This window comes from Citrobacter sp. GW821-FHT07H02 (assembly GCF_059418505.1).
The window spans coordinates 603,948-661,618 of the sequence record NZ_JBWKPZ010000001.1 but is presented as its reverse complement, the minus strand read 5'-3'; the positions used below and the strand labels follow the sequence as shown (position 1 = coordinate 661,618).

Genomic DNA, 57,671 nt, shown 5'->3' with positions numbered 1-57,671 from the left:
ACATGGGATACATAGCTGAAAACGGAAAGTCTGCGTTATTCCATGAGGAGTTCATAAACCAGGATATTGCATCTCGCCTATCGAGAGCATTTTCATCAACAGCGTCTCCGTCAGTAAATGAAACGGATAAGATGGCTGACGTATGCAAACATGTCGAATCAGTGAACACGATTTTCGGTTTAAATCTGGTGGGTAAAACCCTGCCCACTCTGAAGGGTACGCTACAAACGCACAATCCCTCGTGCGCACAATGGGGCCATGACGTCTCCGCGCTGCCCATCATTCAACATGCAAACACAATAATTTCGTCACAGTACAGTTTTTCGAACTACAACGGATATGTGTTCAAAAACATGCGGTATTATATTGATCTTGCACATAATTATATTTACATCAATCAATTAGTTGATACCCGGCACTACAAATTCAGTAACTGGCTGGTTGCCGATGATGACAGCATCAATATTGTTCGTAGCGCCCACACCATCAATATTGACACCACGGCATTAAATGACTTAATGCAGGGTGAAAACATCGTTTCGCATATTTATCATGATGGTTTTACAAAGAAAAATATCATCAGCATGCTGACCCCTGTGTTCCGTCACAATATCGTGAAAGGAATATTAATTACCGATATCAACATTAATGATCTGGCAACCTCGTTCCATACCCTTGATCGCCCTCTGCTGTGGCAATTTTTATCGCTTTACGTCACTGATAATACCACCCGTGACAATATCATTTTCCATAGCCCGTATATTAAAACGGCAGATGCCATTAATTATGAAGAGCCGATAACACAGTACTACACTCTGCATATTAAACTTGATGCGATTTATCTAATCATCAGCAATATGTGGTTAGTCGTACTTTATCTATTCAGTACCTGGCTGCTCTGCCGTTATGCTAAACAACAGTTTATACGTCATATGTCACTGTCTCATGACAATGTCACCGATGCGATGACCGGTCTCTACAATCGCAAAATAATGAACGTCAATCTTGAGCAAAAAATCCGTACTCTGCTCCAGAAAAAAATCGCCATCACGGTCATTTCGATCGACAGCGATGGGTTGAAAAAAATCAACGACACGCTGGGACATCATATGGGCGACAAAGCCATTCAATCTCTGGGCATGGCGATAGCCCAATCAATTCGTAAAAGTGACTACGGTATACGACTGGGCGGAGACGAATTCAGCCTGATTTTGATCGATTATACGCTGGCGAAATCCTGGGATGTCATTGCCCGAATCCAGGAAAACCTGACCACTCTGGATGAAGAAAAACTCGTGGCCTTCTCCTATGGCTGCTATCAACTGCATTCTGATGACACGCTGGAAAGCGCGCTGCTAAAAGCGGACGATTTGCTGTATCAGCATAAACGGAATAAATACGGTATTCAGGAGCCGGGTAAGATCTGAGCGCGCGATACTGACGCTTCTGTTGCGATGAAGTGAGTCAACTCTTTGGCAAACGACGGCAGGACCGGCGTTTCAGGGCGGCGCGCCTGGTATCGCCGCCCTGCGGGTTCAGACGAGGTTACATCTCTGATTGATCGCGGTGTTGTTCGAAATAGTTTCTCGCCTTATCGTCCGCGTCTTTAAAGGCAGCAGGCGTTAAATTCTGCTTTGCGCTCTCCATAGAAGCCCGCGCATCAGAATTTTCATTGGCGACGGCCACCGCAGACCAGATATAGGCTTGTGCATAATCCTGCTTCACCCCTTTCCCTTCCAGGTACATGCTTCCCAGCAGACCCTGAGCCCTTGCATTCCCCTTCCTGGCGGCTTTATCAAACCACTCAATGGCTTTTTTATCGTCCTGGGCGACACCGTTACCGTCTAAGTACATCATCCCAAGATCCGTCTGAGAGCCCGTGTCTCCCTGCTCAGCGGCCTTGCTAAACCACTCCAGCGCTTTCTTATTGTCCTGAGCGGTTCCCTCTCCTTTTAAATACATTGAGCCGAGCATGCCCTGCGCCAGCATATCGCCCTGGGGAGCGGCCTGGTTAAATAACGTAAACGCTTTCTGGTAATCCTGAGCCACACCGACGCCCTCGCCGATGTAATACATAACACCCAGCATGCTCTGGCCCAGTGCATCGCCGTGACTGGCGGCTTGCGTCAACAGCTCACGCGCTTTTTTATGATCCATACCAACGCCATCACCCTCAAAGTACTTTCTGCCGAGTAATGCCTGCGCCTTAGAATCTCCCTGCCCAGCCGCTTTACTCAATGCCTTGACGGTGTTGTAACCCTCTAACAGCGTTTTATTGCTTTCAAGATAATGCTTCGCATCGGGATTTCCTTGTTCAACCGCCCGGTGAAGCCACTCTATCGCAAGATAGTTTCCCCGTCCGGCCGCCTGGCTAAGCCACTCAACCGCTTTCTTATTTCCCTGTTCGGCGTCTTTGTTGAACCACTCAATGACCTTACCGTCATACCACCGCGCCCCCTCACCATCGAAATACATCAGGGCGAGGAAATAGCGCGCATCAGCATTGCCCTGTTCCGCAGCCTGGGTCAGCCATTCAACGGCTTGCTTGTCGTCCTGCTGTACACCCTGACCTTCAAAGTACATGATGCCAAGGTAGTACTGTGCATCGACATTCCCCTGCTTAGCCGCTTTGCTAAACCACTCGGCCGCTTTCTTGTCATCCTTCTGCCCCTCCTTTCCCTCGTAATACATGAGCGCAAGAAGGTGCTGCGCATTAACGTTTCCCTGCTCTGCAGATTTGATTAGCCACTCGCGCCCTTTACTGAGGTCCTGCGGCACCTCTTTTCCCTTTAAATAAACGGCCGCAAGAACAAACTGAGCCTCCGCATCCCCCGCCTCTGCACCTTGCTGTAAAACAGTCATAGGCTCTTTTTTCCACTCTTTTGCGTGTCCATGCGATGCACCTGCGCCCCATAATAAGCCGATGAAAGTTAAGGCGAAGAGAGGTCGAATGTTCATATAACGTAATCCTTGTTAAGAAAAATGCACATAATGGAGATGGCACACTAACAATCCAACCCGTTTGACCAACGGTTGTGATCTGTATCAGAACTATGAGTCGTCGACTTGATAAAACGCGGAAAAAATGCCCTCAAAATTCAGGGGATTCCACTGAAGCGTATGGCATTTATTCAGCGGACGCCGCCGCAGGAAATGCAAATAGTTGCAATGTGTTGAAAAAATGACTAACTCAATTTAGTGATTTATTTATCCAGCGGATTGAGCGTAGCAGTATGTGATCTCCTTTCCCGGTTCCGTGTTTTTTGACGGGATTCGCTTTCTCACAAAACCGATATTTTACTGCAGGCGCCAGCATAAGCACATTGATAACATAACTAAAAAAATAGCATTATAAAGGTGGATTTCGTTCCCTTTAATAAATCTTTTAGTTCTGTTGGCGTATGCTGGCGCGACATCGTCTTCTCCTTATCCGATTAAAGTAAAATCATTAATATCGATGCTTTTAGAGTTTACGTTTTCTAAAGTAATGACATTGCCATTAAGAGGATTGCCGATGGTAATGACGGTACTGCTACCGGCTCCCCCAGCAATCGTGACGCTGCTGGCAAAATTCGCTACACCAATGCCTAATAAACTCAGATCGAGGAGGTCCTGTCCGCCGCCGGGATTACTATCGAAACCGTTGGTAATACGGTCTCGCCCAAAGCCTGCGCTAAAGACGAAGGTGTCATTTCCGGAACCACCTGCCATGATATCAGCGCCCTGGCCACCATCGAGTCTATCGTTACCCACTCCGCCTATCATGTAATCGTTACCGGTCCCGCCCTGAAGGTTATCGATACCCTCACCACCTTCAAGGAAGTCATTTCCTGCCCCGCCATTCAGTTGGTCGTTTCCTCCCATCCCATACAAAAAGTCATTACCGCTGCCACCGTTGATGGTGTTGGCAATGGCATTCCCTTTGCCGGTGAAAGCGCCTGTCCCGGCGAACACCAGTGTTTCAACGTTATTGGTCAACGTGTAATTTTGGAGGGTGGTCTGGACAACATCCGTCCCGCCATTAAGACCTTCCTTGACACTGTCCATAGCATTATCAACCAGATAAATATCATCTCCGGCCCCCCCCGTCATGCTATCGGCACCCTGGCCACCCTCGAGTCTATCGTTACCCGCTCCGCCTATCAGGTTATCGTTGCCAGCCCCGCCCTGAAGGTTATCGGCACCGTCACCGCCATCAAGGGAGTCATTTCCTGCCCCACCGTTCAGTTGGTCGTTTCCTCCCATCCCATACAAAAAGTCATTACCGCTGCCACCCGTGATGGTGTTGGCAATGGCATTCCCTTTGCCAGTGAAAGCGCCTGTCCCGGTGAACACCAGTGTTTCAACGTTATTGCCCAACGTGTAATTGTTGAGGGTGGTCTGGACAACATCCGTCCCGCCATTAAGACCTTCAGTGACAACGTCGCCAGTATTATCAACAATATAGGTATCATTGCCGAGACCACCCACCATCACATCGGCGCCAGTGCCGCCGTTGAGTGTGTCGTTGCCGGCCCCACCGTTGAGCGTGTCGTTGCTGCCACCACCATTGAGGACGTCATCGCCAGGCCCACCATTGAGGACGTCAATGCCGTTCCCACCATTGAGGACGAGGTTGCGGTTGGCAACGACCGGTGGATTATCGAGCTGACTCGTCCCGAAGATGTTCTCGGGAAGATTGGTCAGGCCCGTGTTGCGTGCCACGATCCCGGCAAAGCCCTGCTCCTCGATAACCTCGTAGAGGTCCAGATGCTCCACGCGGTCGAGATAATACAGCCGGTCACCTTCCTGGATCCGGTCAAGTTGCTCGTGGATGATGACCCAGAAGGTCTGGCCAACCACACCGCCATTGATGTGCTTCTCGGCGAGTCCGCCAACGAACAGATCAACTCTGTCGATGCCTTTGACGGTGTTTCCGTTGACAAATTTATAGCCAGGATTCGCTGCCAGGAAGTCTGCAATTTGAGCATCCTCCAGCACGAGGTCTGGATAGGCCTGCTTGAATTGCTCAATGACTGTATCGCTGAGATCGTTCCGTGCCTGGAAGTCCTCCCACGAACTGTAGGGTGTGAGATCGCCAGCAAAGCTGACCGCCTCCTTCACATACGGATCGAGAGAGGCCATCAGGTCGGCCCGGATCTGGTTCATCGAACCCAGACCGACGTCCCACTCGCGAGCGACGTCGAAAGCAAACACGTCAGCACTGGTACGTATGAGGTCATTTCGGACAGCATCGACGATATTGACGTCGACTTCTTCCGCTTGCTGGACAACACCACCGGCAATGATCCCGGAGACACCCAACTGCTCGAAGCCTGGCTTGGGAGAGTAAGGCAATTGCCCACTGGGGAGGATGAACGCACTCGTATCGTTGGTCGGGTTGAGGAACGCGTCGAACAGAGGTACCTGCGTTGCATTGCCCTGAGCGTCGAGCACCGTCAGCGTCTGCCCTATCAGCGAATGACCGAACCGGTAAGCTGCAGTCGCGAACTCGTGGGAGACTCGTGCATCCACTTCCGGATTGTACCCGGCGAAGCCGTGATCGCCCTCGCCTCTCATGCCACCAAGCAACTTGTCGGCAAAGTCGGTGTAAATAACGCGCTGATACTCAGCCTCGTTGATTATCTTGGCGGCCTGGAACAGTTCTTCAGCTGTTCCATCAAATCCGGCTTCGAGCAATCCGTTGACATGGAAGTTGTGATTCCGCTCCCAGATGTTGTGGACCGCAGTGAGTGCGATGTTCTCGTTCGCACGTCCATCACCCGCTACGTAGTGGTCGAGCAGGTTGATAAAGGGGTTGGTGTCGAGCAGCAGCGCAAAGCCACTGCCCATGAAATTAGACGTCATGGCAGGAAGCATCGACTTGTTGATAACGCCATTGCTGTCGACCAGTCCGGCGAAGTACTCCCGGAAGGTCACGCTATGGTCGCCCGGCAGCGAGTTGTCGGTGAACAGCGTGTTGTTGTTCCAGTGATGCAGGATCAGTTCGCTCAGCGTGGGCAGCAGCTTGAAATTCGGATTTGAGGGATCCACTCCGCCTTCCAATAGCTTGCCCGTAAACCCGCCCTGTCCGTCACCTTCGCGCAGGAACTGGCCGACGAGTTCGTTCGAGCCATAAGTTTGGTTCTGGTCAGCAAATGGCGATGTCTTATTGAGATGCTGCGGGATGCCATTGGCATCAATGCTGTCAACGGTTCCGCGAGTCAGGTCAGCAGGATTTGGAACCGTGCCCGGAGCGCCAATCTGGATCGTTCCGTTACCTCCCTTACCAAGGAAATCGAGACCGTGATCGAAGTACTGACCGAAGGCCGTGAACAAGCTGTTCACGCCAGCGGCGTTTCCGGAAAGGTTTGCTTCCTGTGCGCCAAGGATGTTGCTGATGGCACGCGGATCCAGCCCGGAGAACAGGGGATTGATGTCGCGGTTGTGAGTCGTCTCATTCCAGGCGCCGTAGTGCGCGTCGGTGAGTCGTGTGAACGGCTGATCGGCCGAACCATAGTCAAGGTGAACACGGTTATTGCCGGTGCCTTCGAGATCGCGGATCCCGAGCGCATCGTTGTCTTCACCGCCTTCACGCCCGTTGACCAGATTCTTCAGGTTGGCGACATCACTGGCGTTGAGCGGGAAGGCACCGTCGCCGCCGACATCATCATCGCCATCGTCATCGTCATCGTCATCCGCCGACGTTTCCTTGCTCGCTAAGATAATGGGATCGGCAGGTTTCGACATGGTGTTCATGCCGTCAGGCACTGTGCTCGTGTCCTGGGTCAGCGTAGAAGGCCTGGCTCTCGACGCCAGCTCAACAGCCTCCTGCGGCGACGGCGTGCCAAACACACCATCCAGACCAGTGCTGATGACCGGATCGGTACCTTTGTTCACTTCAACTGCGGGTAAGATGTTGGCGGTCTGGTTACTGATAACCGATCGCGGCGGATCGATAACCGACCATATCCCGGCGTATCCCGTTTGAAACGCGTGATCAAACACGCGCAGGAAGGAGTGGTCTATGGCACCAAACTTGTTCTGCCCTGTGAGCAGGTGGTTAAAGCTACCATCGAAGGTACGAATACCGAATGGAAGCAGAGGGTTGGAGAGTAAATTAAAGTTGACACCGTCGACATACGCTTGTGCTATCGAGGTTTGCAGGAGGATAAATTTAGGGTCATGCTTATTAATATCGGCCATGTTCATTTCTCTCAAGAATGATTATGAAAGGGCACGAAAAGGCGAAGCCTGTACGCGGCACTCGGATTACGCACCTGCAATTGCTAACTGAGCGAGTAGACAGAGCAGCTCCGAGCTCCGAGGGGGCAAACGATCTATATTCCCCCTTCACTTCACAAAATGACCCTACGATGGATATGCTCAGCTCCCACTGGAAAATCGCGACGACTTACTTTGCCAAAGTGATTACAGGCTTCAGACAAGCGATCCCCTGATATTTAATAAAGCCATAAAGTTAACAACCGTCAATAATATTAAACAGCGAAAATGAACCACCGGTAATTAACCGACCAACGTTGCGCTGATAGCCGCGCTTTAACTATCCAGCAATACAACACGATAGGTGAAATTTTCCAGATGAATATTGAATAAATCATAAAGAAAAAATTAATTATTAATATAGACACGCTAAAATCAATAATATAAAAGTTTATAAAAAAACCTGAAAATAATACATTATTAGTACCGCTTCGTTGACATACCGAAACTAACTTATATTTACCTGCCATCAACATCATAAACGAGGTCATTATGTATGATGTGACCTGTCCCCAGAATTAGAGACTACCGTCAGTGAGTAATGTCGGTTTGTTTACCTTTAATTTTTCCGTTTCGCCAGCCTGCTGCAAACTCTGATGGCGTCGGATAATTCAGCGCTGAATAATGTACGGCTCGGGGGCACTCCAGGTTGCGCTTCAAAACGCTTAACCGCGCCAGAACACTCAAGATGAAAGCACGTATCAAACGCTAAAGATGACTCTACTGTAAGCACAGTGTTCATCTTTGGGCTGGTGAACCTGAAGAGATGGTTAACTCTGGAATGACGATGACTTCAGCGGTACATGATACCCCCAGACCACAATAACCATAACTTTAATAGGGTCTATGGCAGCTATTGCTTCCAGCAGGGACACTCGATGGTTAGGAGGCGTCAACTTATGGTAAAAACACCAAAAAAGAAAAAGGGGTTACCTTTCGGTAACCCCTTCTCTGTATTTGGCGGAAGCGTAGAGATTCGAACTCTAGAACCCTTTCGAGTCGCCGGTTTTCAAGACCGGTGCCTTCAACCACTCGGCCACGCTTCCAATGAGGCGCACTATAAACATCCCGAACGGACCTGTAAAGCACCAAACCGTTCATTTGCCTGAAAAATAGTCAAAATGCTGTTAATAGCCTGAAATAACAACAAATTGACCATTTATTCAGCGCAAAACCATCAATGTTTTATGATGTACATATCTTTGCTGTAGTAATTCCCCAGACTGTCGGAGACAAATCCGCCTACCCACGGCTTCACAAGATGGGTGCGAACGTAGTGATAAACCGGAATGGCGGGTACGTCCTGCCCCAACATGTCTTCAGCCTGTTGATAATATTTACCTCGCTCCGCGACCGTTGCTGCTTTCGCAGCATTACGTAACGCCTCGTCATACGCCGGATTGCTGTACTTGCTCGTGTTTTCACTGTCGCCCGTACGATAGGTATTCAGGAAACTTGCCGCATCATCGTAATCCGCAATCCAGGCATAACGAACCGCATCGAAATTACCGGTATGCATGGTATCGAGCATCGTTTTCCATTCCTGGTTTTGTAATTTCGCCTCAACGCCGAGGTTCTTCTTCCACATCGAACTCGCCGCAATGGCAATGCGCTGATGCGTTTCCGAGGTGTTATAAAGCAAATTGAACGAAAGCGGATGCTCCGGACCAAATCCCGCGTCGGCTAACAGTTTTTTCGCCTCTGCGATGCGTTTGTCCCGTGGCCAGGAGGCATAGTCAGGCGCACGTAGCGTCACACCGCCAATATCAGGCTGGCTGATGACCCAGGCTTCGCGTTGCCCCTGCCCCATGACTTTCTGCGCGATAATGTCCTTATCCAGCGCCATATTCAGCGCACGGCGTACGCGCGGGTCATTGAACGGTGCACGGGTGGTATTGAACTGATAGTAATAGGTAGACAGTTGTGGTGCGACGCGTAGCTCGTCGCCCATTGTTTTTTTCAGTTGCGCGAACTGGTTCACCGGCACGGTATAGACAATATCTATCTCTCCCGCTTTGTAGCGGTTAACGTCCGCCGCCTCAGAGCTGATAGGCAGCCAGGTGACTTTATTGATAACAGTATGTTGGTCATCCCAGTAGCGAGGGTTGCGCACCGTCATAATCCGTTCGTTCACCACCCATTGCGAGAGCGTGTAGGCTCCGCTGCTGACGAAATGTTCAGGTTTTGTCCACTTATCGCCAAAACGGCCTATCAGGACTTTATCCAGCGGCACCAGCGATGGATGGGCCAGCATCGCGAGAAAGGCGGCGGTTGGCTGCGTTAGCGTGATTTCCAGCGTTCTGTCATTGATGGCTTTGACCCCCAACGTACCCGGCGCTTTGTTGCCTTGTGCAATCTCTGCGGCGTTCAGTACATGCATATTCCCCAGATAGGTCGCATACGGAGAGGCCGTTTTGGGCGAAACTAAACGCTGCCAGCTCCAGACGATATCCTGTGTCGTGATAGCCGAGCCATCAGACCAGGTGATCCCAGGGCGTAAATGGAACGTCCAGACCGTATTGGCTTTATTTTCCCACGACAGGGCAAGTCGCGGTTCAATCGCCCCTTCAGGAGTGACGGCGACCAGTCCATCGAACATCTCGCTGATTAAACTGAACTCGACATTGCTTTCAACTTTATGTGGGTCCAGCGATGCCGGTTCGCTACCGTTGTTTCTGACCAGCTCCTGTTTTTCTGCCAATACCGTTCCGGCCGGAACATTCGCTGCCCATGCCGCAGTGGTTATCGACATCAGACTGACGGCCAACAGCGTAAACGTAAACACCCTCGGGTTAAGTTGAGTCATTCCCTTTACCTTATTGATCTGTTGATGAGGACATCACCACTCATAATGGGCGCCATGTAATAAAGCAATAATTTTCAGTCACCTATACGACGTTGATCTCCCCGCAGTGCATAATTGGTGTGTTAAACTGGTTTACCTGATTTTTCTGAAATAAAATGCTTATCCCGTTAGAGATCAACTGCGTAAAGATGGGTAAAACCGCTGTGTCATTGCCAGCGATTTCTTTATCCTCCGTCATTAATTACATCTGTCATAAGAGAGTGACTCATGGATCGTATAATTACTTCTTCGCGCGACCGTACATCGCTACTCAGCACGCACAAAGTGCTGAGAAATACCTATTTTCTGCTGAGCCTGACGCTGGCGTTTTCAGCGATCACCGCCACGGCAAGCACCGTATTAATGCTGCCGTCTCCGGGTCTGATTCTGACGCTGGTGGGTATGTATGGCCTGATGTTCCTGACCTATAAAACAGCGAACAAACCGACCGGCATCCTCGCCGCTTTCGCATTTACCGGCTTCCTGGGCTACATTCTCGGCCCGATGCTGAATGCCTATCTGTCCGCAGGTATGGGCGATGTGATCGCGATGGCGTTGGGTGGAACTGCACTGGTCTTTTTCTGCTGCTCCGCCTACGTTCTGACAACACGCAAAGACATGTCTTTCCTCGGCGGTATGCTGATGGCGGGTGTGGTTGTCGTACTGATTGGTATGGTGGCAAACATCTTCCTGCAACTGCCAGCGCTGCATCTCGCGATTAGCGCAGTGTTTATCCTGATCTCTTCCGGTGCCATCCTGTTTGAGACCAGCAACATTATCCGTGGCGGCGAGACTAACTACATCCGTGCGACAGTTAGCCTGTACGTTTCGCTCTACAACATCTTTGTCAGCCTGCTGAGCATTCTGGGTTTCGCCAGCCGCGACTAAGAGACAACATGTGTCATCCAGCCCCGCTTATGCGGGGCTTTGTTTTTTGGTAAACTGGCGACCGTTTTACTCACGCTGTGAAGAATTATGTTGATCTTTGAAGGGAAAGAAATCGATACCGATAGCGAAGGCTATCTGAAAGAGACGGCGCAATGGAGCGAGCCTCTTGCAGTTGTTATTGCGCAAAACGAAGGCATAACCCTCTCAGCAGAACACTGGGAAGTGGTTCGCTTTGTCCGTGATTTTTACCTGGAATTTAATACGTCGCCTGCGATCCGTATGCTGGTAAAAGCCATGGCAAATAAACTGGGTGAGGAAAAAGGCAACAGTCGCTACCTGTATCGCCTTTTCCCGAAAGGCCCGGCTAAACAGGCCACAAAAATTGCAGGCCTGCCCAAGCCGGTGAAGTGTATTTAATAGCGAATACTAAAGCCTTTTAATTCGTCGCCAGAGCGATGCGGTTCACTGAGAACCCGGTCAACTCTGGCGCTCCTTGGCCCCCCACTCTTCAGCCACTTAAGCAGTTTTTCAACCTGTTCCACTTCGCCGCAGGCCACCACTTCGACACTGCCGTCATCCAGATTTTTTGCGTAACCGGTTAATCCCAGTCGTTGCGCTTCATGCTGCGTGCTATAGCGAAAGCCAACACCCTGCACGCGACCGTGCGCCCAGGCAATTATGCAGACTTTTGACATTGCTGTGCTCCTTATCATCGCGGGGCGCGTTGCAAATCCTCGCAAAACTCAGGACAATGGCGCCCATTTCTTTGATTCGACAGAATAGTAAATTATGAGTGTACGTTTAGTGTTAGCCAAAGGGCGCGAAAAGTCTTTACTTCGTCGCCATCCGTGGGTCTTTTCCGGTGCGGTCGCTCGCATGGAAGGCAAAGCCAACCTCGGTGAAACCATTGATATTGTTGACCATCAGGGCAAATGGTTAGCACGCGGCGCGTATTCGCCTGCGTCGCAGATTCGTGCGCGCGTCTGGACGTTCGACAAAACGGAATCCATCGACATCGCCTTCTTCACCCGTCGTCTGCAGCAGGCACAGCAGTGGCGTGAGTGGCTGGCGAAGAAAGACGGGCTGGACAGCTATCGGCTGATTGCCGGTGAGTCTGATGGGCTGCCAGGCGTAACCATCGACCGTTTCGGCAACTTCCTTGTGCTGCAGCTGTTGAGCGCTGGCGCAGAATATCAGCGCGCCGCCTTGATCAGCGCACTGCAGACACTGTATCCCGAATGCGCCATTTATGACCGCAGCGATGTTGCGGTGCGTAAAAAAGAAGGCATGGAGTTAACCCAGGGGCCTGTTACTGGTGAACTGCCTCCTGCCCTGCTTCCCATTGAAGAACACGGTATGAAGCTGCTGGTGGATATTCAGGGTGGGCATAAAACCGGCTACTACCTTGATCAACGTGACAGCCGCCTGGCGACGCGTCGCTATGTAGAAAACCAACGCGTTCTGAACTGTTTCTCCTATACCGGGGGATTTGCAGTATCGGCGTTGATGGGCGGATGTCGCCAGGTCGTGAGTGTCGACACCTCTCAGGAAGCGCTGGACATTGCGAAGCAAAACGTTGAACTGAACAAGCTGGATCTCAGCAAAGCCGAGTTTGTGCGTGATGATGTTTTCAAACTGCTGCGCACCTACCGCGATCGTGGCGAGAAATTTGACGTGATCGTGATGGATCCGCCGAAATTTGTCGAAAATAAAAGTCAGTTGATGGGCGCATGCCGCGGCTATAAAGACATCAATATGCTGGCAATCCAGTTGCTGAATCCAGGCGGCGTGTTGCTGACATTTTCCTGTTCCGGGCTGATGACAACCGATTTATTTCAGAAAATCATCGCCGATGCCGCATTAGATGCTGGTCGTGATATACAATTTATAGAGCAGTTCCGTCAGGCTGCCGATCATCCGGTGATCGCTACCTACCCGGAAGGGCTGTATCTGAAAGGGTTTGCCTGTCGCGTCATGTAACTTGAAAAGTGGAATTTTACCCTCAAATAGAGAGTATTAATTTCCCGGGAGGTGACTATGATTGCCAGCAAATTCGGTATTGGCCAGCAGGTCCGCCATTCCCTGTTAGGTTATCTCGGAGTGGTCGTGGATATCGACCCGGTCTATTCGCTCGAGGAACCGTCACCTGATGAGTTGGCGGTTAACGACGAACTTCGCGCTGCTCCCTGGTATCACGTGGTGATGGAAGACGATAACGGTCAGCCTGTTCATACATATCTGGCTGAAGCGCAGTTGAGTAGCGAAACACAGGATGAGCATCCTGAGCAGCCTTCAATGGATGAACTGGCCCGCACGATTCGTAAACAACTCCAGGCACCACGACTACGTAACTGATTTTAGCCCGTGCCCGGTGGCATTTCGCTTATTGGGCCTACGCGTCTTATCCGGCCATGAACCGTGGGCCGGATAAGCAACGCGCCATCCGGCAACCGAACAGACTTACTTTGCCAACCCCAGACGTGGAATTTCAATCGCCGGGCAGCGATCCATCACGACGGTCAGACCCGCGTCTCGCGCCAGTACCGCAGCCTGCTCATTAATCACGCCCAACTGCATCCACAGCGTTTTCGCGCCGATAGCAATCGCCTCCTGCGCAACGCCCCAGGCGGCTTCTGAATTGCGGAAAACATCCACCATATCGACTTTTTCCGGCACGTCGGCCAGTGTCGCGTAGCCTTTCTGCCCTAACAGCGTCGTCCCGGCAACCTTGGGTGATACAGGAATAACGTGATAGCCCTGGTCGAGCAGATATTTCATCACACGATAGCTCGGGCGATCGGGTTTATCACTCGCACCCACCAGCGCAATAGTTCGGGTGGACGTCAAAATGCCAGCAATATCGGTCTCTTTCATCATCTTTCTCCAGGCTGTTTTGCAAAGTGTACGACAAACCCGACATCCCAACCATTCGCCCCATACGAATGTATGAGAGCAAAAGTTAAAAATATGTCTATATGTTAGTAAAGATGATTACAGAAAAATTTTGATACATTATTCATTATGCGGTCTTTGGACAGGAGAACCCTATGAAAGCCGGCATTGTGACAACCTTCATTGCATTGATTTTGCCGGCCACCGTTTTCGCCACCACATTACGCCTCTCCAGTGATGTTGATCTTCTTGTTTTAGATGGTAAAAAAGTCTCCAGTTCGCTGTTACGGGGGGCCGATAGTATTGAACTGGATAATGGTCCGCATCAGCTGGTTTTTCGTGTGGAGAAGGCCATTCGCCTCTCCAGCCATGAAGAGCGACTCTATATCTCACCCCCCCTGGTGGTGAGCTTCGATACTCAGCTCATCAGCCAGGTCAATTTTCATCTGCCACGACTGGAGAACGAGCGAGAAACAGCGCATTTTGATGCCGCGCCACGCCTTGAACTTCTCGATGGCGACGCCATGCCAATCCCTGTAAAGCTTGATATTCTGGCCGTCACCTCGACGGGCAAAATCATTGATTATGAACTTGAAACTGAACGCTATAATAAAGCGTCTAAACACGCCTCTCTGCCGCAGTTTGCTACGATGATGGCCGATGACAGCACCCTGCTTTCGGGGATTTCAGAGCTGGATGCCATTCCGCCACAATCCCAGACGCTCACCGAGCAACGACTCAAATACTGGTTTAAACAAGCCGATCCGCAAACCCGGACTAACTTTCTGAAATGGGCAGAAAAACAGCCATCCTCATAACGTTTTGACGACTGTCCGCATTTTTTACGTCTTTCTCTTGCAGCGTCAAGTGCTTCCAGTACTCTGTAGCAAGGTTAACTACGGAATTGAACTATGGAACTGACGACTCGCACTTTGCCGGCGCGCAAACATATTGCGCTGGTTGCACACGATCACTGCAAAAAGATGTTGATGAACTGGGTTGAACGCCATCAGCCATTGCTGGAAAAGCACGAACTTTACGCAACCGGAACGACGGGTAACTTAATTCAACGCGCGACAGGTATGGACGTAAACGCCATGCTGAGTGGCCCGATGGGCGGCGACCAGCAAGTTGGCGCACTGATTTCTGAAGGGAAAATTGATGTCCTGATTTTCTTTTGGGATCCGCTCAATGCGGTACCACACGATCCGGATGTCAAAGCGCTGCTGCGTTTGGCAACCGTGTGGAATATCCCGGTTGCCACCAACGTTTCTACCGCCGATTTTATTATCCAGTCGTCGAATTTCAGTGATGAAGTGGATATTTTGATCCCGGATTATGAGCGCTACCTGGCCGAACGCCTCAAGCCATAAGCCTACAGGCGGCGTTTGCCGCCTGTTTCTTAAGGTTTCCTCGCTACCGGCACATCCAGATGCTTCAGATCGTCGACAAAACAAGACGGATTTTCTTTATTAAATAAAATCCACACGCGATGCCGGGCACGTGTCAACGCCACATACAGCAACCTCCGCTCTTCCGCATCCGGGAAATCTTCCACCTGTGGCAGCAAGGCCTCTTCCATGATTGACTCGCGCGCCGGTGCCGGAAAACCATCGCTTCCCTCCTGTAACCCGACGATGATCGCATAGTCTGCCTGCTGGCCTTTACTGGCATGAATGGTCATAAAATCCAGCTGTAGTTTTGGCCAGCGCGTCGCGGCCTTATCCAGACAGGCAGGTTTCAAATGATGGTAGCGCGCCAGTACCAGAATCCGCTCATCTTCTTTTGCATAACCAGAAAGCTTATCCAGTAAGGCATCCAACTGACTTTCCTCCAGCAGCGTGACCGCCTTCTTGTCTCCGGTTGTCAGACTGTTGAGCGGTTTTGCGAGTTGGTGCGGATTCTGCTGGATAAAGCGGTTAGCAATTTCACCGATCCGACTGTTGAAACGATATGTGGTATCAAGATCGCACCGATCGCCCTCGCCAAACGTTTGATGAAACGCCGTCGTGAGCGAAAGCTGCGCCCCACTGAAACGATAAATGGCCTGCCAGTCATCCCCGACGGCAAACAATGTGCTGTGTGGGTTTTGCCGACGCAACGCGGCCAGCAATGCCGCGCGTTGCGGGGAGATATCCTGAAACTCGTCAACCAAAATATGCTTCCACGGGCTGATAAAGCGCCCCTTTTCAAGGATCACAATCGCCTGATGAATAAGCCCGGAGAAATCGACAGCATTTTCCTCTTTCAGCGCGCTTTTCCACGCTTTCAGTAGCGGTGCCATCAATTTGATACGTTTACCGAACAGGTCGCGGATCGCTTCCGGCGCGCTGGCGATCATCTCGGCCTGTGTGCCGCCATGCATCCGCATCAGACTCACCCAACGATCCAGTCGTGGTGCCAGTCGACGTCGCAGCTTTTCATCATCCCAGAAATTGCCTTCCGGCACGGTCCACTGCATTTCGTCTTCCAGCCACTGCCGCCAGCCTTTTGCCTGTGCCTTTTTCTCACTGCACTGCTGTCGCCACGCCGAAATAAAGAGCTGATGTCTCGCGTCAGTGTCGTTTTCAAGTTTACTGATCGTCGGGACTTTTTTGCTCCCTTGCTGGATGATGTGCAGCGCAAGCGCATGGAACGTTCGCGCGGCGACCTCTTCAGTATGCAACCGCTCGCGAATACGCTGGTCCATCTCTTCGGCTGCTTTACGGCCAAAAGCCAGCAGCAGAATTTGTTCAGCCGCCGCCTCTCCTCGGGCCAAAAGCCAACCGGCACGAGCAACCAACACCGACGTTTTGCCACTGCCAGCCCCGGCAAGAACCAACAGCGAATGCTCGCCGTTGACGACCGCTCTGGCCTGTGCGGGATTCAACGGGGACGATTCTATCTGTTCGAAAAACGCCGCATATTTTGTCAGCATGACATCGGTATAAGCCTGATTATGCGCCAGTCGACAGCCTTCGATATCTTTTAGCCATGCCAGGCACTTACGCCATGCATCACGACAATTTTCAAAAGATTCCAGTCGGTTGACAGGCAACGGCAGCGCCGCAAACGCGCGACGAATTTGCTGCTGAATTCCTGACGTTTGCTCTCGGGTCAACCATGTGTTTTCCCCCGTCCTCTGTGCAATGAGGTCTAATTGCTCCTGCAATACCCGTGCAGCAACGTCACTCATCTCCTGACTCCAGCGTTGCCAGTGCGCCTCCAGGTGATGGTGAAACCGTTGCGTTTCGCTCCATTCTGTACCGTGCAAGCGCACCACTTTATCATCCGGCAGGACGAACTCCAGCTCTCCCCACACCAGGCCGCGTTTGCAATGGATAGCCAGTAACTGATTGAATGGAATAAGATATTCATGGCGATCGCCAGAGACTTTGATACCGGCATTAAGAATAACAGCCCGATCGTAAGGGTGTTGTGCCAGACGTTTTCCAAGAGAAGTTGCTTTCAGTTCCATGACTCAGTGGATCCACACGAGAGGTTTACTTCTCAGTGTAACCGCCAGAGAAAACGTGCTCCAGCCCAAAAAAACGTTACAATTGCCTTGAATCATAGAAAACCAGATTTGACCGAGGCTTTATGCGTACCGTTCTGAATATCCTAAATTTTGTGTTGGGGGGTTTTGCGACCACCCTGGCCTGGTTACTGGCGACACTCGTCAGTATCGTTCTGATTTTTACATTACCCCTGACACGCTCGTGCTGGGAGATAACCAAACTCTCTCTGTTTCCCTACGGCAACGAAGCGATTCATGTGGATGAACTCAACCCAGCGGGCAAAAATGCGCTGATGAATACGGGCGGTACGTTACTCAATGTTTTCTGGCTGATTCTGTTCGGCTGGTGGTTATGCGTGATGCATATTGCTGCCGGTATTGCCCAATGCATTACGATAATCGGGATCCCTGTCGGCATTGCGAACTTTAAAATTGCCGCCATCGCACTCTGGCCGGTTGGCCGCCGCGTGGTCACTGTTGAAACCGCTCAGGCTGCGCGCGAAGCGAATGCGCGTCGCCGTTTTGAATAATCAGGACTGATGGCCTTTATGTTGAGTCCCTTGCTTAGGCGGTACACCTGGAACAGTACCTGGTTATATTATGTGCGTATTTTTATCGCGCTGTGCGGCACAACGGCCCTGCCCTGGTGGCTGGGCGATGTAAAACTGACCATACCCCTAACGCTGGGTATGGTGGCCGCTGCGTTGACCGATCTGGATGATCGCCTTGCAGGACGTCTGCGCAATCTGATCATCACGCTGATCTGTTTTTTCATCGCCTCCGCCTCCGTGGAATTGTTGTTTCCGTGGCCCTGGCTTTTCGCTATTGGCCTGACGTTATCGACCAGCGGATTTATTTTGCTCGGCGGTCTCGGTCAGCGCTACGCGACCATTGCTTTTGGCGCATTGCTGATCGCCATCTACACCATGCTTGGCGCATCGCTGTACGAGCAGTGGTATCAGCAGCCACTGTTCCTGCTGGCTGGGGCTGTATGGTACAACCTGCTTACGCTGACCGGGCATCTGTTATTCCCTATCCGCCCGCTGCAGGATAACCTGGCGCGCAGCTATGAGCAGCTCGCACATTATCTGGAATTAAAATCCCGGTTATATGATCCGGATATTGAAGATGAGAGCCAGGCGCCTTTGTACGATTTAGCGCTGGCCAACGGGCAACTGATGGCGACGCTGAACCAGACTAAAATCTCTCTGCTCACTCGTCTGCGTGGCGACCGTGGGCAACGCGGAACGCGCCGCACGCTGCACTACTATTTTGTTGCGCAGGATATTCATGAACGGGCCAGTTCATCGCATATCCAGTATCAAACGTTACGCGATCATTTCCGCCACAGCGACGTGATGTTCCGCTTTCAGCGTCTGATGTCGATGCAAGGGCAAGCCTGTATGCATCTGTCGCGCTGCCTTTTACTGCGCACGCAATATCAACATGATCCGCATTTTGAACGTGCATTCACGCACCTTGACGCGGCGCTCGAACGCATGCGGGCCGGTGGCGCTTCAGCAGACTTACTGAAAACGCTGGGATTTTTACTCGCAAACTTACGCGCAATAGATGCGCAACTGGCCACGATTGAATCTGAGCAGGCGCAGGCGATGCCTCGCAATGAATCAGAGAATCAGTTGGCAGACGATAGCCCGCACGGATTCAGCGATACCTGGCTACGGTTCAGCCGCAATTTCACGCCAGATTCCGCCCTGTTTCGTCACGCAGTAAGAATGTCGTTGGTTCTCTGCCTGGGTTATGCCTTGATCCAAATAACCGGAATGGATCACGGTTACTGGATCCTGCTTACCAGTCTGTTTGTGTGCCAGCCAAACTATAACGCCACCCGACATCGTCTGGCGTTGAGGATTATCGGCACGTTGGTGGGTGTCGCCATTGGTTTGCCGATATTGTGGTTTGTTCCCTCCCTCGAAGGGCAATTGATCCTGCTGGTAATTACAGGCGTGCTGTTTTTCGCGTTTCGCAATGTGCAGTATGCCCATGCCACAATGTTCATTACCTTACTGGTGTTGCTGTGCTTTAACTTGCTGGGAGAAGGTTTTGAGGTCGCTCTGCCGCGTGTCATTGATACGCTCATTGGCTGTGCCATCGCGTGGGCTGCCGTCAGCTTCATCTGGCCAGACTGGCGTTTTCGCAATCTTCCGCGTGTTCTGGAACGCGCAACGGATGCGAACTGCCGCTACCTGGATGCGATCCTCGAACAATATCACCAGGGGCGTGATAATCGACTGGCCTACCGTATTGCCCGCCGGGATGCGCACAATCGCGATGCAGAGCTGGCATCGGTGGTGTCAAATATGTCGAGCGAGCCCGATGTCACCGCAGAAACGCGTGAGGCCGCGTTTCGGTTGCTCTGCCTCAACCATACTTTTACCAGCTACATTTCCGCGTTAGGCGCTCACCGTGAGCAGTTAACCAATCAGGAGGTTCTGACCCTGCTGGACGATGCGGTATGCTATGTCGATGATGCGCTTCATCATCAACCCGCAGACGAACAACGGGTACATCAGGCGCTGGAGGGGCTAAAACAGCGGATTCAGCATCTGGAACCACTCCCGGACAGCAAAGAACCGCTTGTCGTGCAGCAGATTGGCTTGCTGATCGCGTTGCTCCCTGAGATCGGTCGTCTGCAACGACAGATTACGCAACTGCCGTCTAATACCCCTGTTCTGTCATAAGTGTCTGAACCCAATCTGCAAGCTCCTGGCGGCGCGCCGCCGGGAGCGCGGCTTCATGTACCCCGAGAATCGCCCCTTCAAGGGAATAGAGAATTTTCACCGTCAGGGATTTATTAAGATGACGAAGCCTTAGCCAACTCATTTTCGCCCCCAGATTCCGTAATGTGCTCTCATCTTTAATCCCCGCTTCGTTCAGGAGGATCTCCAGATGAAAGGTCATATTCGGTAAATCCTTCAGACGATGTTGCGAAAAACGGGAATGTTTTTCCTTTACCGCCGCATCCAGCGAATACTGCGACAAGCACACCAGTTGCTGCTGGTCGCACCACAAGCTTTCATCCACCCGATAATAGTGGAGCATTACCTGACGTCCGCGCTTCATAAACGTCAGCCAGACAGGTGGATGTTTCACACAGTACTGTACGCTTTGCTCGCAGGCACGAAGGTATAACTCACCATTAGCAACCATCGCAAAGACAGTATCCCCAATACTCAAACTGTAACTGCCAAACAGCGAGCGGTAGCCAATCGTGCCCAGTGAAGCCAGGTATTCTTGAGATTTATAGATTCGACTATAAGAATGTGCTCTCATAAAAATCCTTTTTAAATCATAAGCTAAATAAATAAATTGCAGTAACAACTCCGTTAATGACGAAAATAGGCAACTTATTCTAAAGGGGCAAGATGAATTTTGTTTTTACTGCGACGACGAATAAAAATTGCGAGTCTGTTTCCGAAAATAAGGTTGATCTTTATTGGTCACAGGGTTACTGTATATCCATACAGTAACTCACAGGGCTGGATTGATTATGTACACATCAGGTTATGCAAATCGTTCTTCGGCGCTCTCTTCCACTTCCGGTCGAATTGCGCGTGTCTCTTCGGAGAACTCCACCGCAGGGCTTATCAGTGAAGTGGTCTACCGCGAAGACCAGCCCATGATGACCCAATTACTCCTTTTGCCCCTGCTGCAACAATTAGGGCAGCAATCGCGCTGGCAGCTCTGGCTGACGCCACAGCAAAAACTCAGCCGTGAATGGGTGCAGTCAGCAGGACTTCCCCTCACTAAGGTGATGCAAATAAACCAGCTTTCTCCGTGCCATACTTTAGAATCAATGATTCGGGCATTGCGCACAGGAAATTACAGTGTCGTGATCGGTTGGTTGTCGGATGAATTGACCGAAGAAGAGCATACGCAACTGGTAAAAGCTGCCGATGAGGGAAATGCAATGGGATTTATTATGCGTCCGGTACGAGCCCACTCCTTAGCCACGAGACAGCATTCCGGACTAAAAATTCACTCTAATTTGTATCATTGAGTAAAATTAGGATTAATCCTGGATTTTTTTTTCATGCTTTACCGGTGTATTGAAGCCTAAGGCTTTTTTGGTGCGAACGCTTGCCAGAAGCGGTTTCAGCGATTTTTGCAGCTCAATTTCTCATCTCTAAATGTTAAATAATGTGTATACAAGCCTTTTTTTTTTATATGCCTGACGGAGTTCACACTTGTAAGTTTTCCACTACGTTGTAGACTTTACATCGCCAGGGGTGTTCGGCCTAAGCCGCAGATTCGGTAGAGTAACTATTGAGCAGGTCCCCCGGTGAAGGATTTAACCGTGTTATCTCGTTGGAGATATTCATGGCATATTTTGGATGATAACGAGGCGCAAAAAATGAAAAAGACAGCTATCGCGATTGCAGTGGCACTGGCTGGTTTCGCTACCGTAGCGCAGGCCGCTCCGAAAGATAACACCTGGTATACCGGTGCTAAACTGGGCTGGTCTCAGTTCCATGACATTGGCAACAACCAAATCAACAACAACGGTTCAACTGAAGAAAGCCAGCTGGGCGCAGGCGCGTTCGGTGGTTATCAGGTTAACCCGTACGTTGGTTTCGAAATGGGTTACGACTGGTTAGGTCGTATGCCGTACAAAGGCAACACTCAGACCGGCGCTTTCAAAGCTCAGGGCGTTCAGCTGACCGCTAAACTGGGTTACCCAATCACTGACGATCTGGACATCTACACTCGTCTGGGTGGTATGGTTTGGCGTGCAGACGCTAAAAACAACACTGGCTTCAAAGACCACGACACTGGCGTATCCCCAGTATTCGCAGGTGGTGTTGAGTATGCAATTACTCCTGAAATCGCTACCCGTCTGGAATACCAGTGGACCAACAACATCGGTGACGCTAACACCGTTGGTGGTCGTCCGGACAACGGCCTGCTGAGCGTAGGTGTTTCCTACCGTTTCGGCCAGGGTGAACCGGCTCCAGTTGTAGCTCCGGCTCCGGCTCCAGAAGTACAGACCAAGCACTTCACTCTGAAGTCTGACGTTCTGTTCAACTTCAACAAAGCAACTCTGAAACCAGAAGGCCAGCAGGCTCTGGATCAGATGTACAGCCAGCTGAGCAACCTGGATCCGAAAGACGGTTCCGTTGTTGTTCTGGGCTTCACTGACCGCATCGGTTCTGACGCTTACAACCAGGGTCTGTCCGAGAAACGTGCTCAGTCCGTTGTTGATTACCTGATCTCTAAAGGTATTCCTTCTGACAAAATCTCTGCACGTGGCATGGGCGAATCCAACCCGGTTACTGGCAACACCTGTGACAACGTGAAAGCTCGCGCTGCACTGATCGACTGCCTGGCTCCGGATCGTCGTGTTGAGATCGAAGTTAAAGGTATCAAAGACGTTGTAACTCAGCCTCAGGCTTAAGTTTCCGTCTAATAAAAAACCCCGCTTGCGGGGTTTTTTTTTGCCATGCCACTGTGTACTCAGAACATGCTGGCAGAGCCATACGCTATTCTTTACCCAATAAGGCCTGCAGATCCTGCTTCAGCGTAGACATCTGACTGGCGTACTTCTCTTTATGTTCCGCATCCTCAATCAATTGCACTATCGTTTCTGAAAGCGTTTTGCCACGGCGCTGCGCAAGTCCAGCCAGGCGTTGCCAGACGATAAATTCTAAATCGATCGATTTCTTACGCGTATGCTGATGCTCAGCATTAAAGTGTCGTTTGCGTCGTGCCCGTATCGTCTGTTTCATCCGATTTAGCAGCGCAGGGTTCATATGCTCGTCAATCCAGGTATTGACCCGAACCGGCTCATTCTCGAGGGTTAGCAACAAATCGACGGCCTCTTTGGCTGCGCTGGCCTCCACGTAACGGGTAATCAACTCCCCTTCGCGGTGCTTTTTCACCAGATACTTCCACTTCCAGCCGCTTTCAAGATTTTCAAGTTGTTGATATTTCATTGCGATCTCAATGTTACCGTGTAACTCTTATCAGAATATCAGCTTTTTAAGCATCTGAAGAAAAGAATATCCAGCCTGTGAACTGTCGCGCGTCATACTGCGTGTTTCCGTTCGCTTTCCACGTGTGCAGTGTTGCCGGTTACGGTATAATCGCGTTTTTCACAACAGACTAAAAAACCTCAACTTTGACCATTACGAAACTTGCATGGCGTGATCTGGTTCCTGATACCGACAGTTATCAGGAGATATTTGCACAGCCACACTTTACTGACGAAAACGACACCTTACTCAGTGATACTCAACCGCGATTGCAGTTTGGTCTGGAGCAACTTCTCCAGCCACGTGCGTCGTCATCTTTTATGCTGGCAAAGGCCCCGCAAGAGCTTGAGTATATCAACCTCCTGGCCGATGCAGTCCGAACGCTGCACACCGACGACGGTAAGTTGACCGGCGGTCATTACGAGATTTCAGGTCATCACATTCGTTTTCGCGAAGCAGAAAAAGCAGAAGACAATTTTGCGACGTTAACTCAGGTGGTCAGTGCCGACTGGGTTGAAGCCGAACAACTGTTTGGCTGCCTGCGTCAGTTTAACGGAGAAATCACCCTGCAACCCGGCCTGGTACATCAGGCTAATGGCGGCATTCTGGTTATTTCTCTGCGCACGCTGCTGGCCCAGCCCCTGTTATGGATGCGCCTGAAAGCCATCGTGAGCCGCGAAAGCTTTGACTGGGTCGCATTCGATGAGTCTCGCCCTCTGCCTGTTTCCGTGCCCTCTATGCCGCTTAAAATGAAAGTGGTACTGGTGGGTGACCGCGAGTCGTTAGCGGATTTCCAGGAAATGGAGCCGGAACTCGCAGAGCAGGCTATCTATAGCGAATTTGAAGACAACCTGCAGATCGTGGATGAAGAATCCATGACGCAGTGGTGCCAGTGGGTGACCCAGGTCGCCAGAAGCAATAATCTGCCTTACCCCGGCCCTGATGCGTGGCAGGTCCTGATTCGTGAAGCGGTACGCTATACTGGCGAGCAGGACACCTTGCCACTCTGCCCGCTATGGATTGCTCGTCAGTTCAAAGACGTCGCCCCGCTGTGTGAGGGGGAGACCTGCAACGCAGAACAACTTCGTCTGATGCTCGCCCAGCGTGAATGGCGCGAGGGTTTCCTTGCCGAACGGATGCAGGATGAAATCCTCCAGGAACAGATCCTGATCGAAACCGAAGGCGAACGCATTGGTCAAATCAATGCGCTCTCGGTGATTGAGTTTCCTGGTCACCCTCGCGCATTTGGCGAACCGTCACGTATTAGCTGCGTGGTGCATATTGGCGATGGGGAATTCACTGACATTGAGCGAAAAGCGGAACTTGGCGGGAATATCCATGCCAAGGGAATGATGATTATGCAGGCTTTCCTGATGTCTGAGCTGCAGCTTGAGCAGCAGATCCCGTTTTCCGCCTCGCTGACCTTTGAACAGTCCTACAGCGAAGTCGATGGCGACAGCGCATCAATGGCTGAATTATGCGCGTTGATCAGTGCTCTGGCTGATGTTCCTGTTAATCAAAGTATCGCGATTACCGGTTCTGTCGATCAATTCGGTCGTGCACAACCGGTAGGCGGTTTAAACGAGAAGATTGAAGGCTTCTTTACTATTTGTCAGCAGCGAGAATTATCAGGCAAGCAAGGCGTGATTATTCCAGCGGCCAACGTCAGACATCTTAGTCTGCAACCTGCGCTGCTACAGGCCGTTGAAGAAGAGAAATTCAGTATCTGGGCGGTGGATGACGTGACAGACGCCCTGCCGCTTCTGTTAAATCTGGTGTGGGACGGTGAAGGTCAGACAACGCTGATGCAAACTATCCAGGAGCGTATTGCAGCAGCAACGCAACTGGAAGGTCGTCACCGTTTCCCCTGGCCGCTGCGTTGGCTGAATTGGTTTGTTCCGAACTGATCGGACTTGTTCAGCGTACACGTGTTAGCTATCCTGCGTGCTTCAATAAAATAAGGCTTACAGAGAACATGGTAGATAAACGCGAATCCTATACAAAAGAAGACCTTCTTGCCTCTGGTCGCGGTGAACTGTTTGGCGCTAAAGGCCCACAACTGCCAGCACCAAGCATGTTGATGATGGACCGTGTCGTCAAGATGACTGAAACCGGTGGCAACTTTGACAAAGGTTATGTCGAAGCTGAGCTGGATATTAACCCGGATCTTTGGTTCTTCGGGTGTCACTTTATCGGCGATCCGGTCATGCCGGGCTGTTTAGGTCTGGACGCAATGTGGCAGCTGGTTGGATTCTATCTCGGCTGGTTGGGCGGTGAAGGTAAAGGCCGCGCCCTGGGCGTAGGCGAAGTGAAATTTACCGGCCAGGTTCTGCCGACCGCGAAAAAAGTCACTTACCGTATCCACTTCAAGCGCATCGTTAACCGTCGCCTGATCATGGGTCTGGCTGATGGTGAAGTTCTGGTCGATGGCCGTCTGATCTACACCGCCAATGACCTGAAAGTGGGCCTGTTCCAGGACACTTCCGCGTTCTAATCCTGCACTTTTACAGCCAGCCACTTTTGCTGACTGAGTGATAAAAGGCGAAACCTCCGCAATGCGGAGGTTTCTTTTTTCTAAAGAGACAGAATCAGGCCAAAACTGCCCTGTCCGCCATGGCTTCTCGCCAGCCTCCCAGCCAGTATGACCTCTGATTCAGCGTCTGATAGGGACACATTTCTTTTGAGCGTCCGGCGATGCCGGCCTGATATCCACGTTGATGTGCCCGATCCAGGCGATCTCGTTTTTGTCTCTTCATGCCTCGTTTCCCTCATCTTTTATCTGGTGGAAAAGAAAACAGTGATTACGAAGTGTGCAATCACACTAAAACGAATACCGCGAAACATTGGTTCCGTCAATGCGCAAAATTCACGCCAGTGTCATATTTGTGAGCTACCCAATAATTCATTTGTACAAGAAATGTGAGCCAGGACAGCTATTTTCCCGGAATAATAATGAAAAAAAACCGCCTCAGGGGTTAATCTGAGGCGGTTTAATTTACAATTTTTTAAACTTTAAGGAAGGCGTTTTATCTCCTGAGCGATAGACGCGGCCTCCTGGCTCCATGCCGTTGCCAGCACTTTGACCATCTCATCATAGCCATCCTGCTGCTGCGTCGCCTCCAGATGGAATGGACGCTTAATCAGTTGCCCCTGATGGTTCAGAAGCCACTCACCACTCACGATAACCTTGCCATCATAGCGACCGTGGAATCCGGTCACCGTGACGTTTAGCGTGTCCTGAGTGCTTCCCAGCGGCTGAGAGGCGACAACCCAACCCGGAAGCTGGGTATTCAGACTGGCCACCAGCGTATTGCGCAACTGCTGGTCCAGCGGGCTGGCCCAGAGGTTGTTATTCGCAATCACGTACTTCACATCGCTGGTCTGATAGACCACGCCATTCCCTGCCAGGTAATCAGGTACTGAAACCTGTTCCACCCACAGCAGACGGTTTCCCTGATTCGCGGTACTCTGCACGCCCCCCTGCGCAATAGGCAGTTGGTAATAGCTTTTACTTTCTCCACCGGAGCTGCATGCCGTCAGCCAGACCGACATCATCACCACTAGCCACTTTTTCATTGTTTCGCCCTCTTCGGCTCTGGATCTTTCTTGTCCTTCGCTTCAAACACCAGCGCATTGCTCTTATCGTTGAGCGTTTTCAGAACCGGCTGCAGTTCGCGGAGTACCTGATCAAGACGCTGCATATCCGCCACCATCTTGTTATACGCGGCAGAACCCGGCTGGAAGCCCTGCATACTGCGGTTCAGTTCGCGTAGCGTAGTTTGCATATCCGCTGGAAGCTGCTGCATCGACTCACTGGACGTAATCTTGTTCATGTTGTCCAGCGTGGTTTGCAGGTGCTTCATCGTACGCTGGCTTTCAGTGAGCGTATTGGTCGCCTGCTCAATCATCGGATTCAACGGCAGATTATTGATTTTATCCAGCGCTTCCATCAGACGTTGTTGGATCTGCGCCAGACCACCACTCACGGTCGGAATGATCTGATAGCCGCTAAACTCACGGATGCCCTTAATAGGGGGTTCCTTCGGATAGAAATCGAGGTCAACATACAGCGCACCAGTCACCAGATTCCCCGTTTTTAACGATGCACGTAAGCCACGGTTCAGCAATTCCTGCAGATGTGCGCCCACATCCGTATTTTCGCCTAACTGCGCTTTCAGACGCTCAGGTTCGATACGGATCAGTACCGGGATGCGGAAGTCGTTGTTAAATACCTGACGCATATTTGGCACAAAGAACGGCACTTTGCTGACGGTACCCAGACGAATACCACGGAATTCCAGCGGCGCGCCAGGTTGTAATCCACGAACCGAATCTTTAAAGAACACCAGATAGTCGATATGGTCGGTAAACAACGAATCCTGAATACTCTTCTGATCGTCATAGAGGACGAACGCCGATTTTTCCGCGACAGGTTGCCCCTGCTCAAGCCCTTCCGGGACGTCAAAACTGACACCGCCGCCAAACAAGGTGGTCAGCGAGCCCATCTCTACGCGCATTCCCGCAGAGGTGAGATCGACCGCAATGCCGCTGTCTTTCCAGAAACGCACATTATTGGTGACCAGGCGATCGTTCGGCGCATTGATAAAGAGCTGATAGCTAATGCTGCGCTTTTGCGGATCAAACGTGCTGGTTTCAACCGAGCCTACACGATAGCCGCGGAACAGCACCGGATCGCCCGGACTCAGCTGTCCGGCCTTTTTGCTGTCCAGAATCACGCGGATCCCTTTCGCATCCGGTGGCGCCAGCGGCGGAGAGTCCAGCAGATCGTATTTATTGAGCTGGCTTCCTTTATTACCCGGCTGCAGTTCAATATAGGCGCCAGACAGCAGCGTACCTAAGCCGCTGATCCCCTCACGCCCTACCTGTGGCTTAACCACCCAGAAGACAGAATCTTTATGCAGCAACTTTTCCATGCCGGAATTGAGGCGTGCTTTGATTTCTACATGGGTTAAGTCATCGGTTAGCGTCGCGCTTTCGACAACACCAACGTCGACGCTACGGCTTTTTATGGTGGTTTTACCGCCCTCAATGCCTTCGGCATTGGTGGTAATCAGGGTGACTTCTGGTCCCTGATGACTGTAGTGGTAAAACAGAACCCATGCCCCAATAAGCGCAGTGACGATGGGGAATATCCACACGGGAGACCAGTTCTTTACCTTCTGCACTTTGGCTTCCCCACTTTTAGATTCCATGCTGTCAGGACTCCTCATGGTCTGGTTCTGGTTTACGGTCCCACGACAGACGAGGATCAAACGTCATCGCAGAAAACATTGTCATAATGACGACTAAAGCAAACATCAACGCACCCATTGCAGGATAAATGTTCATCAACCCTCCCATGCGCACCAGCGCAGAGAGTACGGCAATAACAAAAACATCGATCATTGACCAACGACCGACAAATTCCACGACTTCGTAAATCAAATGCATTCTTTCGCTGTCACGCTTTCCATGCCCTTTTGCGTCCCAGCATAACCATGCAATCGCAATCATTTTTAACGTTGGCACCATAATACTGGCGATAAATATCACAGCCGCAACCGGATAAGATCCCTCTCTCCACAGTAAAACCACCCCAGCAATAATGGTGGATGGCAATTTTGAACCCAGCAAATCAGTAATCATAATCGGCATGATATTGGCTGGAAGGTAAAGCATGATCGAGGTGAACAACAGTGCCATCGTCCACTGCAGACTGTTTTTACGTCGCACATGCCCTTTGGTATTACAGCGTGGACACACCAGCTCATCGGCAGGCAGTACCGCCGTACAGCAGGAACAGGAACGTAAACCTTGTTGAATCCCCGGCGTTCCCACTTTTAACGGCTGCGCAATTTCAGGCGCAGGCGCAATGTCATCCCACAGCCAGCGACGATCCACACACTGAAACGTACGGAGCTGCAAAATACAAAACAGACACCACGGAATGAAACTGCTGCCTACGCCAATATCGCCGTAGGCCATCAGTTTGACAAAACTCACCAATATCCCGGCGAGAAATATTTCAGCCATGCCCCAGGATTTTAACTGGAACAAAACGCGCGCCAGCCTGGCCTGTAGTTTTTCCGGCATGGCAACACGATTAACGAGCAGTAATATCGTGATCAGGCAAAAGGCGGGCACCACCTGAACGAATAATAAAAAGAAGGTACCGAGACTGGCGTAATCTTCAGAAAATAAAACGCCCGGAATTTCCAGAAACGAAACTTCACTGCTCACCCCCGCCACATTCATACTCACGAAAGGGAATAGGTTGGAGAGTAGCAGCATGAATAAAGCCACTATTGCATACGCGGTGGGACGCTGCCTTGGCGCGTCCCACTCGGTTGTTAATGTTGTGCCACATCGTGGGCATGCCGCTTTTTGTCCATGCTCTAACGGGGGTAATGCCACCAGCATGTCACATTGCGAGCATAATATATGCCTCGCAGCATGGTGATGTTCGCACATATGTGCTCCTTTAATTATGCGCCATTCTTCAAGGCTTCAAGATACTCCCAGCGCTCAAAGGCTTGCTCAAGTTCTTGTTCCGCTTCACTCAGGTCAGCCAGAACTTTTTGTGTATGCTCATGCGGCTGGCTAAAAAAGGCGGCGTCAGCAACTTGCGCCTGCAGCGTTTCCAGTTTAGCTTCCAGCTCTTCAAGCTGCTGGGGTAGCTGTTCCAGTTCGCGCTGTAGTTTATAGCTTAGTTTGCCACTCGCTCGTTTTACAATTTCTGCTTTAAGTGCAGCAGGTTCCTCATTTTTTTTCACAACAGGCTGTTTAAACGCCAGATGTTGTACCTGTTGTCCACGCGCATCGTGATAGCCGCCGACATAGCGACCAATTTTGCCGTCACCTTCGAAGATCCAACATTCCGTCACGGTGTTGTCCACAAACTGACGATCGTGGCTCACCAGCAAGACTGTCCCCTGATAACCGTCAATCATTTCTTCCAGCAACTCGAGGGTTTCGACGTCGAGATCGTTGGTTGGTTCATCAAGAATTAAAAGATTGCTGGGTTTGAGGAATAAACGCGCCAGCAGCAGACGGTTGCGCTCGCCACCCGACAATGCGCGAACCGGCGTCATGGCACGTTTAGGGTGAAACAAAAAGTCCTGTAGGTAGCCCAGCACATGGCGTGATTTACCGTTAACCATCACCTCTTGTTTGCCTTCCGCGAGGTTGTCCATCACAGTCTTATCGGGATCCAGTTCGGCGCGATGCTGATCAAAATAGGCCACTTCGAGCTTTGTACCGACATGAATACGGCCACTGTCAGCCTGAAGCTGGCCCAGCATCAGTTTCAGCAACGTCGTTTTACCGCAGCCATTTGGCCCAATCAGCGCAATTTTGTCGCTGCGTTGTACCTGCGCGGAGAAATCTTTCACCAGCTGTTTGCCATCAACCTGGTAATCCACGTTTTCCATTTCGAAGACGATTTTGCCCGAGCGCGTCGCTTCTTCGACCTGCATCTTCGCAGTACCCATGACTTCGCGGCGTTCGCCACGTTCACGACGCATAGCTTTCAGTGCGCGGACGCGACCTTCGTTACGCGTACGACGCGCCTTAATCCCCTGACGGATCCACACCTCTTCCTGGGCCAGTTTGCGATCAAACTCCGCATTCTGTAGATCTTCGACCCGCAGCGCTTCTTCTTTCTCCAGCAGATACTGATCGTAATCGCCCGGATAAGAGACCAGCTTCCCGCGATCCAGATCGACAATACGGGTCGCCATATTACGAATGAACGAACGGTCGTGAGAGATAAAAATGATCGTGCCATTGAAGGATTTCAGGAATCCTTCCAGCCAGTCGATAGCTTCAATGTCCAGGTGGTTAGTCGGTTCGTCCAGCAGCAATACGCGCGGGTTGCTCACCAATGCTCTGCCCAGCGCAGCTTTACGCAGCCATCCCCCCGAAAGGGAAGAAAGCGCTGCGTTAGGATCAAGCCCTAATTGCGCCAACACTTCATTAATACGGCTTTCGAGCTGCCACAGGTTATGGTGATCGAGTTGTTCCTGTACCCGCGCCATTTCATTGAGGTTCTTATCGCTGGGATCAGTCATCACGATGCGAGAAATATCGTGATACCGTTTCAGGTATTCCGCCTGTTCCTCGATACCCTCGGCGACAAAATCATACACGCTGCCTGCAACGTTACGCGGGGGATCCTGTTGCAAACGCGCAACCACCAGATCCTGTTCATAAATAATGCGCCCGTCATCCAGACCTTGTTCGCGGTTGAGGATCTTCATCAGGGTCGACTTTCCGGCGCCGTTACGGCCCACCAGACAGACGCGTTCGTTATCTTCGATATGCAATTCTGCATTATCAAGAAGCGGCGCATCGCTAAACGACAGCCATGCGCCATGCATACTGATTAATGACATTTACTTTTCCTTTCAGGCTGAGGTAATCAGCCAGCAGTTGTGGATCTGGCGGTTACGGGCAAAGTCCTGGGATTGCGTTTTCTGCGTAATTTCTTGTGCTTTCAGTCCCAGTGCCGCCAGTCCGTCGAGATCCATACGGAATCCACGTTTGTTGTTGGAGAACATGATGGTGCCGCCCTTACGCAGCAGACGTTTCAGATCCTTCATCAGCGCCAGATGATCGCGCTGCACATCAAACGAATCTTCCATACGTTTTGAGTTAGAAAACGTCGGTGGATCGATGAAAATAAGATCGAATTGCTCATTCGCCTCACGCAACCATCCCAAACAATCCGCCTGGATTAAACGATGCGCACGACCGCTCAGGCCATTCAGTCGCAAGTTGCGCTCCGCCCACTCCAGATAGGTACGCGACATATCTACCGTGGTGGTGCTGCGGGCGCCACCCAAACCAGCATGTACGCTGGCGCTGCCAGTGTAGGAGAAGAGGTTAAGGAAATCTTTTCCACTGCTCATTTGCCCCAGCATGCGGCGCGCAATTCGGTGATCAAGGAACAGGCCCGTATCCAGATAATCGGTCAGGTTGACCCACAGACGCGCGTTGTATTCGCTCACTTCGATGAACTCGCCCTTCTCGTTCATCTTCTGGTACTGGTTTTTCCCTTTCTGACGCTCACGCGTTTTCAGCACCAGCTTGTTCGGAGCCATCTCCAGCACGGAGAGGGTCGCCGCGATGATATCAAACAGACGCTGGCGCGCTTTCTGTGCATCTACCGTTTTCGGCGGCGCATATTCCTGGATAACCACCCACTCACCGTAGCGGTCAACCGCCACGTTATATTCCGGGAGGTCGGCATCATAAAGGCGATAGCATTCAATCCCTTCCTGACGCGCCCACTTCTCCAGCTTCTTAATATTTTTACGCAGTCGGTTGGCGTAATCTTCCGCCACCGTGGCAGGCTTGCTTTCAGAAGTGGTCTCTGCGACGTGGTAGTTTTTCTGCACACAATCCAGCGGACCGTTTTTGGCCTTGAATTGTTTATCGGCGCGCAATTGCAGACTGCTGAGCAAATCCGGAGACGCGCTGAACAACGACAAATTCCAGCCGCCGAACTGGTTTTTCATGTTACGGCCGAGCAGGCTATGTAACGCGATAAGCGCCGGCTCGCTGTCCAGACGTTCACCGTACGGCGGGTTACTGATAACCGTCCCGTGCGGACCTTCGGGCAGCGGATTGCTCAGCTGTGCAACGTCTTTGACTTCGAAAGTGATGAGATCGCCAATGCCTGCGCGGCGGGCGTTACTGCGCGCACGCTCAATCACGCGCGCATCGCTGTCTGAACCATAAAAGCGTGAGCTGTAGTCGGCCAGGCCTTTGCGGGCACGAACCTGCGCTTCCGCTTTTACTTCCTGCCAGACTGCCTCATCATGCTGCGCCCAACCGCTGAAGCCCCAGTATCCACGGTGTAAGCCTGGGGCACGATCGGTCGCCCACATTGCCGCTTCAATTAACAGCGTACCCGAACCGCACATTGGGTCGAGCAGTGGCGTGCCCGGCTGCCAGCCAGAACGCATCACAATCGCCGCCGCCAGCGTTTCTTTAATTGGCGCCTGACCGGTGCGATCGCGATAGCCACGCTGATGCAGACCGTCGCCGCTCAGATCAAGGGCGATACTGGCGGTGTCTTTGTTCAGCCAGACATTAATACGTAAATCCGGGGATTCACGATCCACATTCGGGCGCGGCAGATTCTTGCGGGTGAAGGCGTCCACAATGGCATCCTTCACTTTCATTGCGCCGTACTGACTGTTACGGATGGTGTCATTCAGGCCACTGAAGTGCACGGCAAACGTGGCACCAGGATTAAAAATCTCTGTCCAGTCGATTGCCTGAACGCCGAGATACAGGTCCAGATCGCTATAGACCTTGCATTCCCCCATCGGCAATATGATGCGAGAGGCCAGACGGCTCCACATCAGGCTCTGGTAAACAAGCCGTGTGTCGCCCTTAAAATGGACACCACCCTGAACGACCTGGCACTCATCGGCGCCCAGGTTTTCCAGTTCAGTTTTTAACAGCTCTTCCAGCCCACGGGCCGTACTGGCAAACAGAGAATTCATATCGTCACTTTTACTCGGGGAAAATTGCTGCGCATTATAGCTAATATGGGCTGTATGTCATAAAGTTGAGGGCTTATTTTCATTTGAGGGCTGTACAGTGGTGACGTTAACCAGACTTTTTGTTCATCCGGTTAAATCAATGCGCGGCATTGGCCTGACACACGCGCTGGCTGACGCCAGTGGTCTGGCGTTTGATCGTATTTTTATGATAACCACCCCCGATGGCACGTTCATCACTGCCCGCCAGTTCCCGCAAATGGTTCGCTTTACCCCTTCCCCGTTGCACGACGGGCTGCATCTTACCGCCCCGGACGGCAGCAGCGCGCTGGTACGGTTTGCTGATTTTGCCGAACAAGATGCCCCAACTGAAGTCTGGGGAAACCATTTTACCGCCCGCATCGCACCCGATGCTGTTAATCGGTGGCTGAGTGGTTTCTTTTCCCGCGAAGTGCAATTACGGTGGGTCGGACCAAACCTGACGCGACGCGTTAAACAACACAGCGGCGTACCGCTCTCCTTCGCGGATGGTTTTCCCTACCTGCTGACCAGTGAAGCCTCTCTGCGTGATTTACAACAGCGCTGCCCTGCCAGCGTGAAAATGGAACAGTTTCGCCCTAACCTGGTGGTGAGCGGTGCCGCCGCCTGGGAAGAAGACACCTGGAAAGTGATCCGCATTGGCGACGTTATTTTTGACGTTGCAAAGCCGTGCAGCCGCTGTATTTTCACCACCGTCAGCCCGGAAAAAGGGCAAAAACATCCTTCTGGCGAACCGTTAGCCACATTACAGCGTTTTCGCACGGCGCTGGATAATGGCGATGTTGATTTCGGCCAGAATCTGATTGCCCGCAACAGCGGGGTGATTCGCACAGGTGATGAGGTCGAAATACTGGCTACGGGGCCCGCAAAAAAATATGGTGCCGCGGCACCTGACGATACCGTCACCGCAGAACAACACCCGGATGCTGCGGTGAATATCGACTGGCATGGACAGACTTTTCGTGGCAACAACCAGCAGGTGTTGTTAGAACAGCTGGAAAACCAGGGGATTCGGGTTCCCTATTCGTGTCGGGCGGGTATTTGCGGTTGCTGCCGGGTACGGTTGCTGGAGGGCGAAGTCAGCCCGCTGAAAAAATCAGCGATAGGCGAGGATGGCACGATTCTTTGCTGTAGTTGTGTACCGAAAACGGCGCTCAGACTGGAAAGTTAAACGGCTTGCTCAAGGCTGAAACTGTCAATAATGGCTTGCGGTTTCAGTCTGTCATTCATGATCTTTATCGCATCACCCAGCTGCATCGTGCGTCCCGCGACCACCACGCCAGGCTGAGCAAGCAGACAAAGCGCAGCATTTTCACCCGGTTCCACCACCAGTAAATTGACCTGCTCTTCGGTGTCGCTTAAGTAGACGCAGGCCGCATCACCGGAGACGGGTGACCAGTTTTCTCCATGCGCAACAAAGTGCCAGCTTTTTGGCATCTGGGGTTTGAGGTAGCGAATAGCCACCAGCGCATTAAGCACCAGCTCCGCTTTTTGTTCTTTCGATAATTCAAGGTCGCGGCATTTTTCTTCAAAGGAAAAATAAAGCGCGGCATCTTCTACGCAAAAACCGGCGGGTGAAAAAGCATCAGGAGTGAGCATTTTGCGAGCAAAACGCGAGCGAAATAACATGCCATTGGCCAGATCGAGCATCATTCGATCATGCTCTTCATCATAATACCAGCGCCAGTTATCGTCAGGTTTAATTCGCATTCGTTTATCTCCTGGGCTTAACATCCTGTTGCAACATTGTCCTGATTGCCGCTTCGTTAATTGCCTTAATAAGAAAAGACTAAAATGTATAAATAAGCAACAGTGAAGGAATATAAAACAACCAAGGCTGGAAATAAAGCCCTGGTTGTCCGATTAAGGGAAAAGGTTAGAGATGGGTAACGATTTCTTTAATCAGCGGCGGACCTTTAAAAATAAAGCCGGAATAAATTTGCACCAGTGAAGCGCCAGCCGCCATTTTTTCACGCGCCGCTATCACGGAGTCAATACCACCGACACCAATAATCGGTAACTGCCCGTTTAATTCCTGCGACAGACGTCGAATAATTTCTGTACTTTTTAATTGCAGCGGTCGTCCACTCAAACCACCCATTTGGTCACAGTTTTTCATTCCCTGAACCAAAGAACGATCCAACGTTGTATTGGTGGCAATAACACCATCAATATTATGACGGACTAAACTGTCAGCAACCTGGATCAGTTCTTCTTCGGAAAGATCCGGCGCGATCTTTACCGCCACCGGCACATATTTTTGATGGATCGCCTGCAGATCGTTTTGTTTATTTTTAATTGCCGTCAATAAATCGTCCAGCGCATCGCCGTATTGCAGCGTGCGTAATCCTGGCGTATTTGGTGAAGAGATATTGATCGCGATATAACCTGCATAAGCATAGACTTTTTCCATACAAATCAGATAGTCATCTTTGCCTTGCTCTACCGGCGTATCTTTATTTTTACCGATATTAATCCCCAGGATGCCGTCAAAATGCGATTTTTTAACGTTCTCCACCAGGTTATCGACACCGTGGTTATTGAAGCCCATTCTGTTGATCAACCCTTCCGCATCGACCAGGCGGAAAAGGCGGGGTTTATCGTTGCCAGGCTGAGGGCGTGGCGTCACGGTGCCTATCTCTATCGAGCCAAACCCCATTGCGCCCAGCGCATCAATGCACTCCCCATCTTTATCCAGACCTGCGGCCAGACCAAGCGGGTTCTTAAAAGTCAGCCCCATACAGGTAACAGGCTTTGCTGGCACTTTCTGGCGCACAAGCGCTTCCAGCGGTGTACCTGTGACACGGCGTAATTGTTGAAATGTTAATTCATGAGCGCGCTCTGGATCGAGCTGAAAAAGGGCTTTACGAACGAAGGGGTAGTACATGAACTCTCCTGGATTCCCGGTGTGCAAACCGGGGGCGTATTATGTGCGATGTTGAACCAAAAGGGAATTGACCTGCGGCAATAAATGACGATGTCCACGCAATCGTTTTCTTCCTCCCCCGCGCAATTATGCGTTTTTCAGATTTTCTCTGCCGGATAAATCATTTCGATTCACAAAATCTCTCTGTCAGACTGCACAAATTGTTATCAATGTTAGTAAAAAGCAACTAATTGGTTATAAGGAGAGATTGAGAATATGCGCATCATCACTCTGGCGGGAAGTCCGCGTTTTCCCTCACGTTCCAGTGCGTTACTGGAATATGCCCGTGAAAAACTCAGTGCTCTGGATGTCGAGGTATGCCACTGGAACCTCCACAACTTTGCGCCTGAAGATCTTTTATATGCGCGATTCGACGGCCCCGCGCTGAAAACCCTGGTTGCCCAGTTAAAAGAGGCCGATGGGCTGATTGTCGCCACGCCCGTTTATAAAGCGGCCTATTCCGGGGCGTTAAAAACGTTGCTTGACCTGCTGCCTGAGCGAGCGCTCGACGGGAAAGTGGTGTTGCCTCTCGCCACCGGCGGCACCGTCGCGCATTTACTGGCCGTTGACTATGCGCTCAAGCCGGTATTAAGCGCGCTTAAAGCGCAGGAAATTCTGCATGGCGTGTTTGCTGATGACTCTCAGGTTATTGATTATCAGCATAAACCGCACTTCACCCCGAACCTACAACTGCGCCTGGACACCGCGCTCGAGACGTTCTGGCAGGCGCTGCATCGTCGGGATGTACAGGTTCCTGATTTTCACCCATCACAGGGGATCGCCCATGCTTAATCTCTTCAAACGTCATTCACCCTGGCTGGCGCTGACCGGTTTACTGTCACTTTCAGCCCTGTCTCACGCAGCGACCTCCACGCCCGAGACGCTGCGTATCGGTTATCAGAAAGGCAGCATCAGTATGGTGCTGGCAAAAAGCCACCAACTTCTGGAAACGCGCTATCCGCAAACGAAAATCTCCTGGGTAGAATTCCCGGCGGGGCCGCAGATGCTTGAAGCGCTGAATGTCGGCAGTATCGATCTGGGCAGCACTGGCGACATACCACCGATCTTCGCGCAGGCCGCCGGGGCGGACCTGGTGTATGTCGGCGTCGAACCGCCTAAACCGAAGGCAGAAGTGATTCTGGTACCTGAAAATAGTCCCATTAAAAGCGTGGCGGATTTAAAAGGGCGCAAGGTCGCTTTCCAGAAAGGTTCCAGTTCACATAACCTGCTGCTCCGGGCTTTGCAGCAGGCCGGGTTAAAATTTACCGATATTCAACCGACTTTTCTGACCCCGGCGGACGCCCGTGCGGCCTTCCAGCAGGGTAACGTCGATGCCTGGGCTATCTGGGATCCCTACTATTCAGCAGCACTTCTGCAAGGCGGCGTGCGCGTACTGAAGGACGGCTCTGACTTAAAACAAACCGGTTCGTTCTATCTGGCGGCGCGCCCGTATGCTGAAAAAAATGGCGCCTTTATTCAGGGCGTGCTCAACACCTTCAGTCAGGCCGATGCGCTGACGCTTAGCCAACGCGAACAAAGTATTGCGCTGCTTGCCAAAACGATGGGATTGCCCGCGCCGGTGATCGCCAGCTATCTGGATCATCGCCCACCGACCACAATCGCGCCGGTTGACGCCACGGTTGCCGCGCTGCAGCAACAAACCGCCGATCTGTTTTACGACAACCGCCTGGTACCGAAAAAAATCGATATTCGCGACCGCATCTGGCACGCCACTTCGCAGGAAGGAGAAAAATTATGAGTTTGAATATGTTCTGGTTTTTACCTACACACGGTGACGGGCACTATCTGGGAACAGAAGAAGGTTCGCGCCCGGTCACTCACGGTTATCTGCAACAAATCGCACAAACCGCAGACCGCCTGGGCTTTACCGGCGTGCTGATCCCCACCGGACGCTCCTGCGAAGATGCGTGGCTGGTTGCAGCGTCAATGATCCCGGTAACGCAACGGCTTAAGTTCCTCGTGGCGTTGCGCCCCAGCGTGACGTCACCCACGGTCGCCGCGCGCCAGGCCGCGACGCTCGACAGGCTCTCCAACGGTCGCGCGCTCTTTAATCTGGTCACCGGCAGCGATCCACAAGAGTTGGCAGGCGACGGCGTTTTCCTCGATCACAGCGAACGCTATGCCGCTTCTTCTGAATTTACTCAGGTCTGGCGGCGGTTATTGCAGGGCGAAACCGTCGATTTTCACGGCAAACATATTCACGTTCGCGGGGCAAAACTGTTCTTCCCGCCGATACAGCAGCCGCACCCTCCCCTCTACTTTGGCGGCTCTTCCGACGTGGCGCAGGATCTGGCCGCCGAACAGGTTGATCTTTATCTCACCTGGGGCGAACCGCCGGCGCTGGTGAGAGAGAAGATCGAACAGGTACGCGCCAAAGCCGCTGCGCGCGGGCGCAAGATCCGTTTTGGCATTCGTTTGCATGTGATTGTTCGCGAAACCAATGAAGAAGCCTGGCAGGCCGCAGATCGGCTGATTGCGCATCTGGATGATGACACCATTGCCAAAGCGCAGGCGGCTTTCGCCAGAACCGACTCCGTCGGTCAGCATCGTATGGCGGCGCTGCATAACGGCAAGCGGGACAAGCTTGAGATCAGCCCAAATCTGTGGGCAGGCGTCGGGCTGGTGCGTGGCGGTGCGGGAACCGCGCTGGTAGGCGATGGCCCAACGGTGGCAGCACGCATTAATGAGTATGCGGCGCTCGGTATCGACAGCTTTGTCCTCTCCGGTTATCCGCATCTCGAAGAGGCGTACAAAGTGGGTGAACTGCTGTTCCCGCATCTTGATATCGCGATACCGGAAATTCCGCAACCGCAGCCACTGCTTCAGCAGGGCGAAGCGGTGGCGAACGAATTTATCCCGCGTAACGTCGCGCAACGTTAAGGAATACATTGATGGCAACGCGAACACACAAAGGGTTACTGCGCGTTGCCCCCTGGTTTTTACCGGTGGGCATCGTTGCACTCTGGCAGCTTGCATCTTCAATTGGCTGGCTCTCCGGTCGCCTATTCCCTTCACCGGAAGGCGTGGTTGAAGCGTTCTGGACACTCTCCGTCAGTGGTGAGCTGTGGCAGCATTTGGCTATTAGCTCCTGGCGTGCGCTGATCGGCTTCTCGATCGGCGGATCGATTGGCCTGACACTGGGGCTTATCAGCGGTCTTTCACGCTGGGGGGAACGTCTGCTCGATACCTCAATTCAGATGCTGCGTAACGTGCCGCATCTGGCGCTGATCCCACTGGTTATCCTGTGGTTCGGTATTGATGAGTCCGCGAAGATCTTTCTGGTCGCGCTGGGGACACTGTTTCCTTTGTATATCAACACCTGGCACGGGATCCGCAATATCGATCGTGGATTAGTGGAGATGGCACGCAGTTACGGCCTGTCGGGTTTCCCGCTGTTTATCCACGTGATCCTGCCCGGCGCCCTCCCCTCGATTATGGTTGGCGTACGTTTTGCGCTTGGGCTGATGTGGCTGACGTTAATTGTGGCCGAAACGATTTCGGCTAACTCCGGGATTGGCTACCTGGCGATGAATGCCCGCGAATTTCTGCAAACGGATGTGGTCGTGGTCGCCATTATTCTCTATGCCCTGCTCGGTAAACTCGCCGATGTTAGCGCACAGTGGCTTGAGCGCATCTGGCTACGCTGGAACCCGGCCTATTACGTGAAGGAGGCAACCGTATGAATACCGCACGTCTGAATCAGGGCACACCGCTGCTGCTCAATGCGGTCACCAGGCGCTACGCCAGTAATACCGTGCTCAATCAATTGGATCTGCATATTCCGGCAGGCCAGTTTGTCGCCGTCGTCGGGCGTAGCGGCGGGGGTAAAAGCACCCTGCTGCGGCTGCTGGCCGGACTGGAAACACCGACGGCAGGCGAACTGCTCGCCGGAACCACCCCGCTGGCAGAAATCCAGGACGATACACGAATGATGTTTCAGGATGCGCGGCTGCTCCCGTGGAAGTCCGTTATCGACAATGTCGGGCTGGGGCTGAAAGGCTACTGGCATGACGCTGCTCGCAAGGCGCTGGCGGCAGTCGGCCTGGAAAATCGTGCCACCGAATGGCCCGCCGCGCTCTCCGGAGGGCAGAAGCAGCGGGTGGCGCTGGCACGCGCCTTAATCCATCGACCCGGCCTGTTGCTGTTGGATGAGCCGCTTGGCGCACTGGATGCCTTAACCCGTCTGGAGATGCAGGATTTAATCGTCTCGCTGTGGCAGGCGCATGGCTTTACCGTGCTGCTGGTTACGCATGACGTCAGTGAAGCGGTTGCCATGGCCGACCGCGTGCTGCTGATTGAGGACGGGAAAATCGGTCTGGATCTGACCGTGGATATCCCGCGCCCGCGCCGACGGGGTTCAGTGCGTTTAGCAGAGCTGGAAGCCGAAGTGTTAAACCGGGTGATGCAACGGGGACACAACACGTGGCCAGTTCGTCAGTTACAACACGGCTAACGGTGACATCGCAGGGCAGAATACACTGCCCTGCCTTCACGACAACGGTTCTTCATTCTCCCTGAATATCGCCGGCATTAATGAGAGTGATTGCAGAATGGCAGGTTGATTTTTTTGTCCCGGATCCCACAGCGCCACCAGCGGATGCGTCAGACCGGTATTGCCAAATTCCGCATCAATTTGGCTGATCCCAGGCCAACTCTCAGCCCCCAGATGCGTCGGTAATAATGCCCAGCCAAACCCCTGCGCCAATAATAATTGCAGCATTTCCAGTTCATTAACCCGCTGAATGCGATCGGCAATTTGCAGGCGCTGCGCCATATGCTCAGGTAATCCGGCAAAAGGAATGAGTTGCACTGAGGATGCAAGGCTGAGTAAAGAGACCGGAGAAGTGGGGAAAAAACCCTCCTTAGCGTAGAGTGCCAGCGTTATTGCGCCTATTGACCGCCATTGAAAACGGGCATTGATAGGACGATTAATCGCCTGAAAGATCCCCATATCAGCCGCCCCTGACTCAATCATCTGCTCTGCACGTTCACGCCCGGTTAACAGCAGATCCAAATGAATGTGTTGTTTTTTCAACGCATCAGCCAAGCGCAACAAGAAACGCCGTGGCGTGAACGCGTCGTAGCACAACGTGAGTTGGGTATTTATCTGCTGAGGAATTTGCCCGGCTATCTGACCAAATGACTGCGCCTCCTGTAAAAACAGCCGCGCCTGTCGATAGAGCAACTGTCCTTCTGCCGTCAGTGTTAACGGTCGGGTGGTGCGATTAAAAAGTGAGTAGCCCAAATCCAGCTCAAGATAATCCACCAACTCACTCACGGTGGTGCGATCTTTTTTCAGTTTTTTCGCCGCAGCGGTCAGCGTGCCGCTTTCACAGACACAGGCAAACGCGTCAATTTGCGCAAGCGTAAAGCGGATCGGTTTCATGTTCATCCCCCAATAAACTCTGGGGGATTTTCCCACAGTCACTGACTCTGTGCGATCTGTTTTGTTCCCTACACTGACCTCGTCTTAGAACAACAAGGGAAAACACAATGAAAAATCAATTGACTGCACTCGCCGCACTGACACTCGGTGCATCCATTACGTTAGGGGTGAGCGCAAGCGCAGACGCCTGCACCCGACTGTTTATGAACATGTATCCCGGCTATATGGTCAGCGCGCGTAATCTCGATTTTTTTGGCCCGGTAGACCCGTCTCTGGTGATCACCCCGCGCGGGATTGCACATAACGGCGGTGATGCTAAAGATAGCGCCCACTGGGTGACGCGCTATGGCAGCGTGGCCATCTACGCTGACGGTGTCTTTCCAATGGATGGTATGAATGAAAAAGGGTTGGCGGGGCATACGCTGTATTACTCAAATGGCAGCCAGGCGCAAAAAGATAATCAGGATAAACCGGTGTTAGAAAGTCGTGCCTGGCTGAGCTACATTCTGGACAACTACGCGACGGTTGATGACGCGGTTAAAGGACTTCAGCAGAATGTGCGTCTGGTCGCGGCAAAAATGCCCATTGATTACGCATCCGACACCAAACATATCGCCATTGAAGACGTCAGCGGTGACTCTGCCATTATTGAGATCGACAATGGCACCCTACACGTTTACCACAATAAAGCCTATCAGGTGATGACCAACCCCCCTGCCTACGACGCGCAGCTACGTAATCTGGCGAAATATCAGCATGCCAAACGTAGTGAGATCCCCGGAGGGCTTGAAGCGGACGAACGTCTGGTGCGCGCCAGCTTTAACCTGAAAAATGTGCCACAGCCCGACAACAAAAATCAGGCCCAGGGTTTTGTCTTATCCGCGATTAACAACGTGGCTTACCCTATCGGCTATCCTTCAGGTCCGGGTGAGAAAAAAGTCACTGATATGTATGCGAAATACAGCAAACGTCCGGATCAAAACAAAGGCATCGGCACTTACTGGACGACCCTTTCTGATTTAAGCCACGGGGAATACCACTTCAAATCGACGTTTGCTGCCGGTCAGGTGTGGATCAAAATGCAGGAGATTAACTTTGCTGCCGGTGAACCGGTGAAACGAATCGATCACCTGAATGACTACGCGCAAAAAGGATGGGAAGGGAACGTGCTGTCCAGAGCACAGATAGAGAAGTAATCTCTGAGTGATAAAAGCCCGGTGGCACTTACGCCACCGGGATTTTTATCAGGCTAACGCCTTACTGATTTTCTCGAACAAATCGCCGGAGAGATTCTCCAGACCTTTTAACTGTTCCAGTGCCGCACGCATCTTCGCCTGACGTTTGGCGTCATAACGTTTCAGTCGGATCAGCGGTTCGATCAACCGTGAAGCTACCTGCGGGTTACGGCTGTTGAGCTCGGTCAGCATTTCAACCAGGAACTGATAACCGCTACCGTCTTCGGCGTGGAACGCTGCCGGGTTGCTGCCAGCAAACGCGCCAATCAGTGAACGAATACGGTTCGGGTTGCTCAGGGTGAAGGAGCGGTGTTTCAGCAGACCACGTACCGTCTCCAGCACGTTGTCGGCCGGGCTTGTGGATTGCAGGATGAACCATTTATCCATCACCAGCCCATCCTGATGCCACTTATCGTCGTACTCTTGCATCAGGGCGTCGCGACACGGCAGTTGCGCCGCCACCGCCGCAGAAAGTGCCGCCAGCGCGTCGGTCATGTTGTTGGCTTTCTGGTACTGTCGGCTCACTAATGTATTTGCGAGTTCGGTTTCACCAAAGGCCAGGAAACGCAGACAGGCGTTGCGCAGCGTACGTTTACCGATATCGGCATGCTCAACCCGGTACTCATCAAGGTGGTTAGCGTTATAAACCGCCAGGAACTCATCGGCCAGTTCCGTCGCCAGCGTGCGGGTTAATGCTTCGCGCACGGCGGCGATCGCTACCGGATCGATGACCTCAAACAGTTCGGCCATTTCATTGGCTGAAGGCAGCGTCAGGATCTCAGCCGCCAGCGCGGGATCAATCTTCTCGTCCAGAAGTACCGCGCGGAAGGCGTCAGCGACATGGACCGGCAGAGAGAGCGGTTGCCCCTGCTGATGACGCGCAACGTTCAGCTTGATATACGTCGCCAGCAGGCTTTGCGCCGCATCCCAGCGGGAGAAATCATTACGCGCGTGACGCATCAGGAAGGTCAGCTGCTGATCGCTCCATTTGTACTCCAGCTTCACCGGCGCGGAAAACTCGCAGAGCAGCGCGGGTACAGGCTGGAAGTAGACGTTATCGAAGACAAACGTCTGTTCAGATTGCGTCACATTGAGCACCGCATTGACCGGATGACCGCCCTTCTGCAACGGAATCACTTTACCTTTGTTATCATACAGTTCGATAGCAAACGGAATATGCAGCGGTTTCTTCTCTGCCTGATCCGGCGTTGCAGGCGTACGCTGACTGATGGTCAGGGTGTATTGCTCGGTTTCCGGGTTGTAGTCGTCTTTTACGGTGACCACCGGTGTACCGGACTGGCTGTACCAGCGACGGAAATGAGAGAGATCGACGTTTGACGCATCTTCCATCGCCTGCACGAAATCATCGCAGGTCGCCGCGCTGCCATCGTGGCGTTCAAAGTAAAGCTGCATCCCTTTCTGGAAATTCGCTTCACCCAGCAGGGTATGGATCATACGAATGACTTCTGATCCCTTCTCGTAAACGGTCAGGGTGTAGAAGTTGTTCATCTCGATGACACTATCCGGGCGGATAGGATGCGCCATCGGGCTGGCATCTTCAGCAAACTGCAAACCGCGCATTGTGCGCACATTACTGATGCGATTAACCGCACGGGAGCCGAGATCGGAGCTGAACTCCTGATCGCGGAACACCGTTAATCCCTCTTTCAGACTCAACTGGAACCAGTCGCGGCAGGTCACGCGGTTACCGGTCCAGTTGTGGAAATATTCGTGTCCGATGACGCGCTCAATGTCGAGGTAATCTTTATCGGTGGCGGTATCGGTACGTGCCAGCACGTATTTGGAGTTAAAGATGTTAAGTCCTTTATTCTCCATCGCGCCCATATTGAAGAAGTCGACGGCGACAATCATATAGATGTCGAGGTCATATTCGAGACCAAAGCGCTCTTCATCCCACTTCATGGAATTTTTCAGCGACGTCATCGCCCACGGCGCGCGATCCAGATTGCCGCGATCAACGTACAACTCCAGCGCCACTTTCCGCCCGGAACGAGTAGTGAAAGTATCGCTCAGGACGTCGAAATCACCGGCGACCAGCGCAAAGAGATAGCAAGGTTTCGGGAAGGGATCTTGCCACTGTACCCAGTGACGCCCGTTTTCCAGCTCGCCCTGCGCAACACGGTTGCCGTTGGAGAGCAGGAACGGATATTTGCTTTTATCAGCAATAATTTTGGTGGTAAAACGCGCCAGTACGTCCGGACGGTCGAGATACCAGGTAATATGGCGGAAGCCTTCTGCCTCACACTGCGTACATAACGCATCACCGGACTGGTATAACCCTTCCAGCGCGGTATTCGCCGCGGGGCTGATTTCATTAACAATGCGCAGGGTAAAACGCTCTGGTAAGTCGCTGAGGATCAGCGCGCCCTCTTCTTCTTTATACGCTGTCCACGGCTGATCATTCACGTGGATTGACACCAGCGTCAGGTCTTCGCCGTCGAGGCGAAGTGAGGCATCCGACGCGCCATGACGAACAGCCTGGCTCACGGCAGTGACCACGGTTTTTTCAGCATCCAGGTCAAAGGTCAAATCAATATCAGTAATCTGGTAATCCGGCGCACGATAGTCGTGACGGTATTTGGCTTGTGGCTGTTGTGTCATAAAAAAACCTTTAGCATCTTCTGTAGAGTCTCGACTCCAGTCTATTCCTGTTGTGTAAATCACGCTACGCAGAATGTTCATCTTTTCAGTCACAAACACCCTTTTTGCTACATTTTTATAACACGAGGCACGAAATGTACTCGACCCCAAAGAGCGCTTATGTTGTGATCGGGGTTCAATAAATCGCTAAACAAGGTATACTCCAGCGGTTTTCTTAGTTGTTTATTGTACTAAACGCTCCCGTGAGAGGATGCTACTGCGCACCTATGACACAATTCGCTTCTCCTGTTCTGCACTCGCTGCTGGATACAGATGCTTATAAGTTGCATATGCAGCAAGCCGTTTTTCACCGCTACTACGATGTTCACGTAGCGGCGGAGTTTCGTTGCCGCGGCGACGACCTGCTGGGTATTTATGCAGATGCAATTCGCGAGCAGGTGGATGCGATGCAGCACCTGCAACTTCAGGAGGACGAGTTTACATGGCTCTCCAACCTGCCCTTCTTTACTGCCGATTACCTTAACTGGTTACGGGAATTCCGCTACAACCCCGAGCAGGTGAGCGTCACGAATGATAACGGTAAGCTGAATATCCGCTTAACCGGCCCGTGGCGTGAAGTCATCATGTGGGAAGTCCCGCTGTTGGCGGTGATCAGTGAATTGGTGCACCGGTATCGTACGCCAGAAGCGGGCGTGGCGCAGGCGCTTGATGCGCTGGAAAGTAAGCTAGTCGATTTCTCTGCTTTAACGGCCGATCTCGATATGTCCCGCTTCCACCTGATGGATTTTGGCACTCGCCGCCGTTTCTCACGCGAGGTGCAGCAGGCGATTGTTGAACGCCTTCAGCGGGAACCGTGGTTTGTCGGTACCAGTAACTACGACCTCGCTCGCCGGTTGTCCCTCACCCCGATGGGCACGCAGGCGCATGAGTGGTTCCAGGCGCACCAGCAAATTAGCCCGGACCTGGCGACCAGTCAGCGTGCGGCTCTTGCCGCCTGGCTGAATGAATATCCTGACCAGCTCGGCATCGCACTCACCGACTGCATCACCATGGACGCGTTTTTGCGCGATTTTGGTATGGAGTTTGCGACCCGTTATCAAGGGCTGCGCCACGACTCTGGCGATCCCGTTGAGTGGGGCGAAAAGGCGATCGCGCATTATGAAAAGCTGGGCATTGACCCGTTAACCAAAACGCTGGTTTTCTCAGACAATCTTGATCTGAAAAAAGCGGTCGATCTTTATCGCCACTTCGCACCACGCGTGCAGCTCAGTTTTGGCATTGGCACGCGCCTGAGTTGCGACTTACCGCAGGTGAAGCCGCTGAATATTGTCATTAAGCTGGTGGAATGCAACGGTAAACCCGTCGCCAAATTGTCAGATAGCCCGGGTAAAACCATCTGTCATGACAAAGCGTTTGTGCGCGCACTGCGTAAAGCGTTCGACCTTCCGCATATCAAAAAAGCCAGTTAATCACCCCAGGGAGCCGTTTTGGCTCCCTTTATTTATTGTTTATTTCCGAAATCTTTCACTTTGCCTGTGAATTCTGCTTGTCTGATTGCAGATGCCAGGTAACATAGGTATCCCCCCAATCAGGGTGGACAAGTGTTTATTTTTTCCGACTATTAACAGAGAGAATATTATGAGCGTTGCGCCTGTTGCCGACGTACTCCAGGGCCGTGTAGCCGTTGACAGCGAAGTCACCGTGCGCGGATGGGTACGTACCCGCCGAGATTCAAAAGCTGGCATCTCCTTCCTCGCCGTTTATGACGGTTCCTGCTTTGATCCTGTACAGGCTGTCATCAATAATTCTCTGCCCAATTACAATGAAGACGTTTTACGTCTGACGACCGGTTGCTCGGTGGTTGTAACGGGCCATGTCGTTGCGTCGCCAGGTCAGGGACAAAGTTTTGAAATCCAGGCCACCAAAGTCGAAGTGACCGGTTGGGTTGAAGATCCAGACACCTATCCGATGGCGGCAAAACGTCACAGCATTGAATACCTGCGTGAAGTCGCGCATATGCGTCCGCGTACTAACATGATTGGTGCGGTAGCGCGTGTACGTCATACCCTGGCGCAAGCGCTGCATCGCTTTTTCCACGAGCAGGGTTTCTTTTGGGTATCCACGCCGCTGATCACCGCTTCCGATACGGAAGGCGCGGGTGAAATGTTCCGCGTTTCTACGCTGGATCTGGAAAACTTGCCGCGTAATGATCAAGGTAAAGTCGACTTCGACAAAGACTTCTTTGGTAAAGAAGCGTTCCTGACCGTTTCTGGTCAGTTGAACGGTGAAACCTACGCCTGCGCGCTGTCCAAAATCTATACCTTTGGACCGACTTTCCGTGCAGAAAACTCCAACACCAGCCGTCATCTGGCGGAGTTCTGGATGCTGGAGCCGGAAGTGGCGTTTGCAAACCTGAACGATGTTGCGGGTCTGGCGGAAGCGATGTTGAAGTACGCCTTTAAGGCCGTACTGGAAGAACGTGCAGATGACATGAAGTTCTTCGCCGAACGCGTCGACAAAGACGCCGTTTCCCGTCTGGAACGTTTCATCGAAGCTGATTTTGCTCAGGTTGATTACACCGATGCGGTGACCATTCTGGAAAACTGCGGTAAGAAATTTGAAAACCCGGTGTTCTGGGGTGTGGACCTGTCTTCCGAGCATGAGCGTTACCTTGCTGAAGAACACTTTAAAGCCCCTGTGGTCGTTAAAAACTACCCGAAAGACATTAAGGCGTTCTACATGCGCCTTAACGAAGACGGTAAAACCGTGGCTGCAATGGACGTGTTAGCGCCGGGTATTGGCGAAATTATTGGCGGTTCTCAGCGTGAAGAGCGTCTTGATGTGCTGGATGCGCGTATGGCAGAAATGGGGCTGAACAAAGAAGATTACTGGTGGTATCGCGATCTGCGTCGCTACGGTACTGTTCCGCACTCCGGTTTCGGTCTGGGCTTCGAACGTCTGATCGCGTATGTCACTGGCGTGCAAAACGTCCGTGATGTGATTCCGTTCCCGCGTACACCGCGTAACGCCAGCTTCTAATCCTCCGTCACCTCTAAAGGCCAGCCTCGCTGGCCTTTTTTATCTGTGCAATTGTCAAGTTTTGTGAGCAAAAAGTAATCAAATCTAATAGCAACCCCTCAAAACCCACATTCTTGTTACGTCATATTTCCCTGTAATATTTATGAATAAAATATATGCAAATTTATGTTGAAGATGAGTTTTCCCCTAGCTTATAGCACATTTTTTAACCTGCCACTTAGAAGTCCAGACGTCTTCAAATGAAATGCAACTCACCTTTCCAGCGGTTACATCACGTTAAATCCCTCGCTTTATCTAAATTAAACATAAGAAAATCATATAAATAGAATTAAAAATGGCGTTTCAAATCGAGAAAACACGCTGAAATTTGACGGCGTTCACAAAGTTCATCAAATTTAATTTTTTGTTACACATTTTTTCTCTTAGAAACAAAATCTTTAACTTTGTAGCATTTTCGCTGTAGCGAAACGGTGGTTTGAATGGAAAGATGCCTGTCAGACACATAAAGACACCAAACTCTCATCAATAGTTCCGTAAATTATTATTGACAGAATTCATTGACGGCAGTGGCAGGTGTCATAAAAAAACCAATGAGGGTAATAAATAATGATGAAGCGCAACATTCTGGCAGTGGTTATCCCTGCACTGCTGGCAGCAGGTACCGCAAACGCAGCAGAAATCTACAACAAAGATGCTAATAAGCTGGACCTGTACGGTAAAGCAGTAGGTTTACGTTATTTTTCTAAAGACAATGGCAAAAACAGTTACGGCGGCAACGGCGACGAAACTTATGCCCGTCTTGGTTTCAAAGGGGAAACACAGATCAACTCCGATCTGACCGGTTACGGTCAGTGGGAATATAACTTTGCCGGTAACAACTCCGAAGGCGGTAGCGACGCTCAAGACGGTAACAAAACCCGTCTGGCTTTCGCGGGTCTGAAATACGGCGACTATGGTTCTTTCGACTACGGTCGTAACTACGGCGTGGTTTACGATGCACTGGGCTACACCGATATGCTGCCAGAGTTTGGTGGTGATACCGCCGCATCTGACATGTTCTTCGCTCAGCGTAACGGCGGTCTGGCGACTTACCGTAACGCCAACTTCTTCGGTCTGGTTGACGGTCTGAACTTCGCTGTACAGTACTTGGGTAAAAACGAGCGTGACAGCGATGTTCGTCGTTCTAACGGTGATGGTGTTGGTGGTTCAATCAGCTATGAGTACGAAGGTTTCGGTATCGTCGGTGCCTACGGCGCGGCTGACCGTACCAACGATCAGGAAGCGCTGACTTACGCTAACGGTGGAGCGAAAGCTGAACAGTGGGCAGCTGGCGTGAAATATGATGCGAACAGCATCTACCTGGCGGCTAACTACAGCGAAACACATAACGCAACCCGTATCTCTAACGGCCTCAATGGCCTGAATGGTTACGCTAACAAAACTGAAGACGTCCTGCTGGTTGCTCAGTATCAGTTCGACTTCGGTCTGCGTCCGTCCATCGCTTATACCAAATCTAAAGGTAAAGATATCGAAGGCATCGGCGATGTTGATCTCGTGAACTACTTCGAAGTGGGCGCAACCTACTACTTCAACAAAAACATGTCCACTTACGTCGACTACATCATCAACCAGATCGATTCTGACAACGAACTGGGTATTGGCTCAGACGACACCGTTGCTGTCGGTATCGTTTACCAGTTCTAATAGCAGACCTTTTTGTTAAATGCCTAAAAAACAGGACTTCGGTCCTGTTTTTTTATGTCTGCCAGCAAATTCTCGTGTCTTCTAAAAACAATCAGGCTTTTTGTCACTAACAGTTGGCATTTTGTAAATCTACCGTTAACCTGATTACGGATTTCCCTTCTGTAACTACAATGGAACCTCGTCATGTTTGAGAACATTACCGCCGCCCCTGCCGACCCCATTCTGGGTCTGGCCGATCTGTTTCGTGCCGATGACCGTCCTGGGAAAATTAACCTGGGTATCGGTGTCTATAAAGATGAGACTGGCAAAACGCCGGTGCTAACCAGCGTTAAAAAAGCCGAGCAATATTTACTCGAAAATGAAACGACGAAAAACTACCTCGGCATTGACGGTATTCCAGAGTTTGGTCATTGCACTCAGGAACTGTTATTTGGCAAAGGTAACGCCCTGATCAACGACAAACGGGCTCGCACTGCGCAAACTCCGGGTGGTACAGGCGCTCTGCGTGTTGCTGCTGATTTCCTGGCAAAAAATACCGCGGCCAAACGCGTATGGGTGAGCAACCCGAGCTGGCCGAACCATAAGAGCGTCTTTAATTCCGCCGGTCTGGAAGTGCGTGAATACGCGTATTACGACGCTGAAAACCATTGTCTGGACTTTGACGCGCTGCTGAGCAGTCTGAGCGAGGCTCAGGCGGGCGATGTCGTTCTGTTCCACGGCTGCTGCCACAACCCAACCGGTATTGATCCTACGCTTGAACAATGGCAAACGCTGGCTCAGCTTTCCGTTGAGAAAGGATGGCTGCCGTTGTTTGACTTCGCCTATCAGGGCTTTGCCCGTGGTCTGGAAGAAGATGCGGAAGGTCTGCGCGCTTTCGCCGGGCTGCATAAAGAACTGATCGTCGCGAGTTCTTACTCCAAAAACTTTGGCCTGTATAACGAACGCGTCGGTGCCTGCACGCTGGTAGCGGCGGATGCTGAAACCGTTGACCGTGCTTTCAGCCAGATGAAGTCCGTTATTCGCGCGAACTACTCCAACCCGCCGGCGCACGGTGCATCGGTGGTAGCGACCATTCTGAGCAACGACGCTCTGCGTGCTATCTGGGAACAAGAACTGACCGATATGCGCCAGCGTATTCAGCGTATGCGTCTGCTGTTTGTGAATACCCTGCAAGAGAAAGGCGCGAACCGCGACTTCAGCTTCATCATCAAACAAAACGGCATGTTCTCGTTCAGCGGTCTGACCAAAGAACAAGTCCTGCGTCTGCGTGAAGAGTTTGGTGTCTACGCTGTGGCTTCTGGTCGTGTGAACGTGGCAGGCATGACGCCGGATAACATGGCGCCGCTGTGCGAAGCCATCGTTGCCGTGCTGTAAAACAGACTGAAAAAAACAAAGCCCGCTATTGCGGGCTTTTTTATGCGGTTACCAGACAGGCATTTCGTCTTGCAGGAACGGATTATGCAACCGTTCATTGCCAAGCGTGGAAAGCGGACCATGCCCGGGGATAAACGTCACATCGTCGCCCAATGGCAACAGTTTACGTTTAATCGAATCGATCAGCTGATTGTGATCCCCACGCGGGAAATCACTGCGCCCAACGCCGCCTTTGAAAATCACATCACCAGCAATCAGTAACTGCGATTGTTCATCAAAGAAGACCACGTGCCCTGGCGTGTGTCCCGGACAATGCAACACCTGTAAAGTCACATTCCCTACGCTCACACGATCGCCTTCATTCAACCAACGGTCAGGCGTCAGTGGCTGACACTCTCCGAGGCCAAACATGCGACTTTGCGCCGGTAAACCCTGCAGCCAGAACTCATCTTCTTTTTCCGGGCCGATCACAGGCACGCCATAATGCTCAGCCAGTTCACCCGCCGCTCCAACATGATCAAGGTGACCATGCGTGAGAAGAATCTGCGTTAGCGTAACGCCACTGGCCTCCACTTCGCGTTTGATCTTCTCTGCATCGCCGCCGGGATCAACCAGCGCGGCCAGACGGGTTTGCTCACACCAGATTAATGAACAATTCTGGGCGAATGCGGTGACCGGAATAATACGATAGTTCATACTGCTCCTGTTTCGTTAAGCCTGTGGATCACCAGTGCCGTGCCGGACCGGTGTCAATATGCACAAAGTTACTGCGTGGGTAGTATCCTACACCACCTGCGCGCATAGATAACGCAGCTTTGCGAATATTACTCAATGAAACGCCTTCAATATGGAAATCCATTGCCTGCCCTTTCGTGTGATAGCTTTTTTTCGCTACACCACGGCTGCGCGCGCGTAATTCGTTATTGGTATCAGCCGAACGATACCCCGAGATGAGCTGTACGGGATTACGGGTTCCTAAGAGCCCCTGAAGGCGAAAGAGCTGGTCAAACAATCCTGGGTCGATGGACTTCACTTTATTCGCGCGAAAATCACGGAAAAAATGATTAAGTTTTGCTAATTCATCCTGAATATAGGCTCTGCCATCGAAAAACTCCGCTTTTATCGACTCTCCGGTATGGAGATTATTGAGTGTCAGAATGCGCGGACGAGGGGTAGAGAGGGTTGCAAACGTAGGCGTGGGCAAGATGGCTGCACCGAGGGCAACACCACCTAACGCCAGCAATTTGCGGCGATTAGCGTTGAATTTGTCCATGATAATCAGGTCTACAAGTAAATGTTATCGTTAATATGCACTTCTGGCGCACGAAGGGCACCTTAACTGGCAAAAAAGCCGACGTCAAGATAACCCATCCCCAGCAACGACGGGGCCTGCAGCCAGGCGGCCCCGTTGCGGCTAAGTATTACGACAACAGATTAAGTAGAACGTCTTCATTTACCTGATTAATTGTTCTGCTTTCGACATGATCTGTGCACTGGATCGCGCGGTCTGATCATAATTGTAAATATCTGTACGATACTGGGTGCGCCCATCAGCACCGACGAACGCCGTCAGGTAATAGAGATTAACCGGAATATTTTGGCGAATGTTGACATACCGTGTATCACCTTGCTTCAGCGCATCGGAGATACGGGTATCATTCCAGCCCGCATCCTGCAGCAGCATATTCGCCAACTCCGACGCTTTATTCACACGTACACACCCAGAACTGAGCGCTCGTGTGTCCTTCTGGAACAACGTGTGGTTTGGCGTATCGTGCAGATAAATCGCTTCAGAACTGGGCATATTGAATTTATAGCGCCCTAATGAGTTGCGCGCGCCCGGTGCCTGCTGGAAGCGGAACGGAAGATTTGACGCGGTAATCGTTCCCCAGTCGACCTGCCAGGGGTCGATCGCCTGTTTGCTGTTCCAGCCACGCATCACGGTATAACCGTGACGCTCCAGATAACCGGGATCGTTCCACAGTTTCGGCAGGATGTCTTTCCGCGCCAGCGTCGGAGGGACATTCCACGGCGGGTTAACGACCACATTATTCAATGCGCTGCTCATCATCGGCGTTTTGCGATCGGGACGGCCAACAATAACGCGCGACGCCAATACCTGGTTGCCGTTCTGGTAATACACCAGTGAATAGGCCGGAATATTCACCATAATACCGGTGGATAATTCACCCGGCAGTAGCCGCAGACGCTGAATATTCAGCGCCAGGACACCCGCACGTTGCGCGGCGGTCACGTTTAACCAGTCGCGGGTTGCCGGACCCACGGAGCCATCAGCCCCCAGCCCTTGCCATGCCTGAAAACGTTTGACGGCCTCGACCAGTTCACGATCGTAAACGGCGGGAGCCGATTTGCGTTGCGGAAGTGTTTTGCGCGCTACCGGTTTCGCGGCAACGGCAACGGCAGAAGGACTGACCACCGCACTGGCTGGCGTTTCATCGCCAGGCAAGGCGATGTTTGGCCCACCGTCCAGCATACCTGTCCGCTGTAAAATCTCCCGCAGTGCAGGAACGTCATTACTCCATTGGCCGGGTCGCAGTGTCGCGGTGCTGCTCAACTGCGGCCACGGGCGGGAATCCGCCACCAGCTTTAGCAAATCGCTATGCATTTCCGCATACTGAGGGTGCTGAGGCGCCAGACTCGTCACAAACGGGGCGAGCTGGCCATTTTCCAACGCGACCTGCCACTGGTTAATGACCGAAATGGGCGGCGTCACCAGCGCATAGGGTTTATCGCTATACAACCACCGCGTGCCTTTCACGGGAATGTTGGCGATAAAATGGAGATACCCCATCATCGCATCAGAGAGGACGGTATCCCGTGCCAGGCCCGTCACCGAAGGGTCGGTCAGCAACGCAACCCAGGTGGTAAACTGCGGCTGAAATCCGGCAATTGCGACTTCAGCCAACTGCTGTTGAAACGCTTTTACCGCCTCGCGGTTCTCCCACATCGGTTTCATCTCTCGCGCCGCGTACAGAAGCTCGAGCTGATTCATGTAGACCGGTGTATACCCGGACGGTAATTGCGATTGTATTTCGGCGCGGGCTTTACCTGCGGCGCCTTCTGGAAGAGGTTGAATCCCGGCCATCATCGCAGTGACGGGCGACTGGGCTTGCGGCTGAGACAACGCGGTAGGCTGTTCGCTGAGCGCGGCGGAACTGTCGCCAGGAATCATTTCAGGCTCGTCGGCCTGCACACTAAACAGTGGAGCAAATATTACGACCAGGCATAAACTGAGTGCCGAGAGTCGACGACCACATATTTTATTAAGCAACATCCCTTGCCCCCTGTTTTCTTAATCATACTTTACATTGCAAGACCGTCTGCTTAACGCCAATACACACGGAAGTATGACGAGCAAGCCTGCTTACTCGTCAGGCTTACCTTCAGTATATAAACATCAAAAAGTTTTTGCCTGACCTAATGTAAAGAAGTTTAAAGATATTTCACCCAACATTGCTGTTTTCTGAAAAGGAAAAGGCGGCCTTTCAGCCGCCCTTTTCATCTAGCTTGCCTGCGATGAGGCATCTTCGGTCCCTGGAAGAGGCTCAGGTAATTGCGGGGCAAAACCACGCAATCCGACCACATGAACGTGTTCCGTATTATGGAAGACCTTACGCACCAGTTTGTAAGTGGTGCCTTTCTCCGGGCTGATGTTTTCTGGCGCTGCGATGATAAGTTGCATCTGCAAACGTTCGCACAGTTCGAACAGCGTTGCGATGGAACGCGCATCCAGACGGGCCGCTTCATCAAGGAACAGCAGACGGCATGGAGAGATGTCTTTTCCGCGCAGTCGGCGGCCTTCATCTTCCCAGCTTTGTACCACCATCACCAGAATGGACATCCCGGTACCGATCGCTTCACCGGTAGACAAGGCGCCGGATTCTGCTCGCAACCAACCGTCAGACCCACGGTTAACTTCGACTTCCATTTCCAGGTAGTTACGGTAATCCAGGAGCTCCTCGCCAATCGTCTGCGGCGTACGCTGCCCCATATCGATCTGCGGATTCAGACGCTGATACAGCTTCGCCAGCGCTTCGGAGAAGGTCAGGCGGTTGCTGTTAAACAGATCCTGATGCTGTTCATGTTGCTCAGAAAGGACATCCAGCAACGTGGCATGGGTTTCGCGGACATTGACGTTCAGACGCACGCTGTTGACCTGACCGAAGGAAACGCTCTGCAATCCCTGGTTCAACATGCGAATACGGTTCTGCTCACGCTGGATAGTCTTGCGAATAATGTTCGCCACGCTGCGTGAACTGATCGCCAGCTTCTGTTCGCGGGAGGTCAACTCTTCCGTCAGACGGCTCAGTTCGATCTCCATTTGTTCAATGGCTTCAACCGGATCGTCAGTACGGATGATATCCTGGCGGATACGTTCGCGCAGGTGTTGATAGACCGCCACGAAGAACTGAATTTTACGCTCAGGACGTTTCGGATCTTCAGACATCCGCAGAACATCGCGCAGATGTTCGTTATCCGCCACGGCCAGACGCAGCGCACCGAGCGCCTTATCTGACATGGAACGGAGTTCATCCGCCGACAGATAAGCGAGTTCGCGACGGTGGAGACGACGCTCAACGCCGTTATCTTTCACCATCCGCATGACGGCGCACCATCCTGCTTTCGCTGTCACGACCTGCTCACGCATTTCATGATAATCACGCTCAAGCTTGCGCAGTTTACGGGTCAGGTTGTCCATTTCCGCTTCGCAGAAGGTCAACGCTTTTTCCAGTTGGTTACGACGTGCGCGGTTATTGCTCAACTGCGCATGCAGCTCATCACGACGAATGCGGGCGCGCTCTTCCGCGCCGCTGTCAGCACGAACACCGATATCCTGCAATTCGCGCTGTAAATCGTTAAGCAGCTCTTTTTTGGTGTCGTACGAACTTTTCAACGACGCCATAACCTGGTTGTACTGGCCCAACTGCGCAGCGTGTCCACGCAATGCTTCGCGAGCACGGGTTCGTTCAGCTTCAGCATGCTCCAGACGTTCACGCAGTTTCTCGTTCAGATCGCTGTTGCCGCTGAGCATTTCCGCCGAGTCGGAGTAGCTAAAGTGGGCACGACGCTGCACCACTTCGCTCAGCGCAAAGGCCTGCTGACGCGCATCACGCTGCACCTGCTGAGAATACGCGTAGTCTTCTTTTAACTGCTCAAACTGTTCCGGATCGCTCTGCAGAACAGAGACTATCGGTTCCAGTTTAGCCAGCTGGTTACCGTGCTGCTGCACAAAACGCGCGGCTTCCTGAGCTTCATCCAGACGCTCCTGAATTTCATCAACGCGATCCGCCAGCGTTTCATCACTCAGCAGATTCAGGCGCGGCAGCAAGCGGTTCAGGGCGGAAACGCCCTCTTTAGCCTGCTCGAACTGGACACGTTGCTGCTGATTTTCATTTTCATGATTGGTCAGCGCGCG

General features: G+C 51.9%; 45 protein-coding genes, 1 tRNA gene and 2 pseudogenes (2 of these 48 cut by a window edge). 24 read left to right on the top strand and 24 right to left on the bottom strand.

The window, feature by feature from the left end; all coding sequences use genetic code 11:
• Nucleotides 1-1,427, top strand: partial view of a diguanylate cyclase DgcJ gene (gene dgcJ, locus AC07NP_RS03005; protein ID WP_494659526.1) — the 3' portion only. It extends 103 nt beyond the left edge of the window; the window shows 1,427 of its 1,530 coding nt (coding positions 104-1,530); the start codon falls outside the window, past its left edge; its stop codon occupies nt 1,425-1,427.
• A 118-nt stretch (nt 1,428-1,545) separates the two neighbouring features.
• Here dgcJ and AC07NP_RS03000 read toward each other — a convergent pair whose 3' ends face one another.
• From AC07NP_RS03000 to AC07NP_RS02980, 5 genes and pseudogenes are all read right to left on the bottom strand, one after another.
• Nucleotides 1,546-2,958, bottom strand: a complete 1,413-nt coding sequence (locus AC07NP_RS03000; RefSeq protein WP_494659525.1) for a tetratricopeptide repeat protein — start codon at nt 2,956-2,958, stop codon at nt 1,546-1,548.
• Between the two features lie 468 nt (nt 2,959-3,426).
• Nucleotides 3,427-4,608, bottom strand: a pseudogene (locus tag AC07NP_RS02995) (calcium-binding protein); the annotation flags it as partial.
• Between the two features lie 63 nt (nt 4,609-4,671).
• A pseudogene (locus AC07NP_RS02990) lies at nt 4,672-6,729 on the bottom strand (peroxidase family protein); the annotation flags it as partial.
• Nucleotides 6,730-8,221: 1,492 nt separating this feature from the next.
• Nucleotides 8,222-8,309, bottom strand: a tRNA-Ser gene (locus AC07NP_RS02985).
• Between the two features lie 131 nt (nt 8,310-8,440).
• A complete protein-coding gene (locus tag AC07NP_RS02980; RefSeq protein ID WP_494659524.1) occupies nt 8,441-10,069 on the bottom strand; it encodes an ABC transporter substrate-binding protein in 1,629 nt (542 codons plus the stop codon).
• A 267-nt stretch (nt 10,070-10,336) separates the two neighbouring features.
• Here AC07NP_RS02980 and yccA point away from each other — a divergent pair, with 267 nt between their 5' ends.
• Together yccA and tusE are read left to right on the top strand one after the other, a co-directional pair.
• Nucleotides 10,337-10,996, top strand: a complete 660-nt coding sequence (yccA, locus tag AC07NP_RS02975) for an FtsH protease modulator YccA (RefSeq protein WP_162383894.1) — start codon at nt 10,337-10,339, stop codon at nt 10,994-10,996.
• Between the two features lie 87 nt (nt 10,997-11,083).
• Nucleotides 11,084-11,413 carry a sulfurtransferase TusE gene (gene tusE / locus AC07NP_RS02970; protein ID WP_162382777.1) on the top strand — a complete coding sequence of 110 codons (330 nt, stop codon included), beginning with the start codon at nt 11,084-11,086 and terminating at the stop codon, nt 11,411-11,413.
• Here tusE and yccX read toward each other — a convergent pair.
• The gene (gene yccX, locus AC07NP_RS02965; RefSeq protein ID WP_494659523.1) at nt 11,410-11,691 is read right to left on the bottom strand and encodes an acylphosphatase; all 282 of its coding nucleotides are present in this window, start codon (nt 11,689-11,691) and stop codon (nt 11,410-11,412) included. The two genes, tusE and yccX, sit on opposite strands and share 4 nt — an antisense overlap.
• A gap of 94 nt (nt 11,692-11,785) precedes the next feature.
• On the opposite strand from yccX, the gene rlmI reads away from it, so the two are divergent.
• Together rlmI and hspQ are read left to right on the top strand one after the other, a co-directional pair.
• The gene (gene rlmI / locus AC07NP_RS02960; RefSeq protein ID WP_203358241.1) at nt 11,786-12,976 is read left to right on the top strand and encodes a 23S rRNA (cytosine(1962)-C(5))-methyltransferase RlmI; all 1,191 of its coding nucleotides are present in this window, start codon (nt 11,786-11,788) and stop codon (nt 12,974-12,976) included.
• Between the two features lie 57 nt (nt 12,977-13,033).
• Complete coding sequence (hspQ, locus tag AC07NP_RS02955) at nt 13,034-13,351, top strand: heat shock protein HspQ (protein WP_162382774.1); 318 nt, start codon at nt 13,034-13,036, stop codon at nt 13,349-13,351.
• A gap of 105 nt (nt 13,352-13,456) precedes the next feature.
• Here hspQ and AC07NP_RS02950 read toward each other — a convergent pair whose 3' ends face one another.
• The gene (locus AC07NP_RS02950) at nt 13,457-13,870 is read right to left on the bottom strand and encodes a CoA-binding protein (protein WP_192614325.1); all 414 of its coding nucleotides are present in this window, start codon (nt 13,868-13,870) and stop codon (nt 13,457-13,459) included.
• A gap of 173 nt (nt 13,871-14,043) precedes the next feature.
• Here AC07NP_RS02950 and csgI point away from each other — a divergent pair, with 173 nt between their 5' ends.
• Together csgI and mgsA are read left to right on the top strand one after the other, a co-directional pair.
• On the top strand, nt 14,044-14,706 hold the full coding sequence (gene csgI, locus AC07NP_RS02945) for a curli synthesis inhibitor (protein ID WP_494659522.1): 663 nt from the start codon (nt 14,044-14,046) through the stop codon (nt 14,704-14,706).
• Between the two features lie 93 nt (nt 14,707-14,799).
• Entirely contained in the window at nt 14,800-15,261 is a 462-nt protein-coding gene (gene mgsA, locus AC07NP_RS02940; protein ID WP_494659521.1) for a methylglyoxal synthase, read from the top strand.
• 29 nt (nt 15,262-15,290) lie between these two features.
• Here the strand turns inward: mgsA and helD are convergent, their stop codons facing one another.
• On the bottom strand, nt 15,291-17,345 hold the full coding sequence (gene helD / locus AC07NP_RS02935; protein WP_494659520.1) for a DNA helicase IV: 2,055 nt from the start codon (nt 17,343-17,345) through the stop codon (nt 15,291-15,293).
• Nucleotides 17,346-17,467: 122 nt separating this feature from the next.
• Between helD and AC07NP_RS02930 the strand changes: the two genes are divergently transcribed.
• Together AC07NP_RS02930 and yccS are read left to right on the top strand one after the other, a co-directional pair.
• A complete protein-coding gene (locus tag AC07NP_RS02930; RefSeq protein WP_494659519.1) occupies nt 17,468-17,914 on the top strand; it encodes a YccF domain-containing protein in 447 nt (148 codons plus the stop codon).
• Nucleotides 17,915-17,932: 18 nt separating this feature from the next.
• Nucleotides 17,933-20,086, top strand: coding sequence for a YccS family putative transporter (gene yccS / locus AC07NP_RS02925; protein WP_203358246.1), 2,154 nt, complete (start codon nt 17,933-17,935; stop codon nt 20,084-20,086).
• Here the strand turns inward: yccS and AC07NP_RS02920 are convergent.
• Nucleotides 20,064-20,678, bottom strand: coding sequence for a TfoX/Sxy family DNA transformation protein (locus AC07NP_RS02920; protein ID WP_494659518.1), 615 nt, complete (start codon nt 20,676-20,678; stop codon nt 20,064-20,066). The two genes, yccS and AC07NP_RS02920, sit on opposite strands and share 23 nt — an antisense overlap.
• A gap of 217 nt (nt 20,679-20,895) precedes the next feature.
• Here AC07NP_RS02920 and sulA point away from each other — a divergent pair, with 217 nt between their 5' ends.
• Both sulA and ompA read left to right on the top strand, forming a co-directional pair.
• On the top strand, nt 20,896-21,405 hold the full coding sequence (gene sulA, locus AC07NP_RS02915; protein ID WP_494659517.1) for an SOS-induced cell division inhibitor SulA: 510 nt from the start codon (nt 20,896-20,898) through the stop codon (nt 21,403-21,405).
• 354 nt (nt 21,406-21,759) lie between these two features.
• On the top strand, nt 21,760-22,800 hold the full coding sequence (gene ompA / locus AC07NP_RS02910) for a porin OmpA (RefSeq protein ID WP_494659516.1): 1,041 nt from the start codon (nt 21,760-21,762) through the stop codon (nt 22,798-22,800).
• 85 nt (nt 22,801-22,885) lie between these two features.
• Here the strand turns inward: ompA and matP are convergent, their stop codons facing one another.
• Nucleotides 22,886-23,338, bottom strand: a complete 453-nt coding sequence (matP, locus tag AC07NP_RS02905) for a macrodomain Ter protein MatP (RefSeq protein ID WP_203358249.1) — start codon at nt 23,336-23,338, stop codon at nt 22,886-22,888.
• Between the two features lie 185 nt (nt 23,339-23,523).
• Here matP and AC07NP_RS02900 point away from each other — a divergent pair, with 185 nt between their 5' ends.
• Both AC07NP_RS02900 and fabA read left to right on the top strand, forming a co-directional pair.
• Complete coding sequence (locus tag AC07NP_RS02900; RefSeq protein ID WP_494659515.1) at nt 23,524-25,284, top strand: AAA family ATPase; 1,761 nt, start codon at nt 23,524-23,526, stop codon at nt 25,282-25,284.
• Between the two features lie 68 nt (nt 25,285-25,352).
• Nucleotides 25,353-25,871: a bifunctional 3-hydroxydecanoyl-ACP dehydratase/trans-2-decenoyl-ACP isomerase gene (gene fabA, locus AC07NP_RS02895; protein WP_010429339.1), complete on the top strand. Its 519-nt coding sequence runs from the start codon at nt 25,353-25,355 to the stop codon at nt 25,869-25,871.
• A 94-nt stretch (nt 25,872-25,965) separates the two neighbouring features.
• Here the strand turns inward: fabA and rmf are convergent, their stop codons facing one another.
• The 6 genes from rmf to rlmKL all read right to left on the bottom strand — a co-directional run bounded on the left by rmf (nt 25,966) and on the right by rlmKL (nt 33,891).
• Nucleotides 25,966-26,133: a ribosome modulation factor gene (rmf, locus tag AC07NP_RS02890; RefSeq protein WP_192611800.1), complete on the bottom strand. Its 168-nt coding sequence runs from the start codon at nt 26,131-26,133 to the stop codon at nt 25,966-25,968.
• 256 nt (nt 26,134-26,389) lie between these two features.
• Complete coding sequence (pqiC, locus tag AC07NP_RS02885) at nt 26,390-26,953, bottom strand: membrane integrity-associated transporter subunit PqiC (RefSeq protein ID WP_192611799.1); 564 nt, start codon at nt 26,951-26,953, stop codon at nt 26,390-26,392.
• Complete coding sequence (gene pqiB / locus AC07NP_RS02880) at nt 26,950-28,590, bottom strand: intermembrane transport protein PqiB (protein ID WP_203358251.1); 1,641 nt, start codon at nt 28,588-28,590, stop codon at nt 26,950-26,952. Before pqiB ends, pqiC begins: the two co-directional genes overlap by 4 nt.
• 4 nt (nt 28,591-28,594) lie before the next feature.
• A complete protein-coding gene (gene pqiA / locus AC07NP_RS02875) occupies nt 28,595-29,848 on the bottom strand; it encodes a membrane integrity-associated transporter subunit PqiA (RefSeq protein WP_494659514.1) in 1,254 nt (417 codons plus the stop codon).
• A gap of 14 nt (nt 29,849-29,862) precedes the next feature.
• The gene (locus tag AC07NP_RS02870) at nt 29,863-31,770 is read right to left on the bottom strand and encodes an ABC transporter ATP-binding protein (RefSeq protein WP_203358253.1); all 1,908 of its coding nucleotides are present in this window, start codon (nt 31,768-31,770) and stop codon (nt 29,863-29,865) included.
• 12 nt (nt 31,771-31,782) lie between these two features.
• Nucleotides 31,783-33,891: a bifunctional 23S rRNA (guanine(2069)-N(7))-methyltransferase RlmK/23S rRNA (guanine(2445)-N(2))-methyltransferase RlmL gene (gene rlmKL / locus AC07NP_RS02865; RefSeq protein ID WP_494659513.1), complete on the bottom strand. Its 2,109-nt coding sequence runs from the start codon at nt 33,889-33,891 to the stop codon at nt 31,783-31,785.
• Nucleotides 33,892-33,988: 97 nt separating this feature from the next.
• On the opposite strand from rlmKL, the gene AC07NP_RS02860 reads away from it, so the two are divergent.
• The gene (locus AC07NP_RS02860) at nt 33,989-35,098 is read left to right on the top strand and encodes a YcbX family protein (protein ID WP_494659512.1); all 1,110 of its coding nucleotides are present in this window, start codon (nt 33,989-33,991) and stop codon (nt 35,096-35,098) included.
• Here the strand turns inward: AC07NP_RS02860 and zapC are convergent.
• Nucleotides 35,095-35,637, bottom strand: a complete 543-nt coding sequence (gene zapC / locus AC07NP_RS02855; protein ID WP_203358256.1) for a cell division protein ZapC — start codon at nt 35,635-35,637, stop codon at nt 35,095-35,097. The genes AC07NP_RS02860 and zapC overlap by 4 nt on opposite strands.
• 166 nt (nt 35,638-35,803) lie before the next feature.
• Entirely contained in the window at nt 35,804-36,814 is a 1,011-nt protein-coding gene (gene pyrD, locus AC07NP_RS02850; protein WP_192611792.1) for a quinone-dependent dihydroorotate dehydrogenase, read from the bottom strand.
• 255 nt (nt 36,815-37,069) lie between these two features.
• Here pyrD and ssuE point away from each other — a divergent pair, with 255 nt between their 5' ends.
• Genes ssuE through ssuB form a run of 5 tightly spaced genes read left to right on the top strand, consistent with a single transcriptional unit; the run spans nt 37,070 to nt 41,327 of the window.
• Nucleotides 37,070-37,645, top strand: coding sequence for an NADPH-dependent FMN reductase (gene ssuE, locus AC07NP_RS02845; RefSeq protein WP_494659511.1), 576 nt, complete (start codon nt 37,070-37,072; stop codon nt 37,643-37,645).
• On the top strand, nt 37,638-38,612 hold the full coding sequence (locus AC07NP_RS02840; RefSeq protein WP_494659510.1) for a sulfonate ABC transporter substrate-binding protein: 975 nt from the start codon (nt 37,638-37,640) through the stop codon (nt 38,610-38,612). The genes ssuE and AC07NP_RS02840 overlap by 8 nt, the downstream gene beginning before the upstream one ends.
• Complete coding sequence (ssuD, locus tag AC07NP_RS02835; RefSeq protein WP_494659509.1) at nt 38,609-39,754, top strand: FMNH2-dependent alkanesulfonate monooxygenase; 1,146 nt, start codon at nt 38,609-38,611, stop codon at nt 39,752-39,754. The genes AC07NP_RS02840 and ssuD overlap by 4 nt, the downstream gene beginning before the upstream one ends.
• Before the next feature lie 11 nt (nt 39,755-39,765).
• Nucleotides 39,766-40,557: an aliphatic sulfonate ABC transporter permease SsuC gene (ssuC, locus tag AC07NP_RS02830; protein ID WP_494659508.1), complete on the top strand. Its 792-nt coding sequence runs from the start codon at nt 39,766-39,768 to the stop codon at nt 40,555-40,557.
• A complete protein-coding gene (ssuB, locus tag AC07NP_RS02825) occupies nt 40,554-41,327 on the top strand; it encodes an aliphatic sulfonates ABC transporter ATP-binding protein (RefSeq protein WP_494659507.1) in 774 nt (257 codons plus the stop codon). Before ssuC ends, ssuB begins: the two co-directional genes overlap by 4 nt.
• Nucleotides 41,328-41,363: 36 nt before the next feature.
• On the opposite strand, the gene AC07NP_RS02820 is transcribed toward ssuB, so the two are convergent.
• The gene (locus AC07NP_RS02820; RefSeq protein WP_494659506.1) at nt 41,364-42,260 is read right to left on the bottom strand and encodes a LysR family transcriptional regulator; all 897 of its coding nucleotides are present in this window, start codon (nt 42,258-42,260) and stop codon (nt 41,364-41,366) included.
• 107 nt (nt 42,261-42,367) lie between these two features.
• Here AC07NP_RS02820 and AC07NP_RS02815 point away from each other — a divergent pair, with 107 nt between their 5' ends.
• Nucleotides 42,368-43,456, top strand: a complete 1,089-nt coding sequence (locus AC07NP_RS02815) for a linear amide C-N hydrolase (protein WP_494659505.1) — start codon at nt 42,368-42,370, stop codon at nt 43,454-43,456.
• A gap of 48 nt (nt 43,457-43,504) precedes the next feature.
• Here AC07NP_RS02815 and pepN read toward each other — a convergent pair whose 3' ends face one another.
• Entirely contained in the window at nt 43,505-46,117 is a 2,613-nt protein-coding gene (gene pepN / locus AC07NP_RS02810) for an aminopeptidase N (RefSeq protein WP_494659504.1), read from the bottom strand.
• 266 nt (nt 46,118-46,383) lie between these two features.
• Here pepN and pncB point away from each other — a divergent pair, with 266 nt between their 5' ends.
• The 4 genes from pncB to aspC all read left to right on the top strand — a co-directional run bounded on the left by pncB (nt 46,384) and on the right by aspC (nt 52,234).
• A complete protein-coding gene (gene pncB, locus AC07NP_RS02805) occupies nt 46,384-47,586 on the top strand; it encodes a nicotinate phosphoribosyltransferase (RefSeq protein ID WP_203358265.1) in 1,203 nt (400 codons plus the stop codon).
• A 169-nt stretch (nt 47,587-47,755) separates the two neighbouring features.
• Nucleotides 47,756-49,156, top strand: coding sequence for an asparagine--tRNA ligase (asnS, locus tag AC07NP_RS02800; RefSeq protein WP_203358266.1), 1,401 nt, complete (start codon nt 47,756-47,758; stop codon nt 49,154-49,156).
• Nucleotides 49,157-49,762: 606 nt separating this feature from the next.
• Nucleotides 49,763-50,860: a porin OmpF gene (gene ompF, locus AC07NP_RS02795; RefSeq protein WP_203358267.1), complete on the top strand. Its 1,098-nt coding sequence runs from the start codon at nt 49,763-49,765 to the stop codon at nt 50,858-50,860.
• A gap of 183 nt (nt 50,861-51,043) precedes the next feature.
• Complete coding sequence (gene aspC / locus AC07NP_RS02790) at nt 51,044-52,234, top strand: aspartate transaminase (protein WP_494659503.1); 1,191 nt, start codon at nt 51,044-51,046, stop codon at nt 52,232-52,234.
• Nucleotides 52,235-52,282: 48 nt separating this feature from the next.
• Here aspC and AC07NP_RS02785 read toward each other — a convergent pair whose 3' ends face one another.
• The 4 genes from AC07NP_RS02785 to mukB form a co-directional block, all read right to left on the bottom strand.
• Nucleotides 52,283-52,930 carry an MBL fold metallo-hydrolase gene (locus AC07NP_RS02785; RefSeq protein ID WP_203358269.1) on the bottom strand — a complete coding sequence of 216 codons (648 nt, stop codon included), beginning with the start codon at nt 52,928-52,930 and terminating at the stop codon, nt 52,283-52,285.
• Between the two features lie 28 nt (nt 52,931-52,958).
• Nucleotides 52,959-53,507 carry a peptidoglycan L,D-endopeptidase MepK gene (gene mepK / locus AC07NP_RS02780; RefSeq protein WP_276292207.1) on the bottom strand — a complete coding sequence of 183 codons (549 nt, stop codon included), beginning with the start codon at nt 53,505-53,507 and terminating at the stop codon, nt 52,959-52,961.
• 180 nt (nt 53,508-53,687) lie between these two features.
• Nucleotides 53,688-55,529 carry a L,D-transpeptidase gene (ldtD, locus tag AC07NP_RS02775; protein WP_494659502.1) on the bottom strand — a complete coding sequence of 614 codons (1,842 nt, stop codon included), beginning with the start codon at nt 55,527-55,529 and terminating at the stop codon, nt 53,688-53,690.
• A 228-nt stretch (nt 55,530-55,757) separates the two neighbouring features.
• On the bottom strand, nt 55,758-57,671 hold the final stretch of the coding sequence (gene mukB, locus AC07NP_RS02770; protein ID WP_494659501.1) for a chromosome partition protein MukB. Its footprint extends 2,547 nt past the window's final position; 1,914 of the gene's 4,461 nt are visible here — the last part of the coding sequence; its start codon lies off the right edge, out of view; the stop codon is at nt 55,758-55,760.

Coding starts and splice junctions, on each gene's coding strand:
- AC07NP_RS03000 (WP_494659525.1), bottom strand. CDS start 2,958: ATGAACATTCGACCTCTCTTCGCCTTAACTTTCATCGGCTTATTATGG.
- AC07NP_RS02980 (WP_494659524.1), bottom strand. CDS start 10,069: ATGACTCAACTTAACCCGAGGGTGTTTACGTTTACGCTGTTGGCCGTC.
- yccA (WP_162383894.1), top strand. CDS start 10,337: ATGGATCGTATAATTACTTCTTCGCGCGACCGTACATCGCTACTCAGC.
- tusE (WP_162382777.1), top strand. CDS start 11,084: ATGTTGATCTTTGAAGGGAAAGAAATCGATACCGATAGCGAAGGCTAT.
- yccX (WP_494659523.1), bottom strand. CDS start 11,691: ATGTCAAAAGTCTGCATAATTGCCTGGGCGCACGGTCGCGTGCAGGGT.
- rlmI (WP_203358241.1), top strand. CDS start 11,786: ATGAGTGTACGTTTAGTGTTAGCCAAAGGGCGCGAAAAGTCTTTACTT.
- hspQ (WP_162382774.1), top strand. CDS start 13,034: ATGATTGCCAGCAAATTCGGTATTGGCCAGCAGGTCCGCCATTCCCTG.
- AC07NP_RS02950 (WP_192614325.1), bottom strand. CDS start 13,870: ATGAAAGAGACCGATATTGCTGGCATTTTGACGTCCACCCGAACTATT.
- csgI (WP_494659522.1), top strand. CDS start 14,044: ATGAAAGCCGGCATTGTGACAACCTTCATTGCATTGATTTTGCCGGCC.
- mgsA (WP_494659521.1), top strand. CDS start 14,800: ATGGAACTGACGACTCGCACTTTGCCGGCGCGCAAACATATTGCGCTG.
- helD (WP_494659520.1), bottom strand. CDS start 17,345: ATGGAACTGAAAGCAACTTCTCTTGGAAAACGTCTGGCACAACACCCT.
- AC07NP_RS02930 (WP_494659519.1), top strand. CDS start 17,468: ATGCGTACCGTTCTGAATATCCTAAATTTTGTGTTGGGGGGTTTTGCG.
- yccS (WP_203358246.1), top strand. CDS start 17,933: ATGTTGAGTCCCTTGCTTAGGCGGTACACCTGGAACAGTACCTGGTTA.
- AC07NP_RS02920 (WP_494659518.1), bottom strand. CDS start 20,678: ATGAGAGCACATTCTTATAGTCGAATCTATAAATCTCAAGAATACCTG.
- sulA (WP_494659517.1), top strand. CDS start 20,896: ATGTACACATCAGGTTATGCAAATCGTTCTTCGGCGCTCTCTTCCACT.
- ompA (WP_494659516.1), top strand. CDS start 21,760: ATGAAAAAGACAGCTATCGCGATTGCAGTGGCACTGGCTGGTTTCGCT.
- matP (WP_203358249.1), bottom strand. CDS start 23,338: ATGAAATATCAACAACTTGAAAATCTTGAAAGCGGCTGGAAGTGGAAG.
- fabA (WP_010429339.1), top strand. CDS start 25,353: ATGGTAGATAAACGCGAATCCTATACAAAAGAAGACCTTCTTGCCTCT.
- rmf (WP_192611800.1), bottom strand. CDS start 26,133: ATGAAGAGACAAAAACGAGATCGCCTGGATCGGGCACATCAACGTGGA.
- pqiC (WP_192611799.1), bottom strand. CDS start 26,953: ATGAAAAAGTGGCTAGTGGTGATGATGTCGGTCTGGCTGACGGCATGC.
- pqiB (WP_203358251.1), bottom strand. CDS start 28,590: ATGGAATCTAAAAGTGGGGAAGCCAAAGTGCAGAAGGTAAAGAACTGG.
- pqiA (WP_494659514.1), bottom strand. CDS start 29,848: ATGTGCGAACATCACCATGCTGCGAGGCATATATTATGCTCGCAATGT.
- AC07NP_RS02870 (WP_203358253.1), bottom strand. CDS start 31,770: ATGTCATTAATCAGTATGCATGGCGCATGGCTGTCGTTTAGCGATGCG.
- rlmKL (WP_494659513.1), bottom strand. CDS start 33,891: ATGAATTCTCTGTTTGCCAGTACGGCCCGTGGGCTGGAAGAGCTGTTA.
- zapC (WP_203358256.1), bottom strand. CDS start 35,637: ATGCGAATTAAACCTGACGATAACTGGCGCTGGTATTATGATGAAGAG.
- pyrD (WP_192611792.1), bottom strand. CDS start 36,814: ATGTACTACCCCTTCGTTCGTAAAGCCCTTTTTCAGCTCGATCCAGAG.
- ssuE (WP_494659511.1), top strand. CDS start 37,070: ATGCGCATCATCACTCTGGCGGGAAGTCCGCGTTTTCCCTCACGTTCC.
- AC07NP_RS02840 (WP_494659510.1), top strand. CDS start 37,638: ATGCTTAATCTCTTCAAACGTCATTCACCCTGGCTGGCGCTGACCGGT.
- ssuD (WP_494659509.1), top strand. CDS start 38,609: ATGAGTTTGAATATGTTCTGGTTTTTACCTACACACGGTGACGGGCAC.
- ssuC (WP_494659508.1), top strand. CDS start 39,766: ATGGCAACGCGAACACACAAAGGGTTACTGCGCGTTGCCCCCTGGTTT.
- ssuB (WP_494659507.1), top strand. CDS start 40,554: ATGAATACCGCACGTCTGAATCAGGGCACACCGCTGCTGCTCAATGCG.
- AC07NP_RS02820 (WP_494659506.1), bottom strand. CDS start 42,260: ATGAAACCGATCCGCTTTACGCTTGCGCAAATTGACGCGTTTGCCTGT.
- AC07NP_RS02815 (WP_494659505.1), top strand. CDS start 42,368: ATGAAAAATCAATTGACTGCACTCGCCGCACTGACACTCGGTGCATCC.
- pepN (WP_494659504.1), bottom strand. CDS start 46,117: ATGACACAACAGCCACAAGCCAAATACCGTCACGACTATCGTGCGCCG.
- pncB (WP_203358265.1), top strand. CDS start 46,384: ATGACACAATTCGCTTCTCCTGTTCTGCACTCGCTGCTGGATACAGAT.
- asnS (WP_203358266.1), top strand. CDS start 47,756: ATGAGCGTTGCGCCTGTTGCCGACGTACTCCAGGGCCGTGTAGCCGTT.
- ompF (WP_203358267.1), top strand. CDS start 49,763: ATGATGAAGCGCAACATTCTGGCAGTGGTTATCCCTGCACTGCTGGCA.
- aspC (WP_494659503.1), top strand. CDS start 51,044: ATGTTTGAGAACATTACCGCCGCCCCTGCCGACCCCATTCTGGGTCTG.
- AC07NP_RS02785 (WP_203358269.1), bottom strand. CDS start 52,930: ATGAACTATCGTATTATTCCGGTCACCGCATTCGCCCAGAATTGTTCA.
- mepK (WP_276292207.1), bottom strand. CDS start 53,507: ATGGACAAATTCAACGCTAATCGCCGCAAATTGCTGGCGTTAGGTGGT.
- ldtD (WP_494659502.1), bottom strand. CDS start 55,529: ATGTTGCTTAATAAAATATGTGGTCGTCGACTCTCGGCACTCAGTTTA.